This window comes from Lentzea sp. NPDC006480 (assembly GCF_040611995.1).
In the GTDB taxonomy this organism is placed as follows: Bacteria; Actinomycetota; Actinomycetes; order Mycobacteriales; family Pseudonocardiaceae; genus Lentzea.
The window spans coordinates 1-50881 of sequence record NZ_JBEXPJ010000049.1; the positions used below are offsets into that span (position 1 = coordinate 1).

42 protein-coding genes are annotated in these 50881 nt (G+C 70.1%); 10 read left to right on the forward strand and 32 right to left on the reverse strand.

The window, feature by feature from the left end:
• Positions 1–66: 66 nt before the first annotated feature.
• The 8 genes from ABZX92_RS20805 to ABZX92_RS20840 all read right to left on the reverse strand — a co-directional run bounded on the left by ABZX92_RS20805 (position 67) and on the right by ABZX92_RS20840 (position 6588).
• The gene (locus ABZX92_RS20805; RefSeq protein WP_355561641.1) at positions 67–1266 is read right to left on the reverse strand and encodes a cytochrome P450; all 1200 of its coding nucleotides are present in this window, start codon (positions 1264–1266) and stop codon (positions 67–69) included.
• Positions 1263–3020: a non-ribosomal peptide synthetase gene (locus tag ABZX92_RS20810; RefSeq protein WP_355561644.1), complete on the reverse strand. Its 1758-nt coding sequence runs from the start codon at positions 3018–3020 to the stop codon at positions 1263–1265. The genes ABZX92_RS20805 and ABZX92_RS20810 overlap by 4 nt, the downstream gene beginning before the upstream one ends.
• Before the next feature lie 10 nt (positions 3021–3030).
• Entirely contained in the window at positions 3031–3738 is a 708-nt protein-coding gene (locus ABZX92_RS20815) for a thioesterase domain-containing protein (RefSeq protein WP_355561646.1), read from the reverse strand.
• 3 nt (positions 3739–3741) lie between these two features.
• Positions 3742–3954, reverse strand: a complete 213-nt coding sequence (locus ABZX92_RS20820; protein ID WP_355561649.1) for an MbtH family NRPS accessory protein — start codon at positions 3952–3954, stop codon at positions 3742–3744.
• Positions 3955–4071: 117 nt separating this feature from the next.
• Complete coding sequence (locus ABZX92_RS20825; protein WP_355561652.1) at positions 4072–4368, reverse strand: nitrile hydratase accessory protein; 297 nt, start codon at positions 4366–4368, stop codon at positions 4072–4074.
• Positions 4365–4940: a nitrile hydratase subunit alpha gene (nthA, locus tag ABZX92_RS20830; RefSeq protein ID WP_355561655.1), complete on the reverse strand. Its 576-nt coding sequence runs from the start codon at positions 4938–4940 to the stop codon at positions 4365–4367. Before nthA ends, ABZX92_RS20825 begins: the two co-directional genes overlap by 4 nt.
• 16 nt (positions 4941–4956) lie before the next feature.
• Entirely contained in the window at positions 4957–5625 is a 669-nt protein-coding gene (gene nthB / locus ABZX92_RS20835) for a nitrile hydratase subunit beta (RefSeq protein WP_355561658.1), read from the reverse strand.
• Between the two features lie 24 nt (positions 5626–5649).
• Positions 5650–6588 carry a LysR family transcriptional regulator gene (locus tag ABZX92_RS20840; protein ID WP_355561660.1) on the reverse strand — a complete coding sequence of 313 codons (939 nt, stop codon included), beginning with the start codon at positions 6586–6588 and terminating at the stop codon, positions 5650–5652.
• 153 nt (positions 6589–6741) lie between these two features.
• Between ABZX92_RS20840 and ABZX92_RS20845 the strand changes: the two genes are divergently transcribed.
• A complete protein-coding gene (locus ABZX92_RS20845) occupies positions 6742–8169 on the forward strand; it encodes an MFS transporter (RefSeq protein WP_355561663.1) in 1428 nt (475 codons plus the stop codon).
• Positions 8170–8216: 47 nt separating this feature from the next.
• On the opposite strand, the gene ABZX92_RS20850 is transcribed toward ABZX92_RS20845, so the two are convergent.
• From ABZX92_RS20850 to ABZX92_RS20920, 15 genes are all read right to left on the reverse strand, one after another.
• The gene (locus ABZX92_RS20850) at positions 8217–9335 is read right to left on the reverse strand and encodes an iron-containing alcohol dehydrogenase (protein WP_355561666.1); all 1119 of its coding nucleotides are present in this window, start codon (positions 9333–9335) and stop codon (positions 8217–8219) included.
• The gene (locus ABZX92_RS20855) at positions 9332–10057 is read right to left on the reverse strand and encodes a hypothetical protein (RefSeq protein ID WP_355561668.1); all 726 of its coding nucleotides are present in this window, start codon (positions 10055–10057) and stop codon (positions 9332–9334) included. Before ABZX92_RS20855 ends, ABZX92_RS20850 begins: the two co-directional genes overlap by 4 nt.
• The gene (locus tag ABZX92_RS20860; RefSeq protein WP_355561671.1) at positions 10045–11007 is read right to left on the reverse strand and encodes a transketolase C-terminal domain-containing protein; all 963 of its coding nucleotides are present in this window, start codon (positions 11005–11007) and stop codon (positions 10045–10047) included. The genes ABZX92_RS20855 and ABZX92_RS20860 overlap by 13 nt, the downstream gene beginning before the upstream one ends.
• Positions 11004–11819, reverse strand: coding sequence for a transketolase (locus tag ABZX92_RS20865; protein ID WP_355561674.1), 816 nt, complete (start codon positions 11817–11819; stop codon positions 11004–11006). The genes ABZX92_RS20860 and ABZX92_RS20865 overlap by 4 nt, the downstream gene beginning before the upstream one ends.
• Positions 11813–13225 (reverse strand): AMP-binding protein, encoded by a 1413-nt coding sequence (locus tag ABZX92_RS20870; protein ID WP_355561676.1) that lies wholly within the window; start codon positions 13223–13225, stop codon positions 11813–11815. The genes ABZX92_RS20865 and ABZX92_RS20870 overlap by 7 nt, the downstream gene beginning before the upstream one ends.
• An 11-nt stretch (positions 13226–13236) precedes the next feature.
• Entirely contained in the window at positions 13237–14088 is an 852-nt protein-coding gene (locus tag ABZX92_RS20875; RefSeq protein WP_355561679.1) for a GNAT family N-acetyltransferase, read from the reverse strand.
• Positions 14085–15170, reverse strand: coding sequence for a pyridoxal phosphate-dependent aminotransferase (locus ABZX92_RS20880; RefSeq protein ID WP_355561681.1), 1086 nt, complete (start codon positions 15168–15170; stop codon positions 14085–14087). Before ABZX92_RS20880 ends, ABZX92_RS20875 begins: the two co-directional genes overlap by 4 nt.
• A gap of 13 nt (positions 15171–15183) precedes the next feature.
• Entirely contained in the window at positions 15184–16998 is a 1815-nt protein-coding gene (locus ABZX92_RS20885; protein WP_355561684.1) for a condensation domain-containing protein, read from the reverse strand.
• A gap of 63 nt (positions 16999–17061) precedes the next feature.
• Complete coding sequence (locus tag ABZX92_RS20890) at positions 17062–18129, reverse strand: hypothetical protein (protein ID WP_355561687.1); 1068 nt, start codon at positions 18127–18129, stop codon at positions 17062–17064.
• Between the two features lie 80 nt (positions 18130–18209).
• Positions 18210–19298, reverse strand: a complete 1089-nt coding sequence (locus ABZX92_RS20895) for a M20/M25/M40 family metallo-hydrolase (RefSeq protein ID WP_355561690.1) — start codon at positions 19296–19298, stop codon at positions 18210–18212.
• A complete protein-coding gene (locus ABZX92_RS20900) occupies positions 19295–20248 on the reverse strand; it encodes a transketolase C-terminal domain-containing protein (RefSeq protein ID WP_355561693.1) in 954 nt (317 codons plus the stop codon). The genes ABZX92_RS20895 and ABZX92_RS20900 overlap by 4 nt, the downstream gene beginning before the upstream one ends.
• Positions 20248–21393 (reverse strand): iron-containing alcohol dehydrogenase, encoded by a 1146-nt coding sequence (locus ABZX92_RS20905; RefSeq protein ID WP_355561696.1) that lies wholly within the window; start codon positions 21391–21393, stop codon positions 20248–20250. Before ABZX92_RS20905 ends, ABZX92_RS20900 begins: the two co-directional genes overlap by 1 nt.
• Positions 21390–22718 carry a DegT/DnrJ/EryC1/StrS family aminotransferase gene (locus ABZX92_RS20910; RefSeq protein WP_355561699.1) on the reverse strand — a complete coding sequence of 443 codons (1329 nt, stop codon included), beginning with the start codon at positions 22716–22718 and terminating at the stop codon, positions 21390–21392. The genes ABZX92_RS20905 and ABZX92_RS20910 overlap by 4 nt, the downstream gene beginning before the upstream one ends.
• Positions 22715–23881 (reverse strand): Xaa-Pro peptidase family protein, encoded by a 1167-nt coding sequence (locus ABZX92_RS20915; protein WP_355561702.1) that lies wholly within the window; start codon positions 23879–23881, stop codon positions 22715–22717. Before ABZX92_RS20915 ends, ABZX92_RS20910 begins: the two co-directional genes overlap by 4 nt.
• Before the next feature lie 3 nt (positions 23882–23884).
• A complete protein-coding gene (locus tag ABZX92_RS20920) occupies positions 23885–25111 on the reverse strand; it encodes an aldehyde dehydrogenase family protein (protein ID WP_355561705.1) in 1227 nt (408 codons plus the stop codon).
• A 147-nt stretch (positions 25112–25258) separates the two neighbouring features.
• On the opposite strand from ABZX92_RS20920, the gene ABZX92_RS20925 reads away from it, so the two are divergent.
• On the forward strand, positions 25259–30238 hold the full coding sequence (locus ABZX92_RS20925) for an amino acid adenylation domain-containing protein (RefSeq protein WP_355561708.1): 4980 nt from the start codon (positions 25259–25261) through the stop codon (positions 30236–30238).
• Between the two features lie 55 nt (positions 30239–30293).
• Here ABZX92_RS20925 and ABZX92_RS20930 read toward each other — a convergent pair whose 3' ends face one another.
• Positions 30294–30584 carry a hypothetical protein gene (locus ABZX92_RS20930; protein ID WP_355561711.1) on the reverse strand — a complete coding sequence of 97 codons (291 nt, stop codon included), beginning with the start codon at positions 30582–30584 and terminating at the stop codon, positions 30294–30296.
• A gap of 318 nt (positions 30585–30902) precedes the next feature.
• On the opposite strand from ABZX92_RS20930, the gene ABZX92_RS20935 reads away from it, so the two are divergent.
• The 4 genes from ABZX92_RS20935 to ABZX92_RS20950 are packed head-to-tail and all read left to right on the forward strand — an operon-like array spanning position 30903 to position 36817.
• Complete coding sequence (locus tag ABZX92_RS20935; RefSeq protein WP_355561714.1) at positions 30903–31373, forward strand: YbaB/EbfC family nucleoid-associated protein; 471 nt, start codon at positions 30903–30905, stop codon at positions 31371–31373.
• Positions 31370–31687, forward strand: a complete 318-nt coding sequence (locus ABZX92_RS20940; RefSeq protein WP_355561716.1) for a hypothetical protein — start codon at positions 31370–31372, stop codon at positions 31685–31687. Before ABZX92_RS20935 ends, ABZX92_RS20940 begins: the two co-directional genes overlap by 4 nt.
• Entirely contained in the window at positions 31684–36195 is a 4512-nt protein-coding gene (locus ABZX92_RS20945) for a DUF6531 domain-containing protein (protein ID WP_355561719.1), read from the forward strand. The genes ABZX92_RS20940 and ABZX92_RS20945 overlap by 4 nt, the downstream gene beginning before the upstream one ends.
• Complete coding sequence (locus ABZX92_RS20950) at positions 36188–36817, forward strand: hypothetical protein (protein WP_355561722.1); 630 nt, start codon at positions 36188–36190, stop codon at positions 36815–36817. Before ABZX92_RS20945 ends, ABZX92_RS20950 begins: the two co-directional genes overlap by 8 nt.
• 13 nt (positions 36818–36830) lie before the next feature.
• Here the strand turns inward: ABZX92_RS20950 and ABZX92_RS20955 are convergent, their stop codons facing one another.
• Positions 36831–37403, reverse strand: coding sequence for a QsdR family transcriptional regulator (locus tag ABZX92_RS20955; RefSeq protein WP_355561725.1), 573 nt, complete (start codon positions 37401–37403; stop codon positions 36831–36833).
• A gap of 44 nt (positions 37404–37447) precedes the next feature.
• On the opposite strand from ABZX92_RS20955, the gene ABZX92_RS20960 reads away from it, so the two are divergent.
• Positions 37448–38395, forward strand: coding sequence for a DUF1295 domain-containing protein (locus ABZX92_RS20960; RefSeq protein ID WP_355561728.1), 948 nt, complete (start codon positions 37448–37450; stop codon positions 38393–38395).
• Positions 38396–38534: 139 nt separating this feature from the next.
• Here ABZX92_RS20960 and ABZX92_RS20965 read toward each other — a convergent pair whose 3' ends face one another.
• The 4 genes from ABZX92_RS20965 to ABZX92_RS20980 form a co-directional block, all read right to left on the reverse strand.
• The gene (locus ABZX92_RS20965) at positions 38535–41120 is read right to left on the reverse strand and encodes a BTAD domain-containing putative transcriptional regulator (protein ID WP_355561731.1); all 2586 of its coding nucleotides are present in this window, start codon (positions 41118–41120) and stop codon (positions 38535–38537) included.
• Entirely contained in the window at positions 41117–43759 is a 2643-nt protein-coding gene (locus tag ABZX92_RS20970) for a BTAD domain-containing putative transcriptional regulator (protein ID WP_355561734.1), read from the reverse strand. Before ABZX92_RS20970 ends, ABZX92_RS20965 begins: the two co-directional genes overlap by 4 nt.
• 75 nt (positions 43760–43834) lie before the next feature.
• On the reverse strand, positions 43835–44038 hold the full coding sequence (locus ABZX92_RS20975; RefSeq protein WP_355561737.1) for a hypothetical protein: 204 nt from the start codon (positions 44036–44038) through the stop codon (positions 43835–43837).
• 51 nt (positions 44039–44089) lie between these two features.
• A complete protein-coding gene (locus ABZX92_RS20980; RefSeq protein ID WP_355561739.1) occupies positions 44090–44233 on the reverse strand; it encodes a hypothetical protein in 144 nt (47 codons plus the stop codon).
• A gap of 185 nt (positions 44234–44418) precedes the next feature.
• Between ABZX92_RS20980 and ABZX92_RS20985 the strand changes: the two genes are divergently transcribed.
• Positions 44419–46116, forward strand: coding sequence for an AAA family ATPase (locus ABZX92_RS20985; protein WP_355561742.1), 1698 nt, complete (start codon positions 44419–44421; stop codon positions 46114–46116).
• A complete protein-coding gene (locus ABZX92_RS20990; protein ID WP_355561744.1) occupies positions 46116–46964 on the forward strand; it encodes a hypothetical protein in 849 nt (282 codons plus the stop codon). Before ABZX92_RS20985 ends, ABZX92_RS20990 begins: the two co-directional genes overlap by 1 nt.
• Before the next feature lie 3 nt (positions 46965–46967).
• On the opposite strand, the gene ABZX92_RS20995 is transcribed toward ABZX92_RS20990, so the two are convergent.
• From ABZX92_RS20995 to pdhA, 3 genes are read right to left on the reverse strand one after another with little or no spacing between them, the layout of a single operon-like run.
• The gene (locus ABZX92_RS20995) at positions 46968–48194 is read right to left on the reverse strand and encodes a dihydrolipoamide acetyltransferase family protein (RefSeq protein WP_355561746.1); all 1227 of its coding nucleotides are present in this window, start codon (positions 48192–48194) and stop codon (positions 46968–46970) included.
• Entirely contained in the window at positions 48191–49180 is a 990-nt protein-coding gene (locus ABZX92_RS21000; RefSeq protein WP_355561749.1) for an alpha-ketoacid dehydrogenase subunit beta, read from the reverse strand. The genes ABZX92_RS20995 and ABZX92_RS21000 overlap by 4 nt, the downstream gene beginning before the upstream one ends.
• Positions 49180–50244 (reverse strand): pyruvate dehydrogenase (acetyl-transferring) E1 component subunit alpha, encoded by a 1065-nt coding sequence (gene pdhA / locus ABZX92_RS21005; RefSeq protein WP_355561752.1) that lies wholly within the window; start codon positions 50242–50244, stop codon positions 49180–49182. The genes ABZX92_RS21000 and pdhA overlap by 1 nt, the downstream gene beginning before the upstream one ends.
• 135 nt (positions 50245–50379) lie before the next feature.
• Here pdhA and ABZX92_RS21010 point away from each other — a divergent pair, with 135 nt between their 5' ends.
• A complete protein-coding gene (locus ABZX92_RS21010) occupies positions 50380–50817 on the forward strand; it encodes an Lrp/AsnC family transcriptional regulator (protein WP_355561754.1) in 438 nt (145 codons plus the stop codon).
• Positions 50818–50881: the final 64 nt, after the last annotated feature.

Below are 50881 nucleotides of genomic sequence, written 5' to 3' on the forward strand. Positions count from 1 at the left end.
GGGGGGGGGTAAAAACATTATTAAATTGGGGGGCGCCCCCGGGGGCAGCCGCCCCTTCTCGCTGTCTCAGACCACTCGTACCGGCATGTGCTTGGTGCCCAGCATGAAGTTCGACCGCAGCCGCTCGATCGGGCCGTCGAGATCGAACCGCAGACCCCGGTCGCGCAGCAGCTCGAACAGGATGGTGATCTCCTGTCGCGCCACGGTCTGACCGATGCAGCGGTGGTTGCCGACACCGAACGCGATGTGGTGGTTGGGCGAGCGCGTGACGTCGAAGCGGTCGGCCTGGTCGAACACGTCCTCGTCGCGGTTCGCCGAGGCGTTCCACAGGGTCAGCTTGTCGCCCTTGGCGATCGCGACGTCGCGGATGGCGGTGTCGCGGGTCGCGGTGCGCTGCACATAGGCGTTGGTCGAGGTCCAGCGCAGGATCTCGTCCAGCGCGGTCGGCAGCACCGACGGGTCGCCGTAGAAGCGGTCGGCCTGGTCCGGGAACTCGGCGAACGCCGCCACCCCGGCACAGGCGGTGTACGGGGTAGTCTCGTTGCCACCCACCACGACGTTGAGGCTGTTGTAGAGGATTTCGGCGTCGGACATCGGGCGGCCGTTCACGCACGACCTGAGCAACATGCTGACCAGGTCGTCGCCCGGCCGGTCCCGGCGTTCGTCCGCCAGGTCGCCCAGGAAGTCGAAGAGCTCGACCTGCGCGCTGACCAGGGCCAGCTCGCCATCCCGGTACTCGCCGTCCTCGGACCCGATCATGTTGCGGGTCAGTGCGAGCAGGTGGTGAGCATCCTCCGTGGACAGTTCGAACATCGCCGCGAGCACGCCCGCCGGCAGTTCCGGTGCGACCTCGACGGCGAAGTCGCCACCTCCGGCCGCCACGATCCGGTCGAGCGCGCTGCTCGCGTACCGCCGCACGCTCTCGCCGATGACCTCCAGCATCCTGGCCGCGAAACCCTGCTTGACCTGCTGGCGCAGCAGGCGGTGCTCCGGCGGGTCGGCGCAGATCAGCATCTGACCGGTGGCGCTGTCCTGGGCGCTGCCGAACGAGCCGCCCATGACGGTGCCCTGCTCGGAGCTGAACGTCGACGGATCCAGGTACACGTCGTGGATGTCCGCGTACTTCGTCAACGACCAGAAGCCGCCGTCGGGCGACGGGTTCCAGTGCACCGGCTCGTTGGCCCGCAGGTGAGCCCACACCTCGTGCGGGTCGCCGTGCACGAACAGGTCGGTGTCGGTGAGATCGATGGTCCTGGCGGTGGTCACGACACCATCACCCCTTCCCGCGTGCGGTCCACGAGCTCGGCCAGCTCACCCAGCACGCTGTTCTCGAAGACCGCGCGGGGCCGCAGCGTCACCCCCAGCTCCTTGCGCACCAGCGAACGCACCCGAACAGCCAGCAGCGAGTGGCCGCCCAGGACGAAGAAGTCGTCGGCGGCACCGACGTTCTCCACGATCAGCAGGCGCTCCCACAGCTCGGCGAGGTACCGCTCGGTCTCGGTGCGCGGGGCGACGTGGTCCGGGCGCTGCCGCAGCCGGCTGGACGCGGTGTGGCCCAGATCCTCCCAGTCGCGCTTGCCGTGCGGGTCGGTCGGCATGGCGGGCAGCACGATGAACTCGCTCGGCACCAGGAAGTCGGCGACGCGGCGGTTCAGGTCCTCGCGCAGTTCCTTGAGCGACAACGACTCCACCGCGGGCACGAGGAACGCGACCAGCCGCTTGTCCCCCGGCTCGCCCATCGCGATGACGGCCGCTTCCCGGACGTCCGGGTTGGCGCACAACGCGCGTTCGACCTCGCCGGGCTCGACCCGGTAGCCGCGGACCTTGACCTGGGTGTCGAACCGGCCCAGGTACTCCAGCACACCGTCGTTGTCGCGCACACGGTCGCCGGTGCGGTACATCGCACCGCCGTCGGCCGCGAACGGGTCGGGCACGAACCGTTCCGCGGTCAGGTCGGGACGGTTCAGGTAGCCCCGGCTCACCCCCGCGCCGCCCACCCACAGCTCACCCGGTTCACCAGGCGGCACCGGGTGGAAGCCGGGATCGAGCACGTACAGGTGGTAGCCCTCGAACGCGCTGCCGATCGGCACGCTCTCCATGTCCTCCGGCACTTCGGTGACCTCGTACGCGGTGCACGCGGTCGTCGTCTCGGCCGGGCCGTACAGGTTGAACAGCCGCCCGCTGAACTTGCTCGCGAGCAGGTCGCGGCACGTCGACGGCAGCAGCACGTCGCCGCCGGAGTGCAGCACCCGCAGCGGTGCGAACGAGTCGCGGTCGACTTTCACCGCGTGGTTGATCGCGATGGCAGGAGCCAGCATCACGGTGATCCGGCGGCGCTTCAGCTCGCGCTGGAGGTCGCCGTCGAGCAGCTCAGGGATTGACGGCAGCACCACGAGCTCGGCACCCGCCGCGAGCGTGCACCAGATCTCGAAGTTGGCCGGGTCGAAGGAGATGCTCGCGACCTGCGCGGTGCGGTCGTCCGGGCTCATCTCGGGCAACGCCGGGTTCAGCGCGAAAGCGACCATCTGCCGGTGTTCCAGCACGATCGCCTTCGGCTGGCCGGTCGACCCGGAGGTGTACAGGACGCAAGCCGCGTCGGACGGTTCCGGGCCGGGCAACGGGTCCGCGGACGGCTCCGCGGGTTCACTGCGCCAGTGCAGCACTTCGACGTCCGGCAGCGCGGTCGCGAGGTCCGGCTCGGTGATCACCAGCCGCACTTCACCGGCCGTGATCATGTGGTCGCGCCGGCCGCTCTCGTACCGCGTGTCGATCGGCAGGTACGCGGCACCGGCCTTGAGCACACCGAGCACGGCGACGACGACGTCCACGCCGCGATGCAGGTGCACCGCGACCCGGTCCTCCTTGCCGACCCCGAGCCCGGCGAGCCGATGCGCCAGCGCGTCCGAGCGGGCGTCCAGCTCGGCGTAGGTGAGCTGCTGGTCGTCGTCGGCGACCGCGGGCCTGCCGGAATGGTCCCGCACACTGCGCGCGAAAAGTTCCACGAGCGTCTTGCTGGTCACGATTCCCGCCTCATTCCTTGAAGTCGCGTGCGATGACGTCGCGAAGTTCCGCCGGGGCGCTGAGGAAGTCGAAGAAGTCGCCCTTCAGCACGTGGTGTGTCACGTCGCCGTACTCGGCCCACTCACCCATGTCCCCGGCCGGCACGATCGTGTCGTCGGCCCAGCCGATCGTCGTGACAGGACACTTGAGCGGCCGGACGGGTGGCGCGTGGTCGACGCACATCTCGATGTCGTTGCGCAGCACCAGGACCGACAGCTCCAGCAGCTCGGGCGCCGGTATCGGCCCGCCGAGTCTCCTGGTGATCGCCAGCAGCTCCTCTGCCAGGTGCTCGTCGGACATGCTGGGGTGGAACGGTTTCGACACCCCGAGGTACGGCACGTACGAGGACGACGCGAACAACCGCTGCGGCTTGTGGTCGAGCCGATCCGCGACGGCGTGCGCGAGCAGTGCGCCCATGCAGTGCCCGAAGAACGCGAACGGCCGGTCCAGGTACGGCGCGAGCTCTCGCGCGGCGTCCTCGGCGAACTGATCGAAGCTCGTGTACGCGGGATCCCGCATCCGGTTCTCCCGGCCGGGCAGCTGCACCGCGCACACCTCGATGTCGCCGATGCGTCCGGGCCAGTCGCGGAACGCGGACGCGCCCGCGCCGGCGAACGGGAAGCAGAACAGCCGTTTCGCGGCGTCCGCGTCGGGTTCCAGCAGCAACCAGCGTCCCATCGATCACTCCGCTCCGGTCGGGGTTCGCGGCACAGGGCCGGGGCGCATGTCGCGCCACAGCTCGGCCACCTGGTTCAGGCAGGCCTGTCTGCTGCCCGAGAAGCCGGTCGGCCGCCATCCCCGGGGCGTCGTGAGATGAGTGGGCCAGATGCTGTACCGGCCCTCCGCGTTCACCACGACCCGGAAGAAGAACAAGCCGCAGTCGGCCCGTGCCATGTGACCTCCCGAACCTGCCTGGCGCCCGAAGTTAGGCGCCAGGGGTTAGGAAGGGGTTATGAGAGCGCGCGTAACCGTTGCCCAACTGGCGGTTCGTACGGTGATGGCCGGCCTGCGTCAGTGCTCGGGATGGTCCATGAGAGAACGCACTGACGCCGATAGGGCACTGGTGTCGAGGACCCCCACCGACACCAGTGCCCGCTCCAACGCGATCAGCCAGTACTCGTAGTACCGGTAGGGCGTCTCCGGATCGCGCTCACCGATCGCCTTCACCAGTTCGGCGCGGAAGTCGTCCCACTCCAACGCCCCGGAGTCGGCCAGCGCGACGGCGAGGCCGAAAGCCCGGCTCTCCCAGGGGAATTCGAACAGCAGCTCGCCGTTGCTGCGCGGCACGTCCGCGGGAAGCTCGGTCACAGGACCGCCACCCCCACCATCGACTCGCGCGTCACGACGCTCGCCAGCCGTTCCTCGTCCCAGCCCTCGGTGCCCGCAGGCCGTTGCGGCACCGTGAAGTAGCGGATCTCCGCACTGGAGTCCTGCACCCGGATCTCGACGTCCTCGCCGAGTGGCAACGCGAAGTCCTGCGCCAGCACCTGCCGCGGTTCGGCGACCATGCGCGCGCGATATTCCGGGCTCTTGTACCAGTTGGGTGGAATGCCGAGCACCGGCCACGGATAGCACGAGCACAAGGTGCACACGACGACGTTGTGCACGGTGTCGGTGTTCTCGACGGCGACGAGGTGCTCGCCCTGCAGGCCTCCGATGCCGAGCTCCGCACAGGCTGCCGTCGCGTCGCTCAGCAGGCGTTCCTTGAAGTCCGGGTCCACCCAGGCCTTCGCGACGACCTTCGCCCCCAGCAACGGGCCGATCTCGGACTCGTAGACCTCGACGATGTCGTCGACCGTGTCCGCGCCGATCAGCCCGCGTTCGACGAGCAGCGACTCCAGGGCTTTGACCCGAGCGCGCAACTCCGCGTCGTCCGACACGAATCCCTCCCCAGGGTCACGTCACCGGTTCGAGGTAGCTCTCCCAGACGTCGACACACACCTCGTGGTCCCCTTTACCCCAGAGGTCCTGGGCCCTAAACCCCACGTTGTAGGTGTTTTCCGGGTTCTCGCCCTCGTGATGCGCGTTGGTGTCCGGAAGCACGAACGCGGGGTCGACCCGCCTGATGATGCCGACGTGCCCTCGTACGTACGCGGGCAGCCTGGTGTGGCCGGGTTTCGCGTCCTGAACAGCGCGCACCTCGGCGCCCACCTCGTACTTCGGCGGCGGGGCGGGCCGGTCCAGCGAGGCACCGAACTCCAGGGTGTCGCGGAACAGGTCGAACAGCTCCGGCTTGTCCTTGCCTCGCACCTCCTCGTCGGGTTCTTCGAGGAACTCCGCGACGCGCTCGCGCAACACGGCCGCGTCCAGCACGCCGAGCTCGGTCAGGTTGGTCTCCAGCGCCACCAGCCACTGCTCGAAGTAGCCGGTGGAGCGGTAGTCCTCCACCGGCATGCGTTCGCGGGCATGGCGGTTCTCATCGCGGTTGTACAGCCCGATCGTCGACGTGGCCATCGTCAGGCCGAACACCTTGCGTTCCCAGTCGTGCGCGAACAACGGCTCGTCCGGGTCGAACCGCACGGGCCCGAAGCCCGCGGCTCCGCCCAGGTCGTGTGGACCGTCCATGCGGCCCATCGTGGCAGCTGGCGGTTACGCGGTCAGTCCAGTCCGGTCCGCCTCGGCCAGCCACACATCGCGCGGCCAGGTGAAACCCTCGGTGAACGCATCCAGCAGCGTGGCCAGCAACGGGTGTCGCCTGCCCTTGAGCCACGCCAGCGACCACGGGTAGACCGGCGTCGGATCGGTCAGGTAGACGACGGTCGCGCGCGAGGTGGGCGGCAGCTGCATCCGGCCGCCCACCAGCGTGGCCACGTCCGGGCGCGCGGCGACGTCGTCCACCAGGTGGTCGAGGCTGAGCGACGGGCCGGAGAAGTCCACCCGCAAGGCCCACGACCTGGCGAACTCCTCCAGGTAACCGGCCCACTCGGCAACGGCACCACCGATCGGCGCCCACAGCGGAACATCGCGCAGTGAGGTCAGGGCGACCGAGTCGGCGGCGGCGAGCGGGTGGTCGCGGCTCACCAGCAACGCCAGCGGTTCCAGCAGCACCAGCTGGTGCTCCAGCTCCGCGATCTCCCGTGGCGCCAGCGAGTGCACGCGCCCGAACGCCGCGTCGGCCTCTCCGCTGTGCAACGCGGGCAGGGCGTTCGGCAGCCCGTGCCGCATGCTCACCTCGATCGGGAGGTCCTCCACCCGGCGCAGGGCGTGCCGGACGAGCTGCATGGGCGCCAGGCGTTCGTCGAGCACGTCGACGCGCACGGTCTGCCGGGTCTCTTTGAGGGACGCGAGCGCGGCGTCGGCGGCGGCCAGCGCGTCGATCGCGTACGGGAGGAAGCGTTCGCCCACCTGGGTGAGCTCGACTTTCTGGGTGGAACGGTCGAAAAGTCGTGCCGACAGTGAATCCTCCAGTTTGCCCACTCGCTTGGAAAGGGCTTGCTGGCTGACGTGCAGGCGTTCCGCGGCACGTCCGAAGTGCAGTTCTTCGGCGGCCGTGACGAAGGCTCGCACCTGCCCGAGGTCCAGTTCCACTCCCCCATCCTGCGTAACAACCACTGGTTGTCAAGCCGGGCGTGGTTGTTGTTGGACCGGGGAACCCTGCGAGGAGTTTCCTGGGATAGACCCGTTTTCGACTGTTCCACGGGAGTCCAAATGTCCACTGTGGAGAAACGTAGCCGCGAGAGGGTGACGGCCCCCGAGGCGAATCCTCGCCGGTGGCAAGCGTTGGCCGTGCTGGCGCTGGTGCAGTTCATGATCGTCATCGACAACACGATCGTGAACATCGCCCTGCCGTCCATCCGGAACGACCTGGGGACCTCGCAGGCGGGTCTCGCCTGGGTGGTCAACGGTTATCTGCTCACCGCGGGTGGCCTGTTGCTGCTCGGTGGGCGGTTCGCCGACCTGTTGGGCCGCAAGAGGATTTTCGTCATCGGCACGTCCGTGTTCGCGCTCGCGTCGCTCGCCAGCGGTGCGGCGTGGACGTCCGGCATGCTGATCACCAGTCGCTTCCTGCAGGGCGTCGGTGAGGCGCTCGCGTCGCCGGCCGCGCTGGCGTTGATCGTGCTGATGTTCACCACACCCAAGGAGCGCGCCAAGGCGCTCGGCATCTGGGGTGGTCTGGCCGGCATCGGAGCCACCGTCGGTGTCCTGCTGTCCGGTGTGCTCGTCGACCTGGCCAGCTGGCGCTGGGTGTTCTTCATCAACATTCCCATCGCCATCGTCGCTCTGGTGTTGTGCGCCAAGCTGGTGCAGGACGCGCCTGCCAAGGGCGTCCGCCGCAAGCTCGACATCCCCGGCGGTCTGCTGGTGACCGGTGGTCTGATCCTGGTCGTGAACGGCCTGCTGCGCGCCGCCGAGCACCCCTGGGGCAGCTTCGGCGTGTGGGGCTCGTTCGTCGCCGGTTTCGTCCTGCTCGGCCTGTTCGTGCTCGTCGAGGCCCGTTCCGACGATCCGATGATGCCGTTGCGGTTCTTCGCGAACCGGACGCGCGTGTCGGCCAACGCCGTGACGATCCTGCTGACCAGCGCGATGGCCGCGATGTTCTTCCTGGTCACGCTGTACGTCCAGCAGGTGCTGGGTTATTCGCCGCTGCAGTCCGGGCTCGCCTACATCCCGTTCTGCGTCGCGTTCGTGCCCGGCATGGTGCTGTCCACCCAGCTCGTGACGCGATTCGGCCCGAAGACGGCGATCATCGTCGGGTTCGTGGTGTCCGCAGCCGGCATGTTGCTGCTGGCCCGCATCGACGCTTCCGGCTCGTTCTGGGGCCAGCTGGTGCCGGCGACCGCGGTGCTCGCGTTCGGTCTCGCCATCGGCCTGCCCGCGCTGCAGAACGCGGCGCTGCACGAACTGTCCGACAAGGACGCCGGACTCGGTTCCGGTGTGCAGACCTCGGTGCAGCAGCTGGGTAGTGCGCTCGGCCTCGCGGTGCTGACGACGATCGCGCTGAACCACGCCACGAACGCCGTGCACACCGGTGTCGCGCAGAACGAGGCGACGGTGTCCGGGTATCGGCTCGCGTTCGTGGTGGCGGCGATCGTGCTCGCTGTCGGAGCCGCCCTGGTGGCCGCCTTCATGGAGAAGGTGAAGGCGCCGGAGAACGCCGTTCCGGTCTGATCCACCGCACAGCGAAAATGCCCGGCAGGTGATGCCGGGCATTTTCGCTATGCCGCGCAACGGTACATGGCGGCTATGTCGTCTTTCGTGGCCGCGAAGCGCCAGTTCTCTCGGACTGGCCCGTAGTTCAAGGCGTCTGCGGCGAGCTCATCGGCGTCGTCCACCGGGAAGCTCTGCCGCACACCGAGTTGGTCGAGCAGCGTGGTGAGCCCGTCGGCGAAGTCGCTGGCGCCGAAGCACGACGCCAGGTCCGCGTCCCGCTGTTCCTGCACGTGCCGGCTGGCGCGCAGAACCGCGGGCGCCACCACCACGTTGGCGATCCCGTGCGGGATGCCGTACCGCTGGGTGAGGGGATATCCGAGCGCGTGCACGAGGCCCGCGTTGGCCTGGGCCATGGCGAGGTTGGCCTGCAGGCAGCCCGCGCTCAGCTCGCCACGGTCTTCCGAACGCAAGGAAGTGACTACGCGCTCGACCCCGGGCAGCGCCAGCGCGTCGCTGAACGGCGTGGCCGCACGTGCGAGATAGGCCTCGGCGCCGTGCATCAACGCGTCCAGCGCGCACGCGAGCATCGCCGAGTGCGGCAAAGTCGTGGTCAGGTCCGGATCGATGACCACCGCGCGGGGAACCAGCGAGGCACCGCTGATCGCATGCCTGTGGTGTCCGTCCGTCACCACCGCGTGCGAGGACACCTCGCCGCCGCTGCCTGGTGTGGTCGGCACGGCGACGAGAGGCAGGGCCGGTCCCTTCGCCTGTTCGAGGCCGTACAGGGACTCCAGTGGCTCCTCGGAGCCGTGCAGAGCGATTGCGGCCTTGGCCACGTCGATGACGCTGCCGCCGCCAACGGCGATCACACCGTCGTGGCCGGGCAAGGCGTCGCGGCAAGCGGTCACCTCGACGGCACTGGCCGCCCCCGAGATGAACGCGGCGTGGGGAACGTCCAGCGCATCCCGGCACCCGGCGACCTCTGGGGCGCGAGGCGATCCGCAGACGTAGACGGATCGGGGAACGTCCAGCGCGTCCAGCACCCGCTCCACAACGCGAGCGGCGAGCACGCCGTGGTCGGTGACCACGAGTGCCCGCCGCATTCCGCACTCCCGCACTACCTCCGGGAGCTGCGTGGTGGATCCGGCGCCGAACCGCACGCTGGGCGGCAGGCGCAGTCTCATCGCACCCTGCCTCCCGACACGGCGAGGCTGGACGCGGCCGCCGCCGGCCGTTCGAAACCGCTGACCGCCCAGTCCAGCGCGGTCAGGATGTCGAAGATCGGCACGGACGAGCTCGCCCGCACGTCGTCCAGCACGGCGGGCAGCATCGTGCACTCGCACACGATCGCGCCCAGCGACGGTTCGCGTGCCAGCATGTCCTCGACGACCGACAGCAGATCGCGGCGCATCTGCTCGCGCAGCGCGGGCGTGATCTCCTTGGTCTCCAGGAACTCCAGCCACGACCGGTGCTCCCCGACGCCGCCGAGCACGACCGGGAAGTCGTCCGAGCTCCAGCCGCTGGCGCGGAAGTTGCGCTCCCCCACCGCGTCGGTGAAGAACGTGAGCACCCCGACCGGCCGGTTCCCGACCAGCTTCGAGACCGCCGGCACCAGCGCGAGGCTGGAGGTCACGACGGGCACGGTGACCGCGGCGCTGAGCTCGTCCTGCAGCAGCGCGATCAGCCCGCAGTTCGCGGTGATCACGGTGGCGCCCTTGTTCTCCAGCTCGTGCGCCGCCTCGACGTACAGCGGCAGCATCTCCTCAGCCTCGGCCTGGGTGCGCGGGGTGCGCGAGCCGGCGACGACGTGCCGGATCACCGGGTAGCCGAACGTCTCCGCCGACGCCATGCAGCCCGGCACGTCGGCCATCTTGCCCTCCAGCATGAGGATTCCTAGGACACCCATGCCCGCACCTGCCTCTCGACGCCGGCCGCGTCCAGCTCGAACGCGCGCAGCTGCTCGGCGTAGTCGCCGATCTCCTTGACGTACGCGTCCGGCAGCCCGATCCGGCGCAACGGCACGGGCGCGTGCTCGGCGAGCACCTCGGCGACCGCGCTGCCCAGCCCGCCGATCGTCGAGTGCTCCTCGACGCTGACGACCCGGCCGGTCCGCGACGCACTGCGCACCAGCAGGTCGCGGTCGATCGGCTTGATCGTCGGCATGTCGATCACCTCGACGTCACCGAGGCGTTCGGCGGCCTTCAGCACCTCGGGCACGATTGTCACACCGCACGTCACGACGGTGAGCCGATCACCGTGGCGCAGCACGCGTCCGCGGCCGATCTCGAACGGCTCGTGCGCGTCGTAGACCTGTGGGCCCGGCTCCACCCCGAGCCGCAGGTACACCGGTGCGTTGTGCGCGAACGCCGCGCAGGTCGCGTCGTAGGCCTGCACCGCGTCGGCGGGCGAGATCACCGTGAGGTTCGGCAACGCGCGCGCCACCGCGACGTCCTCGATCGCGTGGTGCGTCGGACCGGAGAACCCAGCCGCGATGCCGGTGAACATGCCCGCGATCACCACCGGCGCGCGGTGGTAGCAGATGTCGAGGCGCACCTGTTCGGCCGCGCGCATCAACGCGAACGTGCCGAAGGTGTTGAGGAACGGGCGTTTCCCGCCCATCGCCAGCCCGGCCGCGGCACCCACGGCGCTCGCCTCTGCGATGCCGAAGTCGAGGAACCGGTCCGGCAACGACTCGCGGAACTTCAGGCCCCAGCAGTCGCCGAGGTCGGCCTCGACCGACACGACGCGGTCGTCCTGCAGCGCGAGATCGAGCTGTGCCATGCGACAGGCCTCGAACGCCGTCGTCGTGGCGGGGTCGAACCGCAGTCCCTCGCGGAGATCTGCCAGCGCCGTCATCGCGCACCCCCGAGCTCCTGCAACGCCTGTTCCTTGAGGTCGGCCGAGAGATGCCCGTAGTGCCAGGCGTTCGTGTTCTCGGAGAACGACAGACCCTTGCCCTTCACCGTCTTCGCGATGATCGCGGTCGGCCGGCTCCAGGTGAGCGGCAGCTCGTGCAGGACGTTCGACAGCTCGCCGACGTCGTGCCCGTCGACCTCGACCGTCGCCCAGCCGAACGCGCGCCACTTGTCCGCGAACGGCTCCAGCGCCATGATCTCCTCGGTCGGGCCGTCCTCCTGGATGCCGTTGCGGTCGACGATCACCACGAGGTTGTCGAGCCGGTAGTGCGCGGCGGCCATCGCGGCCTCCCACACCGAGCCCTCCTGGCACTCGCCGTCGCCGACGATCACGAACACCCTGCTCGGCAGGGCGTCGGCCTGAGCGGCCATCGCGAGGCCCACGCCGACCGGAAGGCCGTGGCCGAGCGAGCCGGTCGCGAGCTCTACCCCGGGCACCCCGGTGTGCGGGTGGCCCGCGAGCCTGCTGCCGGTCTTCTTGTAGGTGTCCAGTTCGGACACCGGGAAGAAGCCCGCCTCGGCGAGCGCGGCGTAGTAGGCGGCGCTGGAGTGGCCCTTGCTGAAGATGAGCCGGTCACGGCCTGGCCGGTCCGGATCCGCCGGGTCGACGCGCAGCACGCCGTCGAAGTAGAGCGTGGTCAGTATCTCCACGACCGACATCGAGCCACCGACGTGCGCGCCGGGCGAGTCGGCCGCCAGGTGCACGACGTGCTTGCGCAACGTGCGCGCCCTCTCAGCCAGATCGTTCACCATCGCGGGTTCCTCCCGTGTGCACCGGCCGCCCGCAGCAGGGACCGGTTGATCTTCGAAGTGGGTGTCATCGGCAGCCGGTCGACCACGTGCACGTGGCTCGGCACCTTGAACGACGCCAGGCGGGTGCGGCACCAGGTCCGCACGTCCGCGGCGGCCAGTCGTACGCCGGGCAGTGGCACGACGAACGCGGCAACGTCCTCGTCGGACAGTTCACCCGGCACGCCGACCACGGCGCCCAGCAGCACGTCCGGGTGTTCGGCGAGCGCTTCCTCGATCTCGCCGGGGTCGACGTTCTCGCCCCGCCGGCGGATCACGTCGGTGCGGCGCGCGGCGAAGTGCACGTGCGCGTCGTCGTCCATCCAGCCCAGGTCGCCGGTCCGCAGCCAGGACTGCGCGAACGCGGCCCGGGTTCGCCCCGGATCGCGGTGGTAGCCCTTCATCAGCCCCGGCCCGCGCACCTGGATCTCCCCGACCTCGCCGGCCGGGGCGTCCACCCGCACTTCGGCGGGCGGCAGCGGCGTGCCCATCGAACCCGGCCGCGGGTCGTACGGATCGCCGCACAGCACCGTGTTCGTCTCGCTCATCCCGTAGCCCTCGACAACGGTCGTGCCGAACCGCTCGGTGAACGCGTGCGCCACCTCTGGCCGCGCGCCACCGCCGTAGACCAGCCGCAGAGCGTGCTTCCCCGGCTCGATGGGACTGCGCAGGACGAGCGTGAGCATCTCGCCGAGGTGCCGGAACACGGTCGCGTCGAACCGCGCGACCTGGTCCCAGAAACCCGACGCGCTGAACTTCGGCACGACCCCGATCGACGCACCCGCCTGCAGCGCGCTCACCGCGAACGACTGCCCGGCCATGTGGAACAACGGCAGGCACGCCAGCAGGCGGTCCTGCTCGTCCAGGCCGAGCCTGAGCACGAACGCCGGAGCCGGCGCGGTGTACGAGGTGTGGGTGAGCACGCAGCCCTTGGGCGCCCCGGTCGTGCCTGAGGTGTAGAGCAGGCACACCGGGTCCTCGGGGTCGATACGCACATCGGGCACGGCCGGCGCCGTCACGTCCAGCTCCCCCGGACCGATGGCGCGCCAGGGGCCTGGGCGATCCGTGACGACCAGCACGGCATCCGAGTGCGCGAGCAGCGGTTCCAGCTCGGCGTCGCGCAACGCCGGGTTCAGCGGCACCAGCACCGCCCCGAGCTTCGCGACCGCGAGCCACAGCGTGAGCAGGAGCGGTGAGTTCGGCAGCACCGCGGCGACCGCTTCTCCCCGGCCCACACCTCGTGAGCGCAGCACCTGCGCGCATCCGTTGACCCGGGCCGCGTAGTCCACATAGGACACGTCGGGGCCGAGCAGCACCGGCCGGTCGCCGAACCGGGCGACCGCCTCATCGAACAACTCCCCCAAAGTCATCTGGCCCAGCGTCATAACGCACCCCGGCGCAACACGTATGTCGGCGGTGCGCCGCGCTCGTGCACCCGCAGGCCGACGGCGCGGTAACCGCGGGCGAGGTAGCCGCCGAGCAGGTCTCGGCTCGTGTGCCGCCAGGAGATCGCGAGCTCCCGGTCGCGGGAGCTGATGGCGTAGACGTCCCACGGCACCTTGAGCAGCACGGTGTGGTCGTCGCACTCGGTCGTGGACCACGCGGGCACCGGCAGTCCGGTGCGGGAGAAGCGGATGTCGTTGACGGGCGTGCCGCCGCCGAGATCGCGCTGCCGGGGCACGTGCGGCACGTGCCAGGCGACGAGCAACCGGTCGGTCTCCAGGCCGGCGTTGAGACCGAGCCCGACGCCGTACGCGTTGACCACGTAGTCGACGCCGACCGCGCCGAGCTTGTTGAGGTTGAACACCACGTTGCGCCCGGAGAGCGGGTCGAACGTCCAGGTGATCAGCCGGAACCCGTGCTGGGCCGCGAGCTGCCCCTGGTACTGCTTGAGCCGGAAGCCGAGGCCGAGGTTCTGGTACTCGGGCGCGACCGCGGCGAGCACCGAGCACTGCTTGACCTCGTCGTGCTCCGTGACGCCGGGGAACGAGAACACGAACCCGGCGAGCTCGCCGTCGGTGGTGAACGCGCCGAGCACGAACCCGCCGTTCTCCTGGGCCGTCACCATGTCCAGCAACGGCACCTTGGCGATGTCCTCCTCGCCCCAGATGCGGCGTTGCAGGTCCTCGCACGCCGTGTACTCGTCGTGGCCGTCGACGCGGCGCAGCACGATCGTCTCGCCGCCGAGGGTGATCTTCTCCACCTCTGTGCTGCTGCTCGGTGTGATCGTCATGTCAGCTCCGCGAGTTCCAGGCCGGACAACGCGTTCAGGACCCGGCCGAGCCGCGCGAGGCCGTCGGTGAGCAGGTCGACCGGCCGGGCGTAGGAGATCCGGACGTAGCCGGGTGCGCCGAACACGTCGCCCGGCATGAGCAGCAGCCGTTCCCGGTCGAGCAGCTCGGTGCAGAGCTGCCAGGACGACGCCTCGGGCAGATCGACGCGGCAGCACACGTACGGCGTGCCCTGCGGTTCGAGCGGCTGGAGCTGGGGGTGCCCGGACGCCCACTCCCGGAACACCCGCCAGCCGTCGGTGAGCCGCTGCCGGTACTCGGCGAGGTAGGTCTCGCGGCGGCGCAGCACCGCCAGGCCGAGGTCCTCCAGCAGAGGCGAGTTGCTGATGGTCGTGTAGCGGCGGTAGTTCACGCACTTCTCGACCACGTCGGACGGGCCGACGAGCCAGCCGAGCCGCAGTCCGGGGAATCCGTACACTTTGGACAGAGAGCTGACCGAGCAGGAGCCGGGCACGTGGTGCACGACGCTGTCCTCGAAATCGGTCAGGTACTCCTCGTCGTTGACCACCAACGTGTTCGTCTTGCTCAGCGGCGCCCACTGCGAGTCGTCGAACGTGAGCCCGGTCGGGTTGTGCGGGCTGTTCAGCACAACCATGCGCGTGTCTTCACCGACTGCGGCAGCCGTCCTGGCACCGCCGTCGGTGTCACCGTTGGTCAGGTCGTAGTCGACGGTCTTGGTGGTCGCACCGAACCGGGCGGGCAGGTCGAGGGTCTGCTGCCAGCCGGGACCGCGCGCGACGACCTCGTCGCCGGGTTCGAGCAGGGCGGCGTAGAGCAGGTAGAGCGCCTCCTGGGCGCCGTGCGTGATCAGCACGTTCTCCGGGCGCACGCGGTAGAGCCCGGCGATGACCTCGCGGAGCTTCCCGGCGCCGCGGTCGACGTCGTAGCCGGCCTTCGTGGTCATCTCCGCGAGCAGCGGCTCGACGCTGTGCGCCTCCATGCCGCTGACCGCGAGGTCGACGTCGTACCGGCCGGCCGCCACGTCGAACAACCACTCCTGCGACCGGTAAGCGGGGACGGACATCTGAGGGCCTCCTTCAGGCACGGGACCGCAGGCGCCGCAGCTCCGCGGCGACCTCGGCGTCGGACATGCTCTCCACGGTCCCGGCGAGATCGGGCTCGGGATCGGGCGCTTCGGCGGGCATCTCCTCGATCAGCTGCGCGAGCGACGCGACCGTGCCGGTCTGGAAGAGCTCCAGGACGGTGAGCCGGGAACCGAGGTGGGCGTTGATGTCGGCGACCAGTTCGGTGGCGAGGAACGAATGCCCGCCCAGCACGAAGAAGTCGTCGTCGCGGCCGACCTGCTCGACCTCGAGCCGGGCCGCCCACAGCTGTGCGAGCGGTTCCTCCAGCGGCGACACGTCCTCGATGCTCCTGCGCTCCTGCTCGGGGATGTCCTGCTCGGGCTCCCAGTCGGGCAGTCGCGGCTCCGGCAGCTCGTCGAGCTTCTGCTCGGGTTGCCTGACCGCCTCGGCGAGGATCTCCTGATACGCCTGGCAGATCAGCTCGGCACTGGCCTGGTCGATCCAGTCGGCGTTGTACTCGAACCGGGCGCTCAGACCCTCCAGCTTCTCGTCGAGCACGAGCTCGAAGTCGAACCGCACGGTGCCGTTCGACATCCCGTCGCAGCGCATCCGGACGTCCGGGCCGAACTGCGTCACGCCGCGCATCATCGGCGTGCCGCCATAGCTGAAGATGGTCTGCGTGATCGGGTTGGACTGGCCGTTGCGCGCCGGCTTGAGCTCCGCCACCAGCTTGCCGAACGGCAGGTCCGCGTGCTTGAGCGCGTCGAAGGTGACGTCGCGGACCTGGTCGACCAACTGCCCGAACTCCGGGTTGTCCGCGAGCGAGGCGCGCAGCACGACGGTGTTGGTGAGACTGCCCGCGACCCGTTCGAACTCGGGCTGGTCGCGGCCGGCGAGCGGGGTGGCGACGGCGATGTCGTCGCGGCCGCTCAGCCGCATCAGCAGCACCTGGTAGGCGGCCAGCAGCACCATGAACACCGACGAGTTCCGCTTTTTCGCAAGTTGGTCGGCATTGGCTGCGGTGGACGGCTCGATCTGGAACGCGATCGTGCGCCCGTCGAGTCCCGGCCGCTTGGGGTGGTCGTAGGACAAGCCGAGGCCGGCGTAGCCGCGCACCTGCTCCCGCCAGTAGCCGAGCAGCTCTTCCGCGCGGTCGCCGGTGATCTCCTGCTTCTGCCAGGTGGCGAAGTCGCCGAGCTGCACCGGGTTCGGGTCGAGCTGAGCCTCGGTGCCGGTGACGCGTGCGGTGTAGCACTTCGCGAGCTCTTCCACGACCACGCCGATCGAACCGCCGTCGGCGATCGTGTGCGACGCGACCCAGACGAGCACGTGCCGTTGGTCAGCGAGCCTCTGCAGCTCTGCGGTCCACAGTGGACCCTTCTCCAGGTCGAACACCGTGCGTGCCAGCTCGAACTGCCTGGTGGCCGCCAACGTGTCCGGCTCCTCGTACCCGCTGAGGTCGGTCTGCGCGAGCTCGGTTTCGAGGTGCGGATGAACGATCTGCCGCAGGCCGTCGGGCGTGGCCTCCAGGGTCGTCCGGAGCGCGTCGTGCCGTTCGATCACGTCGTTGAGGGCACCGGTGAGCGCTTCGGCGTCGAGCGGCCCGTCGAAGGCGAAGCGGAACGGGACGTTGTAGTTCGGGACACCCGGCACCAGCCTGCTCAGGAACCACAGCTGCTCCTGGGCGAACGAGGCGGGGATCGGCCCGGCGGGGTCGGCGCGCGGGACCCGGTTCTCTCGTCCGGGTGTGCTCTGCCGCGCCTTGGCGACCAGTCGCGCCCGCTGCTCCGGCGTGAGCCGGGCGAGCCTGGCGACGGAATCGTTCACGGTTCCTCCTCGGCCGGTGTGGCTCAGTTGACGCGAAACTAGCCGCGAGGAGTTAGGAACCGGTTATGGCGCAGTCATTTCCGCGCCGAACAGCACCTTGACCGCCGTCTCCGCGCTCTTTCGGTCCTTTGTGGACCTCAATGCGGTGAAGGCGGCGGCGAAGTCGCCGTCTTCCAGGGCTTTCAGCAGCTCGTGGTCCGGTTCGCCGGGTTCCTTCCTCGCGACGCTCCTGAGGGCGGACTCGACCTGTTGCGGCTTGTGGGCGGGGATGTCCGTGATGACTCGTGGGGTGGCCACGCGGTCGAGGCCGGCCAGCGCCACGCGAGCCCACAACAGGTCCTTGGGGATCGCGTCGGCCGTGGTGATGATGGTGGCGCACGGGTCGGTCAGCAGCGTCTGGAGCAGTTCCGGGTTCGGGTACCGCTTGGTCAGGTGCGCCAACGACGTCAGCTCGGCGTGCCCGTGTGCCTGCAGTTCTTCGAGGTAGGTTTGGGCGGCCTCGTCGAACGGTTGACCCGCGCGGGTCACGCCCCGTTTGATCACGGGCGGCTGTGGCCAGGTATCCGGGTCGCTGGTGGGCGGTTTGTCAGCCAAGGCGAAGCGGATCGGGAGGCCGGCGTGCCGGGCGAAGTCCAGGTCGGCCTCGGAGTGCGCCGGGTTGACCACCACCGCGCCGGTGCCGAAGTCCGGGCGGACCCAGCCGGCGGTCCAGACGCCGATCAGGTCACCGGTCAGCGGATGACGGGCGTAGTGGCCGGTGAAGCCCTCCCCGCGCGCGAGCGGGTGGCCGGGGTGCACCGCGATGGCACACGCGCCGGGCAACGGCGACCAGTCGGTGATGAAGGTGTCGACCGTGCCGCCGTCCTCCAGGGGGAAGTGGATGATCGCGCCTGGGATGCGGCGGATCGCCTTGCGGTGCTTGGCGTCCACCTTCTCGCCCCACGACGGCCCGTCCAGCGCCGCATCCAACGCCTGGGGTGTGGGAACCCAGTCCTCGCCCAGCACCGGCCCGACGACCTCGCCGGGAGCTCCCCCGAACAACGCCTCACGCCGGCGATGTGCCTCCGCCAGCGTGGTCATCCGCTCTCGCAACACCTCATCGCCCGGTACACCAACGATGATCACAGCCATTTCTCTCCCCTCCCGTGACGTTGACGAAGGGAGCTTTCCCGAACCTGAGGTTGAAGAAAGCTCCCTTCATCAACGTCGAGTCAGTGAGGCGCGCTCGCGGTCAGCGGGCGGGTGGTGGTTTCCAGGCGGTGCAGCAACGAGGCCAGCCAGGACGCGCGGCGCGGGATGTCGGCCAGGAGGACGTGTTCGTCGACTGCGTGGGCGCCGCCGCCGTCGGCCCCCAGGCCGTCGATCGTCGGCACACCCGCAGCCGCGGTGACGTTGCCGTCGCTCACACCGCCCACCGCCATCTCGGTCAGCTCCCAGTCCGCGCACTCCGCGGCCAGCTCGACCAGGGCCTCGACGGCCGCGGTGCGTTCCATCGGCACCTTGTGCACGCCACCGGTGACGCGCACCGACGCACGCGCGTCCACACACCGCAGTGCCTGCACGGCCGAATCCACCCGCGCACCCTCGTCCGCGGTCCAGAAACGGCTCTCGAACAGCGCCGAAGCCCGTGCGGCCACCACGTTGCGGCCGGTTCCGCCAGCGACCTCGCCGACGTTCACCGTGGTCTCACCGTCGCTCAGATCAGCCAGCGCCGCAACCTGGTGCGCCAGCTCGACGACGGCGTTCACCCCGCCCGCGAAGTCGAGACCGGGGTGGGCGGCGCGGCCGGTCACCTCCAGGGTGTACATGCCGATGCCCTTGCGCCGCGTCTTCAGCGCACCACCCGGACCGCACGGCTCCAGCACCATCGCGCACCGGCTCCGCGCCGCCTCGGCCATGATCGCCTCTTGCGAACCGGGACTGCCGAGCTCCTCGTCGGCGTTCAGCAGCACGGTCACGTCTGGTGAGTCCAAAGCGGACAGTGCGGTCACGATCTGCACAAGCCCGGCCTTCATGTCGTACACACCGGGTCCGCGAGCCACGCCGTTGTCAACGGTGTACGGATGCTCCTTCAGGGTGCCGCGCGGCCACACGGTGTCGACGTGGCCCAGTAACAACACGGGCGAGCTCTGGGCACCGAACCGCGCCACCATGACCGGCGTTCCGGTCGATCCGGTCGACCGCTCGATCCGCCCGCCGGCCTCCGAGAGCAGACCGCCCAGCACGTCCTGCACCGCCAGACAGCCGAAGTGGTCGTCGGACGGTGACTCCAGCTCCACCAGCTGTTGCAACAGGCTCATCGCAACCTCCTCACGATGGCGTCGTGCACGTCCGGGACACCGAGGCCGTGCAGGTCGAGGATCTGCTCGTACTCGTCGCTGCGCGTGCAGAACACGTCCGGCACGCCGAACCGCAGGACCGGCACCGGCGAGTTCTCCAGCACCACGCCCGCGACCGCGCTGCCGAGGCCGCCGAGCGCGTTGTGGTCCTCGTACGTCACGATCAGCCCGGTCTCCCGAGCGGCGGCGACCACCGCGTCGGTGTCGAGCGGCTTCAAGGTGTGCATGTTCAGCACGCGGCACGAGATTCCGCGCGACGCCAGCAAAGACGCGACCTCAACGGCACGCGGCACGACAAGGCAGCCGGTCGCGATGATCGTGACGTCCGACCCCTCCCGCAACGTCACGGCCTTGCCGATCTCGAAGGAGTACTCCGACGAGTAGACCATCGGCGTGTCACCGCGAGATGCCCGCAGGTACACCGGCCCCTCGATCTGAGCGGCGGCCTGCGTCGCGAGATAGGCCTCGTAGGCGTCGGCGGGCGAGAGCACGGTGAAGCCCGGCAACGCCGTCGTCACCGCGATGTCCTCGGTGCAGTGATGTGTCGGGCCGGCGAAACCACCGGACAGTCCCGTGTAGTAGCCGATGACCTTGACGTTCGCCTTCGGGTACGACAGGTCCACCCGCATCTGCTCGCACGCCCGCATCGACGCGAAGACGGCGAACGTGTTCACGTACGGGATCCGGCCGGACCGCGAGAGACCGGCCGCGACACCGAGCAGGTTCGCCTCGGCGATGCCGATCTGCTTGTAGCGGTCCGGGAACTCGGATCCGAACGGCACCGACGGCAACCCCAGGTCGTTCTCCAGGGAGTACACGCGTTCGTCGGCACGGGCCAGGTCGAGCTGCGCCACGCGGCAGGTGGTCCGGCTGGAGGTGCCGTGCTCGGAAACCCAGGTGTCGAGTGACATCACGACCTCGCAAGCGCGGCGCGCAGAATGCGCCGCGTGTCGTCGACGGTGACGGGAACAGGATTGAGGCCCAAGTGAAACCCGTCGGCCTGCACCTTCTCCACGAGAGCGGGCAGGTGCTCTTCGGTGACGCCGACCTGCGCCAGCGTCGGGATGGGCAGCGAGGCGACCAGTGAGCGCACGAACTCGATGCCCGCTCGGCCCACAGCCGTCGAATCGCCGGAGGACCGCACACCCAAAGCGCGCGCGATGTCCGCGAACCGGTCGGGCATGTGCGGCAGGTTGTGCTCCATCGCGTCGGCCAGGAACAACGCCACACCAACTCCGTGGTGGACGTCGAAGAGCGCATTCACGGCGTGTGCGAACGCGTGATCCGCCGCACCCCCACCCTTCATCGAGATGCCCGCGGTCAGCGCCCCGGTCATCATCTGGTCGCGCGCACGCAGGTCGTCGCCGTTCGCAACGGCTTCTGGCAGCCAGCGGCTGATCGTCGAGATCGCCTGCAACGCCATCGCGTCCGCGAGCGGCTGCGACTCCACCGACGTGTACGCGCCGATCGCATGTGCCAGGGCGTCCACACCCGAAGCAGCGGTCGGACCGGCGGGCAGCGTCAGGGTCAACCGGGGGTCGCACAACGCGACCTGCGCGGGCGTCGCGACGACGTGCATCTTGAACGCCCGGCTGCTGTCGGTGATGATCGCGCCCGCCACGACCTCGCTGCCGGTGCCCGCGGTGGTGGGCACCTGAACCAGAGGTGGAGGCGTTCCGGTCACCTCGCGGGCACCGTCCTCATAGGACGTGATGCAGCCGCCGTCGGCGACGATCACGGCCGCGGACTTGGCCACGTCCAGCGAACTACCGCCGCCCACGCCCAGAATGCCGTCACAGCCCAGGGTGCGATACATGTACGCGGCCCCGGCGACGTGCTCCTCGGTCGGGTTGGTGCGCAGATCGGAGAACACCGTGTAGGACACGCCGGCGTCCTTCACCGACTTCAGCACCGGGTCGATCACGCCCGCGTCCAGCACGCCCTGGTCGGTCACCACGAGCACGTGACCGACTCCCAGCGAGCGCAACGCCTCACCGGCAGCCGCGGCCGCGCCCGGTCCGTAGTGGATCTGCGGCACGAGGTGGAAGAAGTTCACCACAACCTGCTTTCCCGCTGCCACGGCTCGACGTAGTCGATCGTCGACGCGTACGCGCGCAGCTCGTCGATGTTGGAGAGGACTTTCGTGAACGCGTCGCGGTACCGCTCGACCGAGTCCGGGTCGCGCAAGGACGCCATGCACAGCCGTTTGCCGACCACCAGCGACGAACGGATGACCTCCAGCGTCGCCGGGTAGTCCTCCTGCCGGTACGACTGGTCGCGCGAGGTCTTGCCGCACGTCCACGGGCACCCCTGGCCGTAGCCGGTCTTCTGCTGGAACAACGTCTGCCCTGGCAGCGGCCGGGTCTGGTACGACATGACTTCGATGCCCTCGGCCAGCAACGCGTCCTGCACCGCTTGGCGGAACAGGCCATTCGGCAACCCTGCGACCGAACCGTCGAACAGCACCCGGAAGTGGTGATACACATGCGTGCGGTCGTCCGGCACAAAAGGAGCACGCACACCAGGCACGTCGTCGAGCGCCTTCGCGAGCGTCCGCGCGCCCTCCTGCACCTGCGCGGTGTAGGTGTCCAAGCGGTCGATCTGGGTGCTGGTGAACGCGGCGACGATCCCGCTGAGCCGGTAGTTCCAGCCCATCGTGTGCGCGTTGTAGTCGCGGTCGCCGTTCGGGCCGATCGTCTCGCCGAACATCTTCACGGCGTCCGCCCGGTTGCGCAGCTCCGCCGACGACGTGGTCAGCAGACCGCCTTCGCCCGCCGTGGCGAGGTTCTTGCCCGCCATGATGCTGAACGCGGCCAGGTCGCCCAACGAGCCCGTGCGACGGCCGCGATAAGTGGCGGCGTGCGCCTGTGCGGCGTCCTCGATGACGACCAGTCCGTGCTTGCGCGCGAACGAGTTGATCGGGTCCATGTCGGCAGGCAGGCCGTGCAGGTGCACGGCGATGATCGCCTTCGTCCGATCGGTGAGCTTCTCCTCCAGCAGCGAGGGATCGATCGTGAACGTGTCCGGCGAGACGTCGACGAACACCGGAACGCCCTGGTGGTGCAGCACGCAGGTGGCGGACGCGAGGAAGCTCAGCGCGGGCACCAGCACCTCGTCACCAGGACCAACACCCGCGGCGGCCACCGCAGCGTGCAGTGCCGCCGTGCCGCTGTTGACCGCGATGCAGTGCTCAGCGCCGACGTGGGAAGCCCACTTGCGTTCCAGCTCGGGAACCCTGGTGTCGTTGAGCCAGCTCAGCTTCCCGCTCAGCAACGTGTCGGTGACAGCACGGACGTCGGCGTCCTCCACGATCGGCCAGCGGCTCTCGTCGACGCCCTCTGGCACGGCTGGAGCGCCACCGAGCACGGCGAGCGCGGTCACGACAGCACCTGCAGCTCGCGCGGCACCCGCCTGTCCGTCAGCACCTCGCAGCCGGTCTCCGTGACGACGACGGTCTCGCTGAACCCGACGTGCCCGTTCAGCTCCGGCACGATCAGCGACGGCACCAGGTGGAACACCATGTTGGGGCGCAACACGGTCTCGTCGCCGGGGTGCAGGTTCATGATGTGGCTCTCGTTCCAGCCGGGCGGGTAGCACACGCCGATCGAGTAGCCGGTCTCGTGCGTGTGGTCGCCGAACCCGTGCGCCAGGATCGCCTTGCGCGCGGCCGCGTCCACCTCACCGGACGTCGCGCCGGGGCGGATCGTGGCGATCGCCGTCTCCAGCGCGTCGATCACGGCCGTGGCCCGCCCGGTCACCGACGGCGGAGGCGTGCCGATGAACCCGGTGCGCATGTTCGCCGCGCTGTACCGCTTGACACAGCCCGAAAACTCCAGGAACACGATGTCGCCGTCGCGCAACGAGCGACCTTCCCACGTGCCGTGCGGCAGGCCGGACCGTTCGCCGCTGATGACGTACGGCGGGCTGCCGGGGTACTCGCTGCCGTGCCGCAACGTCGCGGCGTACACGGCGGCGGCCACGTCGTTCTCGGTCTTGCCCGGTCGCGCCTCGGCGAGTGCGTCGACCATGCCGGCCATGGCGGCATCAGCGGCCTGCCGGATGAACCCCAGCTCGGCGTCGGACTTCACCAGCCGGGCGGACTCCACGAGCCCGGTGCCGTCGACCCACCGCACGTCACCGAGAGACTCCATCAGCCTGCGGTAGGTGCGGATCGGGAAGAAGTAGCCACCCTCCTCAATGGACAGCGTCTTGCCCGCGACCCCGAGGCCGCGCACGGTGTCCACGGTGACCTGCACCGGGTCGTCGGTCACGGTGTAGTCGACGTGCCGGTCGAGCCACGACAGGCGTTCGACGTTGATGCGCTCCTCGCGGTAGGTCAGCAGGAGCGGCTCGTCGTCCACCGGCACCATCAGCACCTGGTACATGTAGTAGCCCAGCGTGGTGTAGCCGGTGAGGTAGTAGATGTTCTCCGGGACGCTGACCAGGGCGATGTCGACACCCCGCTCGGCCATTCCCTTCCGCACGGCGTCGAGTCGTTCCCGGTACTCGGGAAGGGAGAACGCCAGGTTGTCGTTGTCGCGCATGTCTCAGCTCCTGCTGAACTCGAGAAAGTTGTGTCGTGGGCCGTCTCGCCGCACGAACTGCTCGTCCTGCCACTCCCACACCCAGCCGGACCGCCGGCGCCCTCCGTACGGCGCGAGCGGCAGCTTTCGCCGGTGGGACAACCACGTCTCTTCGACGAACACCTGCCCGTGGCTGCGTCCCAGCCGTTCCGCGACGCCCGCGAGCCGCCCGAACGCGGTCGCGGACAACCCGTACGGCGAGCTCTCCGCCAGTTCCAGCGCCTCCGGGATCGAGCCGACCCGCTGGATCGCGATGACCGGGCCGAAGGTCTCCTCGCGCATGATCTTCATCCGGTGGTCCGCCCCCGCCACCACGATCGGCGGCACGAGCACACGGTCCTCGCCGTTGACGTTCATCGGCCTGCGCAGGCCGGTGCTGAGCACCACGGCGCCCTGGGCGACCGCGTCCTTCAGCTGGTCGTCGATCCGCTGCGCCACAGCGGGAGCGAGAGGCCCGACCTGCGTCTCGGCGTCCTCGGGCGCACCGCAGTTGAGCTCGCGCACGAGGTCGATCACGCGTTCCACGAACTCGTCGTACGCCGCCGACACCACGTAGAACCGCTCCGGTGACGTGCACGCCTGGCCGGCGTTGAACATGCTCGCCTCGACCGCCGCGGCCGCCGCCTGCTCGACCAGTGCAGGGCACAGCACCAGGAACGGGTCCTTGCCCGGCCCCTCGAAGACGAACTTCGTACCGGTGCCGCGGGCGATCGCCTCGTAGTCGGCGGCCCAGGTGTCGTCACCGAACGCCATGAGCGCGTCGATCTCGGGCTGGCGCATGGCGTGCGCGACGAACCCGGCACCGTCGTGGTCGATGAACTCGGCCGCGTCGCCCACGAGCTCGCTGAGGACTTCCGTCCAGGCACGGCGTTTGCGCGGCAGGCGCGCCAGGGTGGTGTTCCCCGCGAGGTGCGAGGCCGCGATCGTGGCGAGCGGGTTGCTCAGGATCGCGTTGCCCGGCAACGCGAGCGCCACCCGCCCCAGCGGCTGTCGTCCCACCAGCCACGACGTGACGTCCGCGAACGCCTCCAGCCGGCTCACCGCGAGCGCCAGGTCGGCGCGGATCACCTGGCGCGGGAAGGGAAGCAGGCTGACGGCGGCCTCCTCCACCTCGGCGGCCCTCGCCAGCAACCGCTGGCAGATCGCGGAGATGACGTCCAAGCGGCACGCCGTGTCCACTGTCGGACTCACGGCCACCACCCCCTTCCTCGGCAGGTGCCCGGACCGTACGAGCGCGCAGTTAGCCCCCAGTTACGGCCGCGCTCGCATAACTGGGCGCTAACTGCGCGGACATACGTTGCGGCCCACTCCGAATCCGTGTGCGAAAGGTGGAACGTCGTGCGGGAACGACAGCTGTACTTCCACGAGCTCGTAGAGCAGGCGGCCCGCCGTGACCCCCGCGCGACCGCCGTGGAGCAGGACGACCGGCAACTCGACTTCGCCCACCTGGACGGGTACGCGAACCGGCTCGCGCAGCACCTGCGCGGTCTCGGGGTCACCGCGGGCTCGCGCGTCGGGCTGTGCCTGGAACGCGGCACGCCCAGCCTGGTGGCCCAGCTGGCGATCTTCAAACTGGGCGCGGCCGCCGTGCTGCTCGACCCCGAGTACCCGGAGGCACGGCTCGCGTTCATGCTCGACAACGCCGAGGCCGTCGCGCTGGTCACCCGGTCGGAGCTCGCCGACCGGATCATCCTCGACCGGGACTTCCCCGTGGTGCTGACCGACGGCGACGAGTGGCGCAACGCCCCCGAGGAGAACCCCGGTGCCGAGGTCGACGACGAAACGGTGTGCCACGTCGCGTACACGTCCGGTTCGACCGGTGTGCCAAAAGCGGTCCTGCTGCGCCATGGTCCACTGAGGACACTTATCGCCACCTTGCAGGACCAGTGCGGCATCACCGAGGGCACGCGGGGAACGTGGCTCTCCTCCCCCGGCGCCGGTCTGGTGGAGGTCGACTGCTTCCCGGTGCTCGCGGCCGGTGGAGCGGTCTGCATCCCGCCGTCCGACATCGCCGCGAAGGCGGAAGCGCTCAAGGACTGGTTGGTGGAGAAGGAGATCACGCACGCGCTGTTGCTCACCGCGACAGCGGAACGGACGTGGCACCTCGACTGGCCGGTGCACACCAAGCTGCGCAACGTGCGCATCGCGGGTGAACGGCTGCGCAGCTGGCCACCCGACCACCTGCCGTTCGAGGTCGTCAACGTGTACGGCTCGTCGGAGGCAACGGTCGTGACCACCTGCAACCTCTCCGCCATCGGCCGGACGCTCACCGACGACGAACGCGCCCACCGCGCACCGCCGGTCGGGCTGCCCGTGCCCGGGGTGCGGGTGCACGTGCTGGACGACGAGTTCCAGCCGGTGCCCGCGGGCACTCCCGGCGAGCTGTTCGTGTCCGGTGCGAGCCTGTCGCAGGGTTACCTCAACCGGCCGGAGGCCAACGACGAGAAGTTCCTCGAAAACCCTTTGGACGACGATCCCAACCCGGTGCTGTACCGCACCGGTGACGTCGCGCGGCGCTGGCCGGACGGCATCGTCGAGGTCGTCGGCCGCACCGACAACGAGGTGAAGATCCGCGGGTACCGCGTGCACCTCGGCGAGGTCGAGTCCGTGCTCTCCCAGCAACCCGGTGTGCGGCAGTCCGCCGTCACCGCGCACGAGCAGGTCGAGGGCGAACGCAAGCTCGTCGGCTACCTCGAACCGGACCGCGCCGCACCGCCGTTGCTGCCCGCCGTGCGCAAGGCCCTGCGCCAGCAGTTGCCGCACTTCATGGTGCCCGCCGTGCTGGTCGTCGTGGAGGACATGCCGATCTCCGCCAACGGCAAGATCGACCGGGACGCGCTGCCCCCGCCCCCACGCACACGGCCGGACCTCGACGTCGAGCTGGTCGAGCCGCGCGACGACCTGGAACGCGCACTCGCCGCCATCTGGTCCGACGTGCTGGAGATCGACGAGATCGGGGTGCTGGACAACTTCTTCGACCTCGGCGGCGACTCGCTGAGCGCTGTCCGGCTGCTCACCGCGGTCGGCGACGAGATGCGGGTCGAGCTCGGGCTGACCGACCTCGTGCACGGGCCGAGCGTCGCGCAGGTCGCGCGCAAGGTGGAGACTTTGCGGGCCCAGGGCGCCACGCCGGACGAGTTCCCCGTCGTCGTACCCGACGAGGTGGACAGGTACGAGCCGTTCCCGCTCACCGAGACACAGCAGGCGTTGTGGATCGGGCGGGGCGACGCGGTGGACTTCGGCAACGTCGGCTGCCACGGCTACTTCGAGTGGGAACGCGACGGGCTCGATGTCGACCGGTTCCGCGCGGCGTGGCGGAAGCTCGTGCGACGACACGACATGCTGCGCGCGATCGTGCTGCCCGACGGCACGCAGAAGGTGCTGCCGGAGACCGGCGGTGACGACATCCGCGTCGCGGACCTGCGCTCACTGCCCTCCGACGAGGCCGAGGCGCACGCTCTCGCCACCCGCGAGGAGATGTCGCACCAGGTGATCGACTCCGACCGGTGGCCGCTCTACGACATCCGGCTCACGTTGCTGGGCGACGACAAGGTGCGCCTGCACGTCGGCATCGACCTGCTGATCATGGACGCGTGGAGCGCCTTCCAGGTGCTCTTCCCCGACCTGATCGAGCTCTACGAAAGCCCGGACGACGACCTGCCGCCGCTGGACATCACGTTCCGCGACTACGTGCTGCAGTCCAGGGCCGCGCTGGCGAACTCCGAGGCCTACCGCCGTTCGCGCGAGTACTGGGTGTCGCGGGTGCCGAACCTGCCCGCCGCGCCGGACCTGCCGCTGGTGAGCAACCCCCGCGGCGAGGTCAAGTTCGACCGCCGCGCACACGACGTGCTGCCGGAGGACTGGAACCTGTTGAAGGAACGGGCGAAGAAGGCCGGCGTCACCCCGTCCGGCATCCTCGTCGCGGCGTTCGCCGAGGTGCTGCGCACGTGGTGCAAGAACGACCGCTTCACCATCAACTTCCCGATCTTCGACCGGCTGCCGATGCACGGCGAGATCGACCGGCTGCTCGGCGACTTCACCAACACGCTGCTGGTGGCCGTGGAGAAGACCGACGGCACGTTCACCGAACGGGCGCGCGACATCCAGGAGCAGATGTGGAGCGACCTGGAGCACCGGCACTTCAACGGCGTGCAGGTGCTGCGGGAACTGTTGCGCCAGCAGCAGTTCGCCGGGTTGCGGCCGGCCATGCCGATCGTGGTGACCAGCCTGCTGGGCCACCCGCCGCGCCGACAGGTCTCCGCGCTCGGGCGTGAGACGTACGGCATCTCGCAGACCCCGCAGGTGCTGCTGGACTTCCAGATCCGCGAGATCGACGGGATCCTGCACTTCAAATGGGACTTCCTGGACGCGATGTTCCCCGAGGGCCTGATCGACGCGATGTTCGCCGCGTACGTGCGGCTGATCGAGCAGCTGATCCGCGACGAGGCGCAGTGGCACGTCGAACAGCCGCAGCTGGTGCCGGCCGAGCAGATCGCCGTTCGCTCGGCGGTCAACGACACTGCCGCCGACGTGCCGGACGCGCTGCTGCACGAGCTGTTGTCCACATCGGACTCCCCCGCCGTGGTCACTCCCGGTCGCACGCTGTCGTTCGACGAGCTGCGCCGGTACGCCACACGTGTCGGACGCGGCCTGCGCGCAGCGGGAGCGCAGCCGAACGAGCTCGTCGCCGTGGTGCTGCCGAAGGGCTGGGAGCAGTACGCGGCTGTCTACGGCGTGCTCGCGTCCGGCGCCGCCTACCTGCCGATCGACCCGTCCGTGCCGGACGAGCGGCTGCGGTACCTGTTGCGCGACGGCGATGTCCGGTTCGTGCTGACGGCGGACTCGCTGCGCGAGTTCCCCGACGACGTCAGGACGTTCACGGTCGCCGATTTCGACGACGAGTCCGAGGACGCGCTGCCCAGCGTCCAGTCGAACACCGATCTCGCCTACGTCATCTACACCTCGGGCTCCACCGGCACGCCCAAGGGCGTCGCGGTCGACCATCGCGGTGTCGTGAACATGTTCTCCGACATGAACTCCCGGCTCGGCGTCGGTACTGACGACCGCGCGTTCGCAATCTCCGGGCTGCACTTCGACCTGTCCGTGTACGACCTGTTCGGCGTGCTCGCCGCGGGCGGGTGCGCGGTGCTGCCGGAACCGTCCGAACAGCCGGATCCCGCGCACTGGCTGGATCTCGTGCGCCGGCACGGTGTCACGTTCTGGAACTCGGTGCCCGCCCTGGTCCAGCTGCTGGCGGACAACGCCTCCCCCGGCGATCTCTCCTCGCTGCGCACCGTCGTGATGGCGGGCGACTGGATCCCGCTCACCCTGCCGGATCAGCTCCGCACACTGGCACCGGCCGTCCAGGTGATCGGCTCCGGCGGCCCGACCGAGACGATCTGCTGGTCGGTCGTGTACCCGATCGGCGAGGTGTCGCACGACTGGACGTCGATCCCTTACGGCACACCGATGTCCAACCACCGCTACCACGTGCTGGACCACCGCTGGCAGGACCGCCCGACCTGGGTCCCGGGCCAGATCGTGGTCGGCAGCGACGTCGGCCTCGCCCACGGCTACTGGCACGACGACGAGCGGACCAGGGAGAAGTTCTTCCGCCTGCCCTCCACCGGCGAGCGCGTCTACGCGACCGGCGACCTCGGCCGCTACCTGCCGGACGGCACGATCGAGATCCTGGGCCGCGACGACTTCCAGGTGCAGGTGGGTGGTCACCGCATCGAGCTCGGCGAGATCGAGTCCACCGCGGAACGCCACCCGGACGTGCAGTCCTGCGTGGTCGTGGCGACCGACTCGGCGAGCGGCGGCAAGCGCCTGGTGTGCTTCGTCGTGGGATCGGCCGAGATCGCGGACTTCCTGAAGTCCCAGCTGCCCGCCTACATGGTGCCGGCGGACATCCGCGCCCTGGAGTCGTTCCCCTTGACCGGCAACGGAAAGGTGGACCGGCGAGCGCTGACCGAACAGGCCGCGCTGGTGTCGTCGTCCTCCGACGAGGAAGCGTGCGGCCCGGTCGAGGCACTGGTCGCGGGCGTGTGCGCGGAAGTGCTGGAACTGCCCGAGGTCGGCGTGCACGACAGCTTCTTCCAGCTGGGCGGCGACTCGCTCACCGGCACCCGCTACGCCCGCAAGCTCAGCGAGACGTTCGACGTGTCGCTCTCGGTGCGCGACGTGTTCACCTCGCCGACGTGCGCGCGCCTGGCCGCGGAACTGGCCCGTGACCAGCGAATCGTGGACTTCGCGCAGGCCATCGCCGAGCTGGCCGCCGCCGAGGAGCCCGCCGCCGCGCCCGTCGCGGGGAGCTAGCGAGCAGAAGGGCCCGCCACCGAATCCGGTGGCGGGCCCGTTTCCCGTTACGGGGTCAGCAGTTCCCCAGCAGACCCCAGTAGATCCACACGCCCGCGCGCCCGCCCTGGATGTTCCCGTGGGCCCAGGACAGGTCCGGGCCACCGGACTCGAACACGTCGAACCGCCGGCCGCGGTGCACCTGCCCCAGCGGCGTGCCTTCCGGGGTCTTGCGGTAGATGACGTTGTTCTCCTGAACGCAGACGACCGACTGCGCGGACACCGGTGCCGCCGAAGCGGTGGAGGCCCCAACCGTGATCATCGAAGCGCCGGCGGCAACCACGGCCGCCAATGCGGTGATCTTCATGCGTGAACTCCCCAGTTCATGAAATTGATCAACACCGTTCTAGCGGTCCGGAGCCGTCCGGTGGCGCGAATGTGATCCACATCGCCCTTCGCCGTCCGGCGAAACCAGATCGCGGACCACCGGGCAGGAACCACTGAATTCGGGCATTCCGGCTAATGACGTCAATGTTTGTGAAATGCCGCTTTCGTGGGCATTGTCGCGTCCCGGCAATAGGCCATCCGGATGCTCTGCGGCCATTTTCGACAAAAGCGGGAACTGAGTTCTGACAGCCTTCGTCGCACCTGTCACGTGCGGCGCGACATCGGCTGGAGGCTCGCCTTGAGTAGTCCGACCCCGACCGGGAACCTCAGCTCCACCGCGGGGGTCGACCAATGGGTCGCCCAAGCGCGGGCAAAGGCCGAGCGGTACCAGGAAATGCGCGCGCAGGCCGGTCAGCTGTCAGTGACCGAGTCGTCCAAGGACGGCCTGGTGACCGTGTCGATCGACTCCAGCGGCAACGTGACCGATCTGCGGATCACCGACCGGGTGCGGGAGCTGTCCGGCGCCGAGGTGGCGGCGGAGGTCCTGCTGACCATGCGGCGGGCGCAGGCGAAGCTGCCCGAGAAGCTCGCCGAGGTGATGGCCACGACCATCGGCGACGACCCCGGCACCGCCGAGACGATCGTCGGCAACTACCGCGCGAAGTTCCCCGAGCCTCCGTCCGACGAGCCCACCCCGCCCGCCAGGCCGCCGTCGCCTCGAACCGATGACGACGACTTCGGCGGCGAGTCCGTGATGAGCGAGTCATGACCGGATATCAGGTGGTGACCACCGAGCTGCACAACCACGTCGGCTCGGTGCGGAAGGTGGCCGAGACGCTCGGCCAGGCGCTCGACGCCGCGCAGTCCGTGACGATGGGCGTGCAGGCCTACGGGATGATCTGCGGCCCGCTGTTCGTGCCGATCGTCATGGCCGTCAGCGCTCCTGGGCTGATCACGCTGAAGGTCTCGCAGGAGGCCGTCGGCAAGATAGCCGACGAGGTGCAGGCCACCGCCGAGCACTACGAGTCCGTCGAGCAGGACACCTCGAAGAGCTTCACCGACATCCACGGGAGATTGTCGTGACCAATCCCCTGCTGGCGCAGAAGCAGGACTCGACCAACTGGCACACCGGCATCAACCTGATCGACGACGCGGCGGGCGTGTACGACGCGGTCGAGTCGGGCAGCTGGATCGAGGGCGGCATCTCCGCACTCGGCGCGGGCATGGACCTGCTGACCGTGGCGATGAACCCGGTCGGCACGCTGATCTCCTACGGCCTCAACTTCCTGATCGAGCACGTCAAGCCGCTCAAGGACGCGCTCGACCAGCTCGCCGGCGACGCCGACCAGATCGCGGCCTACTCGCAGACGTGGGCCAACATCGGCAAGGCGGTGGAGGAAGCCGCGAAGAACCTGACCGACGCGGCGACCCGGGACACCGCGCAGTGGACCGGTCCGGCCGCGGAGGCGTACCGGCAGCACGTCGGCGGCAAGATCAACGGCCTGTCCACCGCCGTCACGTGCGCGAACGCGATCAGCACCGTGGTCAAGGTGGTCGGCGTGATCACCGGAGTGGTGCGCGGCCTCGTGCGCGACATGGTCACCCAGGCCGTCGGCGACTTCATCCAGGACGCGCTGGAGGAGGTGTTCTCCCTCGGTCTCGGCACCCCGCTGGTGGTCGCCCAGGTCGTGGAGCAGGTCGCGGCGTGGACGGAGAAGATCGGCGCCACGATCAAGAAGCTGATCAACTCGGTCGAGAAGCTGCGGCCGATCATGAGCAAGCTCGAGGAGATCTGGCGCGGCGTCCAGAAGATCATGTCCGAGCTGCACGGGCACGGTGGCGGCGAACCGCACGCCCCGCACGGTGAGGGCGGCGGCACGCACGTCTCCTCCGCCGAACCGCACACCGCGGCCGGTGAGCACGCCGCGCCGCCGAAGGAGCCCAGCGGCGGCGAAACCCATGTCTCCCAGGCGGACGACGTCGCGGGCGGATCCCACACCGAACCGTCCGGCTCCGAGCACGGCGAGACCAGGACGTCCGGCGCCGACGACAGCATCAGCGGCAACAACAAGGAACCCGGCGCGAACTCCAAGCCGGAGGAGGGCACGCCGAAGTGCGGTGACCCGATCGACGTGTCGACCGGCGTGATGATCCAGACGGAGACCGACGTCGAGCTGGCCGCCGCGCTGGCGCTCGTGATCACCCGCACGCACAAGTCGTCCTACCGCTCCGGCCGGTGGTTCGGCCCCACCTGGGCGTCCACTGTGGACCAACGGGTCGAGGTCGACGACCACGCGGTGCACTTCGCCGCCGCGGACGGCATGTTGTTGCGCTACCCGCATCCCGCGCCGGGCGCCCCCGTGTTGCCGGTCGAGGGCGCGCCGTGGCCGCTCTCCGTCGGCGAGGACGGCGGCTACCGGATCACCGACCAGCAGGGCGAGCGAACGCTGCACTTCGCCGCGGTCGCCGGTGAGCGCCGTCCGCTCAGCGCGATCACCGACCGCAACGGCAGCCGCATCTCGTTCGACCACGACGACTCCGGTGTGCTGACCGCGATCCGTCACTCCGGCGGCTACCACGTCGACGTCGCCACCACCGACGGCCTGATCACCGCGCTGACCCTGCGCGATCCGGCGACGGCCAACGCCGTCCCGTTGATGCGCTATCGCTACGACGACCGGCGCCGCCTGATCGAGGTGATCAACTCCTCGCACCTGCCGATGATGTTCGAGTACGACGACGACGGACGCATCACGCTCAAGCAGGACCGCAACGGCATGTGGTACCGCTACGTCTACGACGCGGACGGGCGTTGCGTGCGCGGCGAGGGCCGCGACGGGATGTTGAGCTACTCCTTCGACTACGACTCGGTCAACCGCGTCACGCGCGCGACCGACTCACTGGGCAACACCACCGTCTTCCAGCTCAACGAACGTTTCCAGGTGGTCAGCGAGACCAACCCGCTCGGTCAGGCCGTCGCGTTCGAGTGGGACCTGCACCACCGGCTGCTGGCCAGGACCGACCCGCTCGGCCGCACCACCCGTTATGTCCACGACAAAGCGGGCAACCTGGTCGAGCTCGTCCGTCCGGATGGGACGGTCGCGCGCAGCGAGTACGACTCGCACGGCCGCCCGATCGCCGTGGTCGAGCCGACAGGTGCGGTGTGGCGGCACGAATACGACGACGCCGGCCGTCTCGTTGCGACCACCGACCCGTTGGACGGGCGCACTCAGTTCGAGTACGACGCGATGGGCAACCGGACCGCGACGATCGACGCGCTGGGCAACGTGACGCGGGTCGAGTACAACGCCGCCGGACTGCCCATGAGCATGACCGATCCGTCCGGCGCGGTGACCCGGTACGCCCGCGACCTGTTCGGCCGGCTCACCACCGTCACCGGTCCGACCGGCGCGGTCACCCACTTCACCTGGACCGTCGAGGGCAAGCCGCTGAGCAGGACCCTGCCGGACGGCACGGTCGAGCGGTGGTCCTACGACGCGATGGGCAACCTCGTCGAACGGGTCGACGCCGCCGGGCTGTCCGTGCACACCGACTTCGGCGCGTTCTCCCGGCCGGTGAGCCGGACCGGGCCGGACGGCGCGCGGATGACGTTCCGCTACGACACCGAACTGCGGCTGGTCGCGGTGGCCAACCCGCTGGGCGCGACGTGGAGCTACGAGTACGACGCCGCCGGACGCCTGGTCCGGGAGACCGATTTCAACGGCCGCGCTCTGGTGTACGAGCACGATGCCGCCGGCCAGCTCGTCGCGCGGCTGGAAGGTGACGGGACGGGGACCCGGTTCGACCGCGACCCGCTCGGCAACGTGGTCACCCAGCGCACTCAGGACGTCGTCACGCGGTTCGTCCGCGACGCGAACGGACGGCTCGTCGCCGCCGACAACGGTGAGTCCGAGCTGCGCATCAAGCTCGACGCCCTCGGCCGGGTGGTCGCGGAAACCTGTGACGGCGCAACGGTTTCATCGGCCTACGACGTCCTGGGCCGCCGCACGCAACGGCGCACGCCGTCTGGTTCGGTGAGCACCTGGGAGTTCACCGGCCATCGGCTCGCGGCCATGCGCACGGCCGGGCAGACCGTGCAGTTCGACCACGACATCTCAGGTCGTGAGGTCGAACGGCGGTTCGGTTCCGGCGTGCGGCTGACCCACGAGTGGGACGACAACGAACGGCTCCGCTCGCAGACACTCACGTCAGGCGACCGCACTTCGCAACTCCGCGAGTACGGCTATCGGCCGGACGGGGTCGTGGACGCGATCACCGACCACCTCTCCGGGCCGCGGCGGTACGAGCTCGACCCGGTCGGCCGGGTCACCACCGTGCACGCGGCCGGGTGGACCGAGCGGTACGCCTACGACGCGGCGGGCAACCTCGCCGCGGCCGGGTGGCCCGCACAGGACTCCGCGGAGCCCGACACGGCCGGTGCGCGCGAGTTCGCCGGGACCCTGTTGCGCCGAGCGGGAAACGTCCGCTTCGAACACGACGCGCGTGGCCGTCTCGTGCTGCGCCAGCGGAAGCGGTTGTCGTCCAAACCGGACACTTGGCGTTATCTGTGGGACGGCGCCGATCGGCTCGTCGGCGTGGTCACCCCGGACGGCGCGCGCTGGCGGTACCGCTACGACCCGCTCGGCCGGCGCGTCGCGAAGGAGCAGCTCGCTCAAGACGGCCACACGGTCGTCCAGCGGGTGCGGTTCGTCTGGGACGGCGTGGTCCTCGCCGAGCAGCTCGTCACCGATGCGAGCGGCGCGCACAGCACCACGTGGGAGTGGGAACCCGGCCATGTCCGGCCGATCAGCCAGGTCGAGCGCGAACCCGCGCGGGACGGCCGGCAGGAGTGGTTCGACCGGCAGTTCTACGCGATCGTCACGGACCTCGCGGGCACACCGACGGAACTCGTCGACACCAGGGGCGACGTCGTCTGGCACGCCCGCACCACGTTGTGGGGCATCGCGATGTCCGGCGCGGCGGGCACCCCGTTGCGCTTCCCCGGCCAGTACCACGATGCCGAGAGCGGGCTGAACTACAGCGTCTTCCGCTACTACGACCCGACGACCGGCAGGTTCGTCAGCAGCGACCCGCTCGGCCTCGGCGGCGGCCCGGACAACCTCGCCTACGTCTTCAACCCGCTGCACCGGGTCGACGTGCTGGGCCTGGCCGGCAGCGAGGACTGCGCGGTCGGGGCGTTGAAGAAGCTCGACGACGAGGCGCGCGAGAAGATCCTCTACCGCACCAACGCCCTGGACAAGAAGGGCAGGCCGTTCGGCAGTCCTGGCAATCCGAACCCACCGTCGATCGAGACGTTCAACCCGAGGTTCGAGGACATCCGGGCGGGCGACCTCGAAGGCCACATCAACTCGCGCATGCACGGCCTCTACGACGAGCAGGTCTCCTCGGTCTCCCAGCTGCACAGCGACGATCTGGTCAGGTGGCGGCCGGAGGACCCGATCAGCGCCACCCGCGGCGCCGACGGCCTGGCGCTCACCGGCGGCCACCACCGCACCGCCGATATCATCCAGCGCGTCGCGTCCGGAACCCTCGATCCCAACACGATTGTGAGGATCCTCGTCCATGACTGATCTCTCGGAGTTCCTCGATCGCGCCACCGCCGACGTGGCCGCGACCAGGAAGGTCGGCGCCGAGAGCTGGGCGGCCTACGAGGAGCTGGACGCCGGGACGCGTGCGGCACTGCGCTCGGCGGCCGCTTTCCTGGGCCACCAGGACGACAGCGGTGATGTCGAGCCGGCACCGGTGGATGCCACGTCTCGGCGCCGCGTCGCCGCCCTGCTGCTCCTGCGGTTCGCCGTCGACACCGACGAGCCGGTCTGGTCGAGCAAAGCGCTGGAAGATCTCGTCTCCGCGCAACTGGCACTGGCGGGCGGCGGCGTGTGCGACGTCTTCGGTGCCGCTCTCGACCTGTGGGCACAGCACGATCCACAGCTCAGCCCGGCCGTCGTCAACTTCGTCCGGGCGCTGACCGTGCTGTGCTTCACCCAGAACCGCCGGTCCTACCAGGCGTGCGACTTCACCGGTCTGCTCGACGAGTTCACGGCGCGGCCGAGCAGGGCGGGCGCCTACCTCCTGGCCCACGCTTTGCCGCCGGAGCACTGGGCCGCGGCCCGGCCGGTTCTCCTGGCCGCGCTCGACGGCACACCTCAGCGGGAACAGGTGGACCTCATGCTGAGCGAGGACGACGACTAGCTGTTTTTCGTTGCTAGGCCAGGAGCTTCCGGATGATGTCGGTCGCGGTGTCGATGTCCGGCGGGGCACCGGTGATGACGTCGGAGTAGCAGAACGACTCGGCGAGCCGGACCACGGCGTAGGCCAGTTTGGTCACCGGGATGTCGGATGAGCCGTCACGTTCGGCGTCGATGAGCTCGGCCAGTCCTGCCACGAGGCGGGACTGCACCACGCCCTGCTGCGAGGTGAGGACTCGCAGCGCGGTTTCGGGGTCGCGTTCGAGCAGCGCGCGCAGGGCCGGTGAGGCGACGGTGTCCCGCATCGCCTGGTCCAGCACCGCGATCACCCTCGCCATGCCGCGCTTCTTGCTGGCCTGCCACAGGCGTGCCCACTCGCGGTGGGTGATGGCCCACAGGACCTCGCCCAGGACCCGGTCGCGGTCGCCGTACCTGCGGTAGAGGGTGGCCCGGCCGATGCCGGCCGCGGTGGCGAGGTCACCCATGTCGATGCGGCTCTCGCGGAGGAAGTGCCGCAGCGCGAGGGTGATGACCGGATCCACCTCGGGCTCGGTGGCCAGGTTCACGTTGGTCGCAGCGTGAGACAGCATGTATAAAGTGTCTCACGGAGACATTCTGGCGGAATGTCTCACCGATGAGCTTGGAGGACGGCATGCGCCGGGTCGTGGGCGTGCTGCCCTTCGTCGTGGTCGGGGTCGCGTTGCTGCTGGACCCTGCCACCGCCGGGCCCGCCCGGTGGAACCTGCTGGTGCAGGTCGTGCTGTTCACGCTGGTGGCGGCCATCCCCGGCTACCTCACGCGGCACGTGTCGTACGTCGACGTGGCTTGGCCGTGGGGGCTGGTGGGCATCGGCGTCGTCACCCTGGTCACCGCCCACCAGCTCAGTGCGGTGATCGTCGCGGTCGCCTACCTCGCCATGGGCGCGCGGATGGGGCTGTGGGGTTTGGTGCTGGCGGTGAAGCACGGCTGGTGGACACCTGGCGCGCCCAAGGTCGAGCTGCCGCGGTACCGGTATCAGCGGCGGCGCTGGGAGCGGCAGGGTTTCCGCAGCGAGACGTGGTCCGTGCAGTACGAGATCTGGCTGCAGGGGCTGGCGAACGCGACCGTGCTGGCCGTGCCCGCGTTCGTCGTCGCCGCCGATCACTCGCGGACGCTGTCGGTCTGGACCGTGGCCGCTTTCGTGCTGTGGGCCGGGTCGTACGTGCTGGAGTCGGTGGCCGACCGCCAGAAACAGCGCTTCGCCGCCCGTGGTGAGCGAGGTACCTGCGATCGTGGGCTGTGGCGGTACAGCAGGCACCCCAACTACTTCTTCCAGTGGATGCAGTGGAACGCCCTGGTGCTGCTCGCGCTGCCGTCACTGCTGACGTTGTTCCACGCCACCACGTTGCTGGTGTGGGCGGTGCTGGCGCTGGGCCTGTGCCTCGTTTCGTGGACGCTGTACGTCACGCTGACCAAGCACACCGGCGCTCGTCCCGCCGAGTACTACAGCGTTCGCAAACGGCCCGACTACAGGCACTACCAGGCCACCACGAACATGTTCTTCCCCGGTCCCGTCAAAACTCCTCGGACGGCCGCGGAGTAACCGGTCCGCTGTGGACAGCCGCTCCTTCGTACCTCCGGAAGTCGATGGCGCTCATGATCCCGTCGCCGCGGCAACCTGGCCTGGCACATGCTGCAGACGTGCGGGCGCGAGTCGCCGTCGACGACGTTCCGGCTGATGGTCATCCAGTCCGGCGAGCGGCCGACTCGGCCAGCCGTCGCCGCGCGGTGTGCTCCTCCGCCGTGAACCCGAGCCGCCGGGACAGCTCCAGTGCCTGACGCGCGTGGTGTTGCGCCGCTTCGGGTTCACCGCCGCACAGCGCGACGAACGACAGGTTGTTGAGCGTCTCCGCCACGCCTTCCTCGTCGCCGCACGCGCGGAACATGTCCAACGCGCGCTCGCAGGACGCACGGGCGCGGGCGAGGTCGCCGAGGCGCGCGGACAGGCGGCCCGCGCCGTTGAGCGCCTTGGCTTCCCACGTGGTGCGGCCGTGCCGCGCGTAGATCAGCATCGCCTCGGTCGCGTCGGCCATGCCGCGGGCGTCGTCGCCGAGCGCCTCCAGCACGGCCGCCCGCACGGAGAACGCGTGGGCCCGGTACAGGTCGTCGCTGCTGCGGCGCAACGCGTCGGTCAAGTGCCGCAACGCCTCGTCGTGGTGGCCGGCGCGCGTGCAGGCGAGGCCGAGCAGCACCGACGCGAGCGCCAGGTCCTCGTCCACGCAGAGCTGCTCGCCGGCCGCGCGTCCCGCTCGCCAGGCCGCCAGGTGTTCGTCGGCCCGGCCCGTGCGCAGCAGGTACGAGTCGAGGCACCAGGCCAGCTGCCACACGTAGAGCGGGCAGTCCGTGGCGCTTTGCTGAATCGCCAGCAGCGACTGGTGCTGCTGGTCGAACCACTCGGTGGCGCGGTCGAGCGACAGCGGCCGCTCCAGCGGCGGGATCTGCTCGATCAACGCCCGGCCGGGAGCGAACGCGAGTGCGGCGTCGGCCGAGGCGCGGAGGTAGAAGTCCATCATGCGGTGGAACGCCGCGGCGCGCTCCGGCTCCGGGATGTCGTTCGTGGCGCGTTCGTAGACGTCCAGGCGCACCAGGTCGTGCAGGCGGTAGCGGTTCGGGAGGTACTGGGTGACCAGGTTGGCGTGCTCCAGCGCGGCGAGGACCGGGCGCACCGCGGCCGGCGGGCGATCGGCCAGGAGGGCCGCCGCGGTCAGGCCGATGTCCGGGCCCGGCGCGAGCGCGAGCAGGCCGAGCACCCGTGCGGCGTCCGGGTCCAGCACGCGGTAGGAGCACTCGAAGACGGCGCGCAGGCTCGCCGGGCGTTCGCCCGCGTCCATCGCGTCGAGCCTCGTCACCACGTCGGCGACTTCCCCGGCCAGCACCGCCAGCGAGAAATCCGGCCTGGTCGCCGCGCGGGCGGCGAGGATGCCCAGCGCCAGCGGCAGACCCGCGCAGTAGCGGACGAGCTCGTCGACGGCGGCGGGTTCGGCGGCGGTGCGGGCCGCGCCCAGGTGGCTGCCGAACAGGTCGCGGGCCTGGTCGTCGTCGAGCGCGCCGAGCGTGACCGGCACCGCGCCGTGCTTGGTGATCATGCCGCCGAGCTGGTGGCGGCTCGTGATCACGACCGTGCACGAGTCGCCGCCCGGCAGCAGTGGTTCGACCTGCGCGGTCTCCAGCGCGTTGTCCAGCACGACCAGCATCCGGCGGTCCGCGACCAGCTCGCGGAACAACGCCGCCTGCGCCTGCAGGCCCGCCGGGATGGACTCCGCCGGAATCCGCAGCGCGTCCAGGAAACCGCGCACCACCACCGCCGGTTCGACCGGAGGACCGGCCGGGTCGAAGCCGCGCAGGTTCGCGAACAACTGGCCGTCGGGGAACTCGGCCAGGTGCGCGTGGGCCCAGCGCAGCGCGAGCCACGACTTGCCCATGCCACCCACGCCGCTGATCACCGTGATCGGCGTGCGGCCGATGCGGGCGAACTCGTCGTCGCGGCCCCGGAAAGCCCGCTGCGGTGCGGGCAGCTGCCGCGGGACCGCGCGCGGCCGGGTGGTCAGGTCCAGTGCCGGAGCGGCGGCCAGCACCTGTTCGTGCAGCCGTCGCAACGCCGGACCGGGTTCGGCGCCCAGCTCGGCCACCAGGCGGGTGCGGATGCGCTGGTAGTGCTCGAGCGCCTCGTTCTGCCTGCCGCACCGGTACAGCGCCAGCATCAGCTGGGCGCCGACACGTTCGTCGATCGGGTGCTGGTCGGCCAGCTCGGTCAGCTCGCCGGCCATCCGGCCGTGCTCACCGAGGCGCAGCCGGACGTCGTTGTGGTCCAGCCGTGCGGCGAGGTGATCCAGGTCGAGCCGGGTGCGGGTGGCCGCGAACCACGGCGTCGTGGCGCCGGCGAACGCCTCGCCCGACCACAACGCCAGCGCCTGCGCGAAGAGCGACGACGCGTCGGCATCGGCGGCCGCGCGGGCACGGGTGACGAGCGCGCCGAACCGGTGCAGGTCAACGGTTTCAGGGTCGGCCACGAGCTGGTAGCCCGCCGACGGGCGTTCGATCACCACGCCTCTGCCGCGCAACCGCGACACGTAACTCCGCAAAGTAGCCGCGGCCGTAGGCGGCGCTTCATCGCCCCACACCCGCGTCACGAGATGCGGGACCTGCACCGGGCGGTTGACGTCCATCAGCAACGCGGCGAGCACCAGGCGTTCGCGCGGAGATCCGAGCGGAACCTCGGCGCCGTCGACCTCCGCGCCGATCGGGCCGAGCACGCGGAACGCCGTCATCGCAGCTTCTCGTCGATCGCGTGCGCTTCGTCCGCCCGGCCTTGGGCGCGCAGCAGCTCAGCGGCCAGGGTGAACGCCGCGTGTGCTTCGTCGTGGCGGCCAAGTGCCGTGTGCGCGTCGCCGAGGCGATCCAGGACGGTGGCCTCGTAGCGCTGGTCGCCGACCTCGCGGAACACGGCGAGTGAACGCTCGTACCACGACACGGCCGCGGCGACATCCCCGCTGTGGAAGGCGATGTAGCCGAGCGTGTCCAGCGTGCCCGCCTCGCCGGCCTGGTTGCCGTTGGCCTCGAAGGTCGCCAGGGCGCGTTCGCAGTGCTCACGCGCGTCGGCGTAACGACCGGTCAGCGCCGAGAACCAGCCGACCGCGGTGAGGCCCTGCGCGATGTTGCCGGTGTTGCCGGTGTGCTCGAAGCACCGCAACGCCTTCGCCGCGTGCTCCAGCGCACGTTCGTTGTCGCCCTTGGTCGCCCACGCGTCGGACAGGGCGTAGTGCACCTGCGCCTGCACGGCGTGGTCGCCCACCCGTTCCGCCACCGCCAGCGCCTGGTCGAGGTGGTGCATCGCCTCACCGTGCGCGCCGGTTCGGGCCTGAGCCGTTGCGATGTAACGACGTGCGAACGTCTCGCGCTTGGCGTCGGCCATCCGCTGCGAGGCTTCCAGCGCGACCCGCCACACGGCGAGCTGATCCGCGATGTTCGCGGTGTGGGTGTGGTAGGTGGTCAACGCCCACGCGCACTGCCAAGCCTGCTCGTCCAGCTGGTGGTCGATCGCGAACCGTTGCACCGCAAGGATGTTCGCGTGCTCGGCCGCGAGCCAGGCGCGCGGATCGGCGGGGTCCTCCGGCACGCACCGCGCCGCGACGGGCTCGACCGGGAGCGGCGTGCGCGACGGGAAGAGCGTCCGCTCCGCCGCTGTGGCGCTCGCGGCGTAGTGGTCGACCAGCCTGCGGGAGGCCTCCGCGTCCGGCACGGCGACCTCGGCCGCGTATAGCCGCACGAGGTCGTGCATCCGGTACCGGTCCGCGGCGTGCTGCGTGACGAGATGCACGGACTCCAGCTCCCGCAGCACCTTCCGCAGCCGCACCGCGGGCTGCCCGGCCAGCGAGCCGGCGGCGGCCAGCCCGATGTCCGCGCCGGGATGCAGCCCCAGCAACCCGAACAACGCGGCAGCCTGTGGTGACAACGCCGCGAACGACCACGACAGCACCGCACGCAGGTTCGCGTCGGTGTCACCGAGCCCGTCGAGCCGTCCGGCCGCGTCCTCCAGCTCGGCGGCCAGCTCGGCCAGCCCCGTGTGCGCGGCGGCCCGAGCGCCCACGATGCCCAGCGCCAGCGGCAACCCTGCGCAGTAGCCGAGCAACGCGGTCACCGCGGCGGGTTCCGCGGCCACCCGCTCCGCGCCGATGTGTCCGATGAGGACCGCGCGGGCGTCCTCGGGATCCAGCACGTCCAACGACAACGGCACCGCACCGTGCGCGGACACGAGCCCCGCGAGCGAGTGCCTGCTGGTCACGATCACCGTGCAGGTCCGGCCGCCCGGCAGCAGCGGCTCGACCTGGGCCGACTCCCGCGCGTTGTCGAGCAGCACCAGCATCTTCCGATCCGCCACGAGCTCGCGGAACAACGCCGCCTGAGCGTCCACATGAGACGGACGGTCGGCCGCCGCCACACCGAGCGCGTCCAGGAAGTCCCGCAGCACGGTGGCGGGCTCCACGGGTGGTGAGGCCGGGTCGAAGCCGCGCAGGTTGACGTAGAGCTGCCCGTCCGGGAACTCGGCGACGTGCCGGTGCGCCCAGTGCAGCGCGAGCCACGTCTTGCCGACCCCACCGGCACCACCGATCGCGGAGATCACCACGGTCTCGGCGGGGCGAGCGCTGTCGAGCGAGGCGAGCTCGGCCGTCCGCCCGCTGAACAACGGCGGCGGCGCGGGCAGCTGCCTCGGCACGGAGCTCGCCAGCGCGGCCCGCCGCCCCAGCTCGCGCAACGCCACACCGGGATCGGCGCCGAGCTCGTCGGCCAGCCAGGCGCGCACCTTCTCGTAGTGCGCCAACGCTTCAGCGTGACGTCCGGTCGCGAGCAACGCCGTGATCAGCTGCCCCGCCACCCGTTCGTCAGCCGGGTGCGCAACGCTCAGTTCTGTCAGCTCGCCGACGAGGTAGGTGCCTTCGGCGAGCAACGCGTCGTGGTAGTCGAGCACCGCCTCGAACCGCGCCGCCTCGAGCCGCTTGCGTTGCACGTCCAGCCCCGCGATGCCCGCGAACGGCTCACCGCGCCACAGCTCGAGCGCCTGCCGGTACGTCGCACTCCGCCCGGTCCGCCCGGCTTCGGCGATGAAGTCGTTGAACCGCAGCACATCCACACTGCCCGGTTCCGTCCGCAGCACGTACCCGGTGGTCTGCCTGCTGATGTCGAACCCGAGCGCCCGCAACCGCGAGAGGTATGCCCGCAACGTGACCGACACCGTCTCAGGTGGAGAGTCACCCCAGACGCGCAGGATGATCTCGGCAGTGGGAACGGGATTGCCGACGTCCGCGAGCAGAGCGGCGAGAACCGCCCGCTGCCTGGGCGGACCCAGGTCGACGGGCGTGCCGCCGATGGTTGCCCGCAGCTCCCCCAACAGCCCGAACTCGACCCGCATGCGATCCCCCTCGCCGGGGATTCTCGCACGCGGCCGAGTCGGCACCTCACGCGGTGTGATCACCGCGTCCTGGATCTAGTTCGGGCCGTGCCACCTCGCTGTGGTGTCGCCGCCGTCGAGCGCCGGCACGGGAAGCTGCTCACCCCGGCCGAGCGTGAGCTCGTGGTCGCCGGTGGACATCGTGACGATGCCCTTGCCTTCGCCGCGGCGCTTCAGCCTCAGCCCGAGCGGTGCGGCCGCGGGTGTGACCGGACCGTCCGGCGCGAACCGCAGGCTCATGTCGACGGTTGGCGAACACCTCCCGCGTCTCGCTGCGCAGGCTCGTCACCTCTACCGGCCGGCCGACTTCCGCGCGGCGACCGTGGCGCTGCGCTCGTCCGGCTGATCCGCTGTGGCGGGTGCCGCTGGAACCTGGAGCAGGCTCGACAGCAGCACGAGGACACCGGCGCGGGCGAGCGCCGCAGGTCTGCCCATGGTGAACCCGTTTCACGAGAGTGGGAGAAGTGAGGCGGCCCGTTCTCCCCCCAACCCCCGAAAACGGGCCGCGAGCACACCCTGACCCAGCCGGGTTGCAGAAACGTTGCGGCGGGACCGGTCCCGCAGACGCCCCCGACACTGATCCGCCAACAGGCAGGAACGCGCCGGTCGACGGAGGAAACGTGCTGGGCAGTACGAAAGCGGAGGTCACCCGGATCTCCGAGGCGGTGGCGCGGGGCGTGTTCACCGAGAGCAACCTGATCTCGCTGCTCGAAGGTGAGATCCACGCGCGGCTGCCGGACACCGTCCACCAGTACGCGCGGGCGCTGCTGCCCAACCTGGCGAAGCTCGCGGTGGCCGGTGCCGCCCCGGATCCGGACGAGCTGCGGGCCGCCGTCGAGGGAGCCGTCCGGGAGCGGCTGGAGGCCGATCTGCCGGAACTGGTCCGGCACGTCGCGGACGGTCTGCTGCCCGACTTGGCCGCGCTCGCGGTGCGGGACGCGACACCGGACCTGGCGCGGCTGCGCGAGGAACTGGTCGAGAACGCCACCGCGCAGTTCAGCGGCGTCGTGCGGCGCCAGGCCACCGACGTGCTGGCCGACGTGGTCGACAAGGCCACCGGCGAGGTGCGTGCCGCGGTGGCCGCCAGCTTGCAGACGCAGGCCGGGGAGCTGGTCGGCGAACTGGCGCGCGAGGCGGTCGCCAAGGACGCCGCCGTGCTGCGGGACGAGCTGCTGCGCGACGGGTCCGCCGCGATGGCCGAGGCCGCCCGAGCCGCCGTGGTGGACGCCGCGCCCGCCGCGGTGCAGGACGCCGCGGACGAGGTTCGCGGCGCGCTGGAGTACGCGGTGCGGCACGAGGCGGGCGAGGTGCTGCCGGCACTCGCCCGCGCTGCGATGACCGAGGCGACCCCGGATCTGCAGCGACTGCTGGACGAACTGGTGGACAAGGCCGCGGTCACGGCGACCGAGACGGCACGCAGGGCCACCTTCGAGGCCGTCCCCGAGGTGGTCGACGAGGTCGCCGAGGAGGCGTTGAAACAGGTGCGCGGCGCGGTCCGCGACGAGGCGGCCAGGGCGTTCGAGCAGTACGCGCCGAACGTGATCACCGTGGTGCTCCCGCAGGGGCGGAAGGTGGAGCTCGGCGCGGACACCCACGCGGTGCTGCCGCAGCTGCTCGTGGCCCTGCACGCACGCTGCCACGTGCTGCTGGTCGGCCCGGCCGGCACCGGGAAGTCCATGCTGGCCAAGCACGCCGCGGGTGCGCTGGGGCTGGAGTTCCACGCGCTGTCGCTCGGCCCGACCACGCCGATGAGCAAGGTGTTCGGCTACTACGACGCCCATGGCAAGTACCACGGCACGCCGTTCCGCCGCGCGTTCGAGCACGGCGGCGTGATGCTGCTGGACGAGCTGGACAACGGCCATCCCGGGCTGCTGGCCGAGCTCAACCAGGCGCTCGCGCTCGGCACCTGCGCGTTCGCCGACCGCATGGTGGACGCGCACGAGAGCTTCCGGCTGGTCGCCACCGGCAACACCTACGGCACCGGCGGCGACCGGCAGTACGTCGGCCGGCAGACGCTCGACTCCGCCACGCTGGACCGGTTCGTCGTGATGGACGTGGAGATCGACGAGAACCTGGAGGAACGGATCGCGCTGCGGCACGCGCCGTCGCATCCCGACGCGGTGATCGAGCTCCTCGCCGACATCCGGGAGCTGCGTTCTGTGGCGGAGACCAAGAAGCTGCCCGTGATCATCTCGCCGCGAGCGAGCATCGACGGCGCAAAGCTGCTCGAAGCGGGCGCGACGGTGGAGCAGGTCTTCCAGTGGCGGGTGGTGCGCGGCCTCTCCGACGCGCACCGCAAGGCGCTCGGGCTGGCCTGATGCACCCGCTGAAGCTGGCGCCGCTGATGTCCTGGCGCGAGTTCCTCGACACGGCGACGGCGCCCCCGACCAGCAGCAACCCCTCCAGCAGGAGGATCAGCGACGGCTGGCACGGGGCGACCTGGGAGGAGGCTGTCGAGCTGGCCACCGACGGCTGGTCGCTCGCCCTGGAGGAGACCCGCGTGACGGTCGCCGAGCTGCGCGGGCGGGCCGGGCTGTCCCACGCCGTCACGTTGCTGGAACCGACCTGGGACGTCACCGGCAGCGAGGTCGACGTCGGCGCCTACCTCTCCGGGGTGCCGGAGTGCATGGTGGACGCGGTGCCCCGGCAGGTGTCCCGGCGCGGCAAGGTGATCACGTTCCTCGTGCCCGGCGGCTTCACGCACACGATCGCGCACGACGTGATCATCAACCGCGGCCTCGCGCTGGCCACGCTCTGCACCGCGATCATCGACGCCGGGCACAGCGTGGAGGTGTGGTCGGGGTTCGCCGGCGAGCTGCCGCTGGCCGGGCACGACCACCGCTTCTCCGGCACGGCCAGGGTGATCAGCGCGGGCGAACCGCTCGACGTCGGCCGGTTGATCTTCGCGGTGGCGCACCCCGCGATGCTGCGCAGGCTCTGGTTCGGGGTCTGGGACGCGCAGCCGAAGGACGTCGCCACGGCGATGATGGCGGGACGCTACGGCTATCCCCCGTACACGCTGCACGCCAGCGACCTCCCGGAGGAGGTCACCGACCCGTACGTGTTCCCCTACCTCACCGAACAGGACCGGCAGTGGGACGACCTGCCCACCGCGCTGTCCTGGGGCAGGCGGATGTTCGGCGAACTCGGCCTGCTCCAGGACTGATCGCTACAGGTCCGCCAGCGCCGACTTCGGGTTCTCCACGCAGTCGGCGACGAAGCGGAGGAACCCGCCCGCGGTGCCGCCGTCGCACACCCGGTGGTCGAACACCAGCGACAGCTGCACGAGGTGCCGCACCGCGATCTCGCCCTGGACCACCCACGGGCGGGGCAGGATCCGGCCCATGCCGAGGATCGCGACCTCGGGGTGGTTGATGATCGCGGCGCTGCCATCGACTCCGAGCACGCCGTAGTTGTTGAGGGTGAACGAACCTGAGCTCAGCTCGCTCGCGGTGGCGGTGCCCTCGCGCGCGGCGGTGGTGAGCCGGCGGATCTCGGTGTCGAGGCCGCGCATGCTCAGGCGGTGCGCGTCCTTGATCGCCGGGACGACGAGGCCGCGGCCGGTTTGTGCGGCCAGGCCCAGGTTCACACCGTCGAGGTGGGTGATCTCCGCTCGTTCGGTGTCCACTTTGGAGTTCAGCTCGGGGAAGCGGGCGAGCCCGGCCACGACGAACCGGGCGACCATCGCCAGAATCCCCGGCGCCGCACCGGTTTCCTTCAGTTCGGCACGGAGCTCCAGCAACGCGGTCGCGTCGACGTCCACCCACGTCGTCGCTTCAGGGATCTCGCTGCGGCTGCGGGTCAAGGTGGTGGTGACCGCTTTGCGCATGCCCGTCAACGGCACGCGGGTGCGGATCGGGAGGCCCGTGCGCTGATCCACGTCACTGACCGGTCCGGGCTTCGCGGACGCGGCTTCGACGTCGCGGCGGGTGATCAGGCCGTCGGGTCCGGTGCCGGACAGGGCGTTGAGATCGACGCCGTTGTCACGGGCCAGGCGGCGCACGATCGGCGACTGCACCGCGGGGCGTTCCCCGTTGTGCACCACGGGACGGGGAACGGCCTTCCGGCGACGACGGGAGGCCGTCGTCTCCGACGTGCCGTAGCCGATCAGGACGTTGCCCGAACCGGCCCTTTCTTCCTCCACATAGGACTCGGCGGCCGCGTCGACCGAGATCAACGGCGAGCCGACCTGGAGGGTGGCGCCCTCCTCACCGTGCAGCCGCGCGATCACCCCGCCGAACGGCGACGGCACCTCGACCATCGCCTTCGCGGTCTCGACCTCGGCGACGGGTTCGTCCACCGCCACCGGGTCGCCGGTCTTGACCAGCCAGCGGACCAGCACCGCCTCGGTCAGGCCCTCGCCGAGGTCGGGCAGGTCGAACACCCTGGCGCTCATGCGGCGTCCTCCCACTGCAGCGTGTCGACGGCGTCCAGGATCCGGTCCACGCCGGGCAGGAAGTGGTGCTCCAGCTTCGGCGCGGGGTAGGGCACGTCGAACCCGGTCACGCGGCGCACCGGCGCCTCCAGGTGGTGGAAGCAGCGCTCCCCCACTCGTGCCGCGATCTCGGAGGCCACCGAGGCGAAGCCGGGTGCCTCGGCGACCACCACGGCCCGGCCGGTCCGGCGCACCTCGGCGCACACCGTCTCGTCGTCGAACGGGACGATCGAGCGCAGATCGACCACGCCCAGGTCCCTGCCCTCGGTCGCGGCCTGCGCGGCGGCCGCCAGCGCGACCGGCACGGACGGGCCGTAAGCGATCAACGTGGCGTCCTTGCCCGGACGCCGCACCACCGCCCGCCCGATCGGTGGCACCGGCACCGACACGTCCACTTCTTCCTTGGCGAAGTAGTGCTTCTTGGGCTCCAGGAAGACCACCGGGTCGGGGCTCGCGATGGCCGCGCGCAGCAAGCCGTACGCGTCGGCGTTGGTGGCGGGTGCGACGACGGTCAGGCCTGGGGTGTGCGCGTAGTAGGCCTCGGAGGAGTCGCAGTGGTGCTCCACCCCGCCGATCCCGCCGGCGTAGGGGATGCGGATCACGATGGGCAGCCGCACCTTGCCGCGGGTCCGGTTGCCGAGCTTCGCGACGTGGCTGACGATCTGCTCGAAAGCCGGGTACGCGAACGCGTCGAACTGCATCTCGACGACCGGGCGCATCCCGTTCATGGCCATGCCCACGGCCATGCCGACGATGCCGGACTCGGCCAGCGGGGTGTCGAAGACGCGGCTCTCCCCGAACTCGCGGTGCAGCCCGTCGGTCACCCGGAACACCCCGCCCAGCTGGGCCACGTCCTCGCCGAACACGACCACGGAGTCGTCCTGCGCGATGGCGTCGCGCAGCGCGGCGTTGATCGCCTGCGCCATGGTCATCTTCGGGGTGCTCATCAGGCCTCCTCGAGCTCGGCCCGCAGCACCGTGCGCTGCTCGGCCAGCTGCGGCGTGGGGGTGGCGTAGACGTGGGCGAAGATCTCCTCGGGATCGACGGGCGTCTCGGCGCCGACACCGGCCCGGACCGCCGCCGCCATCTCCTCCGCCGCCGCTGCGATCTGCTGCTCACGGGCGTCGTCGAGCGCGCCCTTGGCTTTGAGGTAGGTCCGGACTCGCAGGAGTGGATCACGCGGGACCCAGTCGATCACCTCGTCGTCGTCGCGGTAGCGGCTGGCGTCGTCGGCGTTGGTGTGCGACTCGATGCGATAGGTGTCGGCCTCGACCAGCGTCGGCCCGTCCCCGGCGCGTGCCCGTGCGACCGCCTCGCCGAGCACCTTCTCCAACGCCGGCAGGTCGTTGCCGTCGACCCTGATGCCGGGCATGCCGTACCCGATCGCCTTGGCCGCGAGCGAAGGCGCGACCGACTGGCGCGCGAGCGGCACCGAGATCGCGTACTTGTTGTTCTGCACGAAGAACACCACCGGCGCGCGGAAGACCGCGGCGAAGTTGCACGCCTCGTGGAAGTCGCCCTCGCTCGTCGCGCCGTCACCGCACAACGCCATGACGACGGTGTTTTCTTTCTTGAGACGCGCGGCGTGCCCGACACCGACGGCGTGCAACAGCTGCGTGGCCAGCGGTGTGGCCTGAGGCGCGACCTTGTGCTCGTTCGGGTCGTACCCGCAGTGCCAGTCGCCACGCAGCAACGTGAGCGCTTCGACCGGGTCGACCCCGCGGGCGACGATCGCGGCCGTGTCGCGGTAGGTCGGGAACAGCCAGTCGCCTGGCGCGAGCACGGACGCGCACGCGACCTGGCACGCCTCCTGCCCGCGTGAGGACGGGTACACGGCCAGCCGTCCCTGCCGGACCAGCGCCCCGCACTGCTCGTTCAGGCGGCGCGCGAACACCAGCCTGCGGTAGCCCTCGACCAGGGCGTCGGCGTCGGGAGCTGCGGCACCGCGCACGAGCCGTCCGGACTCGTCCAGCAACCGCGCCGGGGTGAGGGCCGCCTTGAGCTGACTCATGAGCCGGAATGTTGCCTAGAACGGTGGTCGTTCGGCCAGGTCTGGGCGTTATCGCGAGACGATTGACTTCGTGGGACGATTCAGCCGGACCAGTTGGCCTGATTCACCGCCCTGCCGACCTCGGGAGCGAGACACGTGGACACCGAGCTGGACGAGATCGACCGCCGGATCCTGCGGGAACTGGAGGCGGACGGCCGCCTGTCCGGCCGGGCACTGGCCGAGCGCGTGACCATCTCGCGCGCGAACGCCTACGCCCGCTTCGACCGGCTGGTGGCGGACGGCGTGATCACCGGCTTCACCGCCCGCGTCGACCCGGTGAAGGTCGGCCTGACCACCTCGGCCTACGTGGCGATGACCGTGCGCCAGCACAACTGGCGCGACCTGCAGGCCCAGCTGCGGGCGATCCCGGAGGTGCGGCACATGGCGTTGATGGGCGGCGAGTTCGACGTGATGCTGCTCGTCCGGGCCGAGGACAACAACGCGTTGCGGCGCGTGGTGCTGGAGCAGCTGCAGATCATCCCCGGCGTGCTGTCGACCAAGACGTTCCTGATCTTCGAGGACGCCGGCAACTGAGAACGGGGCGCCGTCACCGGCGCCCCGCTGCTGTTCACCAGATCTAGATACCCTCCGACACGAC

What these genes read in the sequence shown, in the direction of transcription:
- ABZX92_RS20875 (WP_355561679.1), bottom strand. Translation starts at nt 14,088, where the DNA reads ATGACGATCACACCGAGCAGCAGCACAGAGGTGGAGAAGATCACCCTC.
- pdhA (WP_355561752.1), bottom strand. Translation starts at nt 50,244, where the DNA reads ATGAGTCAGCTCAAGGCGGCCCTCACCCCGGCGCGGTTGCTGGACGAG.
- ABZX92_RS20980 (WP_355561739.1), bottom strand. Translation starts at nt 44,233, where the DNA reads ATGGGCAGACCTGCGGCGCTCGCCCGCGCCGGTGTCCTCGTGCTGCTG.
- ABZX92_RS20860 (WP_355561671.1), bottom strand. Translation starts at nt 11,007, where the DNA reads ATGACGGCGCTGGCAGATCTCCGCGAGGGACTGCGGTTCGACCCCGCC.
- ABZX92_RS20815 (WP_355561646.1), bottom strand. Translation starts at nt 3,738, where the DNA reads ATGGGACGCTGGTTGCTGCTGGAACCCGACGCGGACGCCGCGAAACGG.
- ABZX92_RS20895 (WP_355561690.1), bottom strand. Translation starts at nt 19,298, where the DNA reads ATGAGCCTGTTGCAACAGCTGGTGGAGCTGGAGTCACCGTCCGACGAC.
- ABZX92_RS20865 (WP_355561674.1), bottom strand. Translation starts at nt 11,819, where the DNA reads ATGGTGAACGATCTGGCTGAGAGGGCGCGCACGTTGCGCAAGCACGTC.
- ABZX92_RS20990 (WP_355561744.1), top strand. Translation starts at nt 46,116, where the DNA reads ATGCACCCGCTGAAGCTGGCGCCGCTGATGTCCTGGCGCGAGTTCCTC.
- ABZX92_RS20855 (WP_355561668.1), bottom strand. Translation starts at nt 10,057, where the DNA reads ATGGGTGTCCTAGGAATCCTCATGCTGGAGGGCAAGATGGCCGACGTG.
- ABZX92_RS20960 (WP_355561728.1), top strand. Translation starts at nt 37,448, where the DNA reads ATGAGCTTGGAGGACGGCATGCGCCGGGTCGTGGGCGTGCTGCCCTTC.
- ABZX92_RS20890 (WP_355561687.1), bottom strand. Translation starts at nt 18,129, where the DNA reads ATGGCTGTGATCATCGTTGGTGTACCGGGCGATGAGGTGTTGCGAGAG.
- ABZX92_RS20850 (WP_355561666.1), bottom strand. Translation starts at nt 9,335, where the DNA reads ATGAGACTGCGCCTGCCGCCCAGCGTGCGGTTCGGCGCCGGATCCACC.
- ABZX92_RS20950 (WP_355561722.1), top strand. Translation starts at nt 36,188, where the DNA reads ATGACTGATCTCTCGGAGTTCCTCGATCGCGCCACCGCCGACGTGGCC.
- ABZX92_RS20955 (WP_355561725.1), bottom strand. Translation starts at nt 37,403, where the DNA reads ATGCTGTCTCACGCTGCGACCAACGTGAACCTGGCCACCGAGCCCGAG.
- ABZX92_RS20900 (WP_355561693.1), bottom strand. Translation starts at nt 20,248, where the DNA reads ATGTCACTCGACACCTGGGTTTCCGAGCACGGCACCTCCAGCCGGACC.
- ABZX92_RS20970 (WP_355561734.1), bottom strand. Translation starts at nt 43,759, where the DNA reads ATGCGGGTCGAGTTCGGGCTGTTGGGGGAGCTGCGGGCAACCATCGGC.
- ABZX92_RS20915 (WP_355561702.1), bottom strand. Translation starts at nt 23,881, where the DNA reads ATGCGCGACAACGACAACCTGGCGTTCTCCCTTCCCGAGTACCGGGAA.
- ABZX92_RS20820 (WP_355561649.1), bottom strand. Translation starts at nt 3,954, where the DNA reads ATGGCACGGGCCGACTGCGGCTTGTTCTTCTTCCGGGTCGTGGTGAAC.
- ABZX92_RS20870 (WP_355561676.1), bottom strand. Translation starts at nt 13,225, where the DNA reads ATGACTTTGGGGGAGTTGTTCGATGAGGCGGTCGCCCGGTTCGGCGAC.
- nthB (WP_355561658.1), bottom strand. Translation starts at nt 5,625, where the DNA reads ATGGACGGTCCACACGACCTGGGCGGAGCCGCGGGCTTCGGGCCCGTG.
- ABZX92_RS20965 (WP_355561731.1), bottom strand. Translation starts at nt 41,120, where the DNA reads ATGACGGCGTTCCGCGTGCTCGGCCCGATCGGCGCGGAGGTCGACGGC.
- ABZX92_RS20880 (WP_355561681.1), bottom strand. Translation starts at nt 15,170, where the DNA reads ATGTCCGTCCCCGCTTACCGGTCGCAGGAGTGGTTGTTCGACGTGGCG.
- ABZX92_RS20930 (WP_355561711.1), bottom strand. Translation starts at nt 30,584, where the DNA reads ATGAAGATCACCGCATTGGCGGCCGTGGTTGCCGCCGGCGCTTCGATG.
- ABZX92_RS20975 (WP_355561737.1), bottom strand. Translation starts at nt 44,038, where the DNA reads ATGAGCCTGCGGTTCGCGCCGGACGGTCCGGTCACACCCGCGGCCGCA.
- ABZX92_RS20940 (WP_355561716.1), top strand. Translation starts at nt 31,370, where the DNA reads ATGACCGGATATCAGGTGGTGACCACCGAGCTGCACAACCACGTCGGC.
- ABZX92_RS20995 (WP_355561746.1), bottom strand. Translation starts at nt 48,194, where the DNA reads ATGAGCGCCAGGGTGTTCGACCTGCCCGACCTCGGCGAGGGCCTGACC.
- ABZX92_RS21000 (WP_355561749.1), bottom strand. Translation starts at nt 49,180, where the DNA reads ATGAGCACCCCGAAGATGACCATGGCGCAGGCGATCAACGCCGCGCTG.